The sequence below is a fragment of the Streptomyces sp. NBC_00503 genome (assembly GCF_036346895.1).
Taxonomy (GTDB): Bacteria; Actinomycetota; Actinomycetes; order Streptomycetales; family Streptomycetaceae; genus Streptomyces.
This window is the reverse complement of the sequence record NZ_CP107855.1, coordinates 1-57048: the sequence shown is the minus strand read 5'-3', so window position 1 is coordinate 57048 and position 57048 is coordinate 1. Positions and strand designations below refer to the sequence as shown.

Annotated in this window: 53 protein-coding genes and 3 pseudogenes (1 of these 56 only partly in view); 31 read left to right on the top strand and 25 right to left on the bottom strand. The window is 67.9% G+C overall.

Translation table 11 applies throughout. The features are described from left to right. The 4 genes and pseudogenes from OG490_RS00280 to OG490_RS00265 all read left to right on the top strand — a co-directional run. On the top strand, positions 1-359 hold the 3' portion of the coding sequence (locus OG490_RS00280; protein WP_330300722.1) for a TetR/AcrR family transcriptional regulator. 274 nt of this gene lie to the left of the window's left edge; the window shows 359 of its 633 coding nt (coding positions 275-633); the start codon falls outside the window, past its left edge; its stop codon occupies positions 357-359. 644 nt (positions 360-1003) lie between these two features. Further along, positions 1004-1426 (top strand): hypothetical protein, encoded by a 423-nt coding sequence (locus OG490_RS00275; protein ID WP_330294235.1) that lies wholly within the window; start codon positions 1004-1006, stop codon positions 1424-1426. Positions 1427-1480: 54 nt separating this feature from the next. After that, positions 1481-1678: pseudogene (locus OG490_RS00270) on the top strand (transposase); the annotation flags it as partial. 194 nt (positions 1679-1872) lie between these two features. Next, positions 1873-2652: a hypothetical protein gene (locus OG490_RS00265; protein WP_330294234.1), complete on the top strand. Its 780-nt coding sequence runs from the start codon at positions 1873-1875 to the stop codon at positions 2650-2652. A 258-nt stretch (positions 2653-2910) separates the two neighbouring features. Here the strand turns inward: OG490_RS00265 and OG490_RS00260 are convergent, their stop codons facing one another. The 8 genes from OG490_RS00260 to OG490_RS00225 form a co-directional block, all read right to left on the bottom strand. Then, positions 2911-3516, bottom strand: coding sequence for a DUF5825 family protein (locus tag OG490_RS00260; RefSeq protein WP_330294233.1), 606 nt, complete (start codon positions 3514-3516; stop codon positions 2911-2913). Then, positions 3513-5363, bottom strand: a complete 1851-nt coding sequence (locus OG490_RS00255) for a RiPP maturation radical SAM C-methyltransferase (protein WP_330294232.1) — start codon at positions 5361-5363, stop codon at positions 3513-3515. Before OG490_RS00255 ends, OG490_RS00260 begins: the two co-directional genes overlap by 4 nt. Positions 5364-5464: 101 nt before the next feature. Further along, positions 5465-5599: a hypothetical protein gene (locus tag OG490_RS00250; RefSeq protein WP_330294231.1), complete on the bottom strand. Its 135-nt coding sequence runs from the start codon at positions 5597-5599 to the stop codon at positions 5465-5467. A 463-nt stretch (positions 5600-6062) separates the two neighbouring features. Next, a complete protein-coding gene (locus OG490_RS00245; RefSeq protein ID WP_330294230.1) occupies positions 6063-6959 on the bottom strand; it encodes a hypothetical protein in 897 nt (298 codons plus the stop codon). 286 nt (positions 6960-7245) lie between these two features. Next, positions 7246-7620 carry a hypothetical protein gene (locus OG490_RS00240; RefSeq protein WP_330294229.1) on the bottom strand — a complete coding sequence of 125 codons (375 nt, stop codon included), beginning with the start codon at positions 7618-7620 and terminating at the stop codon, positions 7246-7248. A gap of 10 nt (positions 7621-7630) precedes the next feature. Beyond that, positions 7631-8911 carry an RHS repeat-associated core domain-containing protein gene (locus OG490_RS00235; RefSeq protein WP_330294228.1) on the bottom strand — a complete coding sequence of 427 codons (1281 nt, stop codon included), beginning with the start codon at positions 8909-8911 and terminating at the stop codon, positions 7631-7633. A gap of 117 nt (positions 8912-9028) precedes the next feature. After that, entirely contained in the window at positions 9029-9955 is a 927-nt protein-coding gene (locus OG490_RS00230; protein WP_330294227.1) for a helix-turn-helix domain-containing protein, read from the bottom strand. A 129-nt stretch (positions 9956-10084) separates the two neighbouring features. Beyond that, complete coding sequence (locus OG490_RS00225; protein WP_330294226.1) at positions 10085-12202, bottom strand: M4 family metallopeptidase; 2118 nt, start codon at positions 12200-12202, stop codon at positions 10085-10087. A gap of 1078 nt (positions 12203-13280) precedes the next feature. Here OG490_RS00225 and OG490_RS00220 point away from each other — a divergent pair. The 5 genes from OG490_RS00220 (at position 13281) to OG490_RS00200 (ending at position 22176) form a co-directional block, all read left to right on the top strand. Beyond that, positions 13281-14669 (top strand): acyltransferase domain-containing protein, encoded by a 1389-nt coding sequence (locus tag OG490_RS00220; RefSeq protein WP_330294225.1) that lies wholly within the window; start codon positions 13281-13283, stop codon positions 14667-14669. Then, positions 14666-17668: an SDR family oxidoreductase gene (locus OG490_RS00215; protein WP_330294224.1), complete on the top strand. Its 3003-nt coding sequence runs from the start codon at positions 14666-14668 to the stop codon at positions 17666-17668. Before OG490_RS00220 ends, OG490_RS00215 begins: the two co-directional genes overlap by 4 nt. Then, positions 17668-20181: an SDR family NAD(P)-dependent oxidoreductase gene (locus tag OG490_RS00210; RefSeq protein ID WP_330294223.1), complete on the top strand. Its 2514-nt coding sequence runs from the start codon at positions 17668-17670 to the stop codon at positions 20179-20181. Before OG490_RS00215 ends, OG490_RS00210 begins: the two co-directional genes overlap by 1 nt. Beyond that, entirely contained in the window at positions 20178-21290 is a 1113-nt protein-coding gene (locus OG490_RS00205; RefSeq protein WP_330294222.1) for a thioester reductase domain-containing protein, read from the top strand. Before OG490_RS00210 ends, OG490_RS00205 begins: the two co-directional genes overlap by 4 nt. Positions 21291-21621: 331 nt before the next feature. After that, positions 21622-22176, top strand: coding sequence for an EF-hand domain-containing protein (locus OG490_RS00200; protein WP_330294221.1), 555 nt, complete (start codon positions 21622-21624; stop codon positions 22174-22176). Positions 22177-23053: 877 nt separating this feature from the next. On the opposite strand, the gene OG490_RS00195 is transcribed toward OG490_RS00200, so the two are convergent. Further along, positions 23054-23260, bottom strand: a complete 207-nt coding sequence (locus tag OG490_RS00195; protein WP_330294220.1) for a cold shock domain-containing protein — start codon at positions 23258-23260, stop codon at positions 23054-23056. 615 nt (positions 23261-23875) lie between these two features. Here OG490_RS00195 and OG490_RS00190 point away from each other — a divergent pair. After that, positions 23876-23998, top strand: a complete 123-nt coding sequence (locus tag OG490_RS00190; RefSeq protein ID WP_330294219.1) for a hypothetical protein — start codon at positions 23876-23878, stop codon at positions 23996-23998. A 146-nt stretch (positions 23999-24144) separates the two neighbouring features. On the opposite strand, the gene OG490_RS00185 is transcribed toward OG490_RS00190, so the two are convergent. From OG490_RS00185 to OG490_RS00170, 4 genes are all read right to left on the bottom strand, one after another. Then, entirely contained in the window at positions 24145-24348 is a 204-nt protein-coding gene (locus OG490_RS00185; protein ID WP_330294218.1) for a hypothetical protein, read from the bottom strand. A 78-nt stretch (positions 24349-24426) separates the two neighbouring features. Further along, positions 24427-24561, bottom strand: coding sequence for a hypothetical protein (locus tag OG490_RS00180; RefSeq protein WP_330294217.1), 135 nt, complete (start codon positions 24559-24561; stop codon positions 24427-24429). Positions 24562-24594: 33 nt separating this feature from the next. After that, entirely contained in the window at positions 24595-24765 is a 171-nt protein-coding gene (locus tag OG490_RS00175) for a hypothetical protein (RefSeq protein WP_330294216.1), read from the bottom strand. 157 nt (positions 24766-24922) lie between these two features. Beyond that, positions 24923-25174: a hypothetical protein gene (locus OG490_RS00170; protein ID WP_330294215.1), complete on the bottom strand. Its 252-nt coding sequence runs from the start codon at positions 25172-25174 to the stop codon at positions 24923-24925. 642 nt (positions 25175-25816) lie between these two features. Between OG490_RS00170 and OG490_RS00165 the strand changes: the two genes are divergently transcribed. Then, positions 25817-26212, top strand: coding sequence for a restriction endonuclease (locus OG490_RS00165; RefSeq protein WP_330294214.1), 396 nt, complete (start codon positions 25817-25819; stop codon positions 26210-26212). A gap of 241 nt (positions 26213-26453) precedes the next feature. Further along, positions 26454-27389, top strand: coding sequence for a nitrilase-related carbon-nitrogen hydrolase (locus tag OG490_RS00160; RefSeq protein WP_330294213.1), 936 nt, complete (start codon positions 26454-26456; stop codon positions 27387-27389). A gap of 163 nt (positions 27390-27552) precedes the next feature. Here OG490_RS00160 and OG490_RS00155 read toward each other — a convergent pair whose 3' ends face one another. After that, positions 27553-28005, bottom strand: coding sequence for an IS3 family transposase (locus OG490_RS00155; protein ID WP_330300721.1), 453 nt, complete (start codon positions 28003-28005; stop codon positions 27553-27555). A 91-nt stretch (positions 28006-28096) separates the two neighbouring features. Here OG490_RS00155 and OG490_RS00150 point away from each other — a divergent pair, with 91 nt between their 5' ends. After that, positions 28097-28516 carry a hypothetical protein gene (locus OG490_RS00150; RefSeq protein WP_330294212.1) on the top strand — a complete coding sequence of 140 codons (420 nt, stop codon included), beginning with the start codon at positions 28097-28099 and terminating at the stop codon, positions 28514-28516. A 10-nt stretch (positions 28517-28526) separates the two neighbouring features. Here OG490_RS00150 and OG490_RS00145 read toward each other — a convergent pair whose 3' ends face one another. The 4 genes and pseudogenes from OG490_RS00145 to OG490_RS00130 all read right to left on the bottom strand — a co-directional run. Then, the gene (locus OG490_RS00145) at positions 28527-29768 is read right to left on the bottom strand and encodes an IS110 family transposase (RefSeq protein ID WP_330300720.1); all 1242 of its coding nucleotides are present in this window, start codon (positions 29766-29768) and stop codon (positions 28527-28529) included. A 539-nt stretch (positions 29769-30307) separates the two neighbouring features. Beyond that, complete coding sequence (locus OG490_RS00140; protein WP_330294211.1) at positions 30308-30829, bottom strand: IS3 family transposase; 522 nt, start codon at positions 30827-30829, stop codon at positions 30308-30310. Beyond that, the gene (locus tag OG490_RS00135; RefSeq protein WP_443059179.1) at positions 30826-31134 is read right to left on the bottom strand and encodes a transposase; all 309 of its coding nucleotides are present in this window, start codon (positions 31132-31134) and stop codon (positions 30826-30828) included. Before OG490_RS00135 ends, OG490_RS00140 begins: the two co-directional genes overlap by 4 nt. Before the next feature lie 70 nt (positions 31135-31204). After that, a pseudogene (locus OG490_RS00130) lies at positions 31205-31309 on the bottom strand (IS5/IS1182 family transposase); the annotation flags it as partial. 59 nt (positions 31310-31368) lie between these two features. Here OG490_RS00130 and OG490_RS00125 point away from each other — a divergent pair. Continuing rightward, positions 31369-31662 (top strand): annotated as a pseudogene (locus OG490_RS00125) (IS630 family transposase); the annotation flags it as partial. 201 nt (positions 31663-31863) lie between these two features. Next, on the top strand, positions 31864-32850 hold the full coding sequence (locus OG490_RS00120; RefSeq protein WP_330294210.1) for a hypothetical protein: 987 nt from the start codon (positions 31864-31866) through the stop codon (positions 32848-32850). Between the two features lie 269 nt (positions 32851-33119). On the opposite strand, the gene OG490_RS00115 is transcribed toward OG490_RS00120, so the two are convergent. Further along, positions 33120-34328: an FAD-dependent oxidoreductase gene (locus OG490_RS00115; RefSeq protein WP_330294209.1), complete on the bottom strand. Its 1209-nt coding sequence runs from the start codon at positions 34326-34328 to the stop codon at positions 33120-33122. Continuing rightward, positions 34325-34798: a hypothetical protein gene (locus tag OG490_RS00110; protein ID WP_330294208.1), complete on the bottom strand. Its 474-nt coding sequence runs from the start codon at positions 34796-34798 to the stop codon at positions 34325-34327. The genes OG490_RS00115 and OG490_RS00110 overlap by 4 nt, the downstream gene beginning before the upstream one ends. Positions 34799-34916: 118 nt before the next feature. Between OG490_RS00110 and OG490_RS00105 the strand changes: the two genes are divergently transcribed. The 10 genes from OG490_RS00105 (at position 34917) to OG490_RS00060 (ending at position 45669) form a co-directional block, all read left to right on the top strand. Continuing rightward, entirely contained in the window at positions 34917-35531 is a 615-nt protein-coding gene (locus OG490_RS00105; protein ID WP_330294207.1) for a PadR family transcriptional regulator, read from the top strand. A 185-nt stretch (positions 35532-35716) separates the two neighbouring features. After that, positions 35717-36274, top strand: a complete 558-nt coding sequence (locus OG490_RS00100; RefSeq protein ID WP_330294206.1) for a helix-turn-helix domain-containing protein — start codon at positions 35717-35719, stop codon at positions 36272-36274. Next, complete coding sequence (locus tag OG490_RS00095) at positions 36271-36798, top strand: transposase (protein ID WP_330294205.1); 528 nt, start codon at positions 36271-36273, stop codon at positions 36796-36798. Before OG490_RS00100 ends, OG490_RS00095 begins: the two co-directional genes overlap by 4 nt. 409 nt (positions 36799-37207) lie before the next feature. Next, positions 37208-37501, top strand: a complete 294-nt coding sequence (locus OG490_RS00090; protein WP_330294204.1) for a hypothetical protein — start codon at positions 37208-37210, stop codon at positions 37499-37501. Positions 37502-37990: 489 nt separating this feature from the next. Then, complete coding sequence (locus tag OG490_RS00085) at positions 37991-38680, top strand: hypothetical protein (protein WP_330294203.1); 690 nt, start codon at positions 37991-37993, stop codon at positions 38678-38680. 397 nt (positions 38681-39077) lie between these two features. After that, complete coding sequence (locus tag OG490_RS00080) at positions 39078-39506, top strand: hypothetical protein (protein ID WP_330294202.1); 429 nt, start codon at positions 39078-39080, stop codon at positions 39504-39506. Then, on the top strand, positions 39503-40018 hold the full coding sequence (locus OG490_RS00075) for a hypothetical protein (protein WP_330294201.1): 516 nt from the start codon (positions 39503-39505) through the stop codon (positions 40016-40018). Before OG490_RS00080 ends, OG490_RS00075 begins: the two co-directional genes overlap by 4 nt. A 79-nt stretch (positions 40019-40097) precedes the next feature. After that, positions 40098-40568, top strand: coding sequence for a hypothetical protein (locus OG490_RS00070; protein ID WP_330294200.1), 471 nt, complete (start codon positions 40098-40100; stop codon positions 40566-40568). 176 nt (positions 40569-40744) lie between these two features. Next, positions 40745-41152: an effector-associated constant component EACC1 gene (locus tag OG490_RS00065; RefSeq protein WP_330294199.1), complete on the top strand. Its 408-nt coding sequence runs from the start codon at positions 40745-40747 to the stop codon at positions 41150-41152. Next, positions 41149-45669 (top strand): caspase, EACC1-associated type, encoded by a 4521-nt coding sequence (locus OG490_RS00060; protein ID WP_330294198.1) that lies wholly within the window; start codon positions 41149-41151, stop codon positions 45667-45669. Before OG490_RS00065 ends, OG490_RS00060 begins: the two co-directional genes overlap by 4 nt. Before the next feature lie 335 nt (positions 45670-46004). Here OG490_RS00060 and OG490_RS00055 read toward each other — a convergent pair whose 3' ends face one another. Together OG490_RS00055 and OG490_RS00050 are read right to left on the bottom strand one after the other, a co-directional pair. Continuing rightward, positions 46005-46532 (bottom strand): hypothetical protein, encoded by a 528-nt coding sequence (locus OG490_RS00055; protein ID WP_330294197.1) that lies wholly within the window; start codon positions 46530-46532, stop codon positions 46005-46007. 185 nt (positions 46533-46717) lie between these two features. Continuing rightward, positions 46718-46897 carry a hypothetical protein gene (locus tag OG490_RS00050; protein ID WP_330294196.1) on the bottom strand — a complete coding sequence of 60 codons (180 nt, stop codon included), beginning with the start codon at positions 46895-46897 and terminating at the stop codon, positions 46718-46720. Between the two features lie 233 nt (positions 46898-47130). On the opposite strand from OG490_RS00050, the gene OG490_RS00045 reads away from it, so the two are divergent. Further along, on the top strand, positions 47131-47364 hold the full coding sequence (locus OG490_RS00045; RefSeq protein WP_330294195.1) for an HIT family protein: 234 nt from the start codon (positions 47131-47133) through the stop codon (positions 47362-47364). Between the two features lie 384 nt (positions 47365-47748). Here OG490_RS00045 and OG490_RS00040 read toward each other — a convergent pair whose 3' ends face one another. Then, a complete protein-coding gene (locus OG490_RS00040; protein ID WP_330294194.1) occupies positions 47749-49263 on the bottom strand; it encodes a restriction endonuclease in 1515 nt (504 codons plus the stop codon). A 214-nt stretch (positions 49264-49477) separates the two neighbouring features. Between OG490_RS00040 and OG490_RS00035 the strand changes: the two genes are divergently transcribed. From OG490_RS00035 to OG490_RS00025, 3 genes are read left to right on the top strand one after another with little or no spacing between them, the layout of a single operon-like run. Next, a complete protein-coding gene (locus tag OG490_RS00035; protein WP_443065923.1) occupies positions 49478-51100 on the top strand; it encodes a transposase in 1623 nt (540 codons plus the stop codon). Between the two features lie 3 nt (positions 51101-51103). Further along, a complete protein-coding gene (locus OG490_RS00030) occupies positions 51104-51886 on the top strand; it encodes an ATP-binding protein (protein ID WP_330294192.1) in 783 nt (260 codons plus the stop codon). A gap of 1 nt (position 51887) precedes the next feature. Then, positions 51888-53111 carry a hypothetical protein gene (locus OG490_RS00025; RefSeq protein WP_330294191.1) on the top strand — a complete coding sequence of 408 codons (1224 nt, stop codon included), beginning with the start codon at positions 51888-51890 and terminating at the stop codon, positions 53109-53111. A 451-nt stretch (positions 53112-53562) separates the two neighbouring features. On the opposite strand, the gene OG490_RS00020 is transcribed toward OG490_RS00025, so the two are convergent. Together OG490_RS00020 and OG490_RS00015 are read right to left on the bottom strand one after the other, a co-directional pair. Next, the gene (locus OG490_RS00020) at positions 53563-55419 is read right to left on the bottom strand and encodes an AAA family ATPase (protein ID WP_330294190.1); all 1857 of its coding nucleotides are present in this window, start codon (positions 55417-55419) and stop codon (positions 53563-53565) included. 51 nt (positions 55420-55470) lie between these two features. Further along, a complete protein-coding gene (locus OG490_RS00015) occupies positions 55471-55683 on the bottom strand; it encodes a KTSC domain-containing protein (protein WP_330294189.1) in 213 nt (70 codons plus the stop codon). A gap of 504 nt (positions 55684-56187) precedes the next feature. Between OG490_RS00015 and OG490_RS00010 the strand changes: the two genes are divergently transcribed. Then, a complete protein-coding gene (locus OG490_RS00010) occupies positions 56188-56496 on the top strand; it encodes a hypothetical protein (protein WP_330294188.1) in 309 nt (102 codons plus the stop codon). Between the two features lie 20 nt (positions 56497-56516). Next, a complete protein-coding gene (locus OG490_RS00005; protein ID WP_330294187.1) occupies positions 56517-56711 on the top strand; it encodes a serine protease inhibitor in 195 nt (64 codons plus the stop codon). Positions 56712-57048: the final 337 nt, after the last annotated feature.

Here is a 57048-nt window from a genome sequence, read left to right as displayed (position 1 = left end):
ACACGCCACTGCGCGTACTCCACAGCATCTTCAGCGCACTTGAGGGGCGACGAGAGGCGTGGTTCGTGCTGTACGACACCACCCTGCCGCCCGGCGGCCAGGCCGCGCACCGGGCATCGGAGTACTGGTCGGCCATCGACCGGCTCGCCGCCGACGGCACCGCCGAACTGCTGCACATGGCCGGATCCACCGACCCGCTGGACGCCGACGCGCTCAAGTACGTCTGGCGGGACCTGGTCGCCACCCTCGTCCGCTGGTGGGTCAAGCACCCGGAGCAGACCCCGGAGGCCATGACGCAGCGCTGCTCCCGCCTCTTCGCGGTCGCCGCCACGCTCGCCTCCGGCAGTCACCGCGGCTGAAGTCGGGTGGCCGTCCGGCCACCGGGCCTCCGTGTCGCGGCAGGTCCGCCCCGGGAGGTGACCGGTGCATATGGACGCATCACGCAGGGCCTGGTTCATGGTCAGCGTTGTCGTCGCCGTCATTGTCTTGGACCTCGCGGCCATCATCCTGATGAACGCCGTCGGATCTTGACTGTGTGACGCCCGCCGGCGCCGCATCGGAGCCGGCGTTCCAGCGGGCCGGCTGCGGCGCACCAGTCGTACGACCGGACCGGCTCAGGCGCGGTTGGTGTCGACTCGTTGTCTTGCGGGCCTATCGGTGTCGGTCTGAACCAGGGGTAGCGGCCTCCGGCCAATTGGCGTCCGCCGATGTGCTCCACGCCTGAGAGCGGAACGGGGCCGGTCCCGCTGTCCCCTGCGGTTGACGAGCCATGTTCACCGCATCTGCGGAGCAACCGAAACGAGCCGAGGTCGCCGCCGGGGTGGAACGGCGCCGACCTGTGCGCGGCTACAGTCGGGCCCTCCGGCAACCGCCGGCAGCACTCACCGTGGAAGCTGTCGAGCGGCATGCGTCGAGGCAAGGGTGTTGCCACGCACCCCGATCGCGCAGGCCGTCCCCGGCCCTTTGCGGACGACAGAACGAGGGACAAGGAGCGATCCCGAAGATGAAGACGAAAACCCAGTTGGTACTGGGCACCGCACTACTGCTCCTGGCCGCCATGACGGCCACCAGCGGCTCTGCCGCTGCCCAGGCGGCGGGGGCGGTTGCCCCGACCGGACACACGGTCCGGCTGACAGGTCACTGGACCGAGTCCGTCGACGCGAACCGCCCGGGAATCACCCACTACATCGAGAAGCTGACCTTCACCGCGGACGGCCGCTTCGAGCAGATCAACAACGTGATCTGCAACCTGGACAACTGCCCCATGTTCAAGATCGGCTTAAACACGGGCACTTACCGCACGGAGGGAAGGGCCATCCACCTCGACGGGAACCTCTCGGACCTCCATGGCGCCGCTCGGAGCAGCAACACCATCGTCCTCGACAAGCACGTCCTTCACCGCACGGCGGCCGGCGGTTCGAAGTAGCTCCTTGGCCTTGGGAGGAGTTGCGTCCGGTGGGCGCCCGCGCAGGGGGCACAGCGGGGCATCACGCACCGGATCGCCCGCAAGGGAGTGGAGTCCTCGCAACGACCGGGCCGCCACCGCTGGACCGTAGAGCGCACCATGGCCTGGCTCGCCGGCTGCCGCCGCCTCCACCGACGCTACGAACGCGAAGCCGACCACTTCCTCGCCTTCACCAGCATCGCCTGCACACTCGTCTGCTGCCGCAGGCTCTGCGGGGCACGTTCAAGTGCCCCCCACGGGGTACAGCCGGACGGGGGACGTAGGTGCCACGGTGCGAGGGCGTGCGGGAGGCGGCTGTCAGGCCCTTGACCAGGTGCCGCTTCGAAGGAGGATGGGGGGAAGGTAGCGGGTCTGCGTGGTGAAGTGTGGGCCACTGACAACTCCGACAGCAGGGAGCGTTTCTTCCGATGACCGCACAGCCCGCACGCCCTGAGCGCAGCGGTCCCAAGACCACCTCGGTCATGGATGTCTCGCCGTTCAAGCCTTCTCTCGTCAAAGCGGTCTTCAGGGACGAGACCCCGATGCACGTCTCTCGGTCGGCCGCGTGGGCCGCCGCGTCGGTGACGCGGACAGTGCTGACGGAGATAATCAACGGCGCGCGGAGAGCGGCGGCGGAGGAAGCCCGGAAGAAGCTGATTCCCGGGGACCTGATCGCGGCGATCAGCCGGAACGTCGAGCTAGAGGTCGCAGACGCGTGGTACCACCACAGCCCGACGTTTCATGGCCTGACCGGCGTCGTGTACGACGCCGAAGGCGTCATCGTGCCTTCTCCCAAGCGCAGCAGGTCGCGCAAACCGAGTGCTGTGGTCGGCGCCCACAGGTTCGAGGCAGGAGTCAGGAAGCTGCTGCGGAGCCAGGGAACGGCGGCCGTCCCGGCGTTGGTCCGCGACCTGGACGGAATCGCGAGCGTGTTCCTGACGGACCTCGCCCGGGACGCGGCCATGGTCGTCCGCGAGGGCGGGATCCAACGCTTCGGTACGGTCACCCTAGTGATGTCGAGCGAACCGGTCCCACCCTCGTTCCTCAAGGATTCCCTCCGGGTCCAACCCGCCCGCAGGGGGGACGGACGGACCATCGGCAGGGATGACATCCTGGCCGCCACCACGATCCAGTTGTTCGGCGGCAACCTCAGGCAGCGAGCGCTCACTGAGGCACGCGAGGCGACACAGAACGCTTCGGCCAGCTGAGCGGGTGCGACCAACATCGCCGTCTGCACGCTCATCTGCTACCGCAGACTCGCCAGATGAAACGACCTCTGAGGGCCTTCGAAATCTTGTCCCAGTCCTGCCGGGCCGCGTAACGGAACGAGGCCCGCAGCAGGTGAACGACAGCGCTGCTGTCGGGAACCCCAGAGGCGCCGGGGCAGGTTCAGGCCCAGTCCCAGGCCCAGCCCTGCACAAGGGCGTGCGGATCCTGATCCGGCATCGCACCGTCCAACACCCCGGTCAGAGAGCGGAGTAGGGGATCGGCCACCGCCGTAGCCGGGTGGTGAGGAGCACGGCGGAGCCGTCGCACACCGCGGCGAAGTCGTGTTCCAGGAAGGACGCCAGCTGATCCGCCAGGCCTTCGTCGGTGATCTCCTCGACCGTTCGCGGGGAGGACAGCAGGACGACGAGGGCGAGTTCGGGTGCTTCGTCGAGGACGGTCCGGGACGGGGGCCGGCCCTGGCGGGTGTCCTTGACCAGGCGGAATCCCGGTCCTTCTCGCAGGTGCAGGTAGGAGCCGGGGTGGAGGGCCTGCCAGGTTCTGGCCGCCTCGGAGTCCGCGGTCATCGGTGGCGACAGATGGGCGCAGGCAGCGGCGACCGCCGGTGGGAGGTCCACGACCCCGCCCCAGTCGACCGCGATCAGTGCGCTGGCTGCCCGGCGGAGGAAGTCCACGAACTCGCAGAACACGACTCCGGCATCGGGGGCGAGGCGGACCGGGGCGGGCACACGGATGCGGGTGACGCCGAGGTCGTCCCGGAGCCGGTGCAGTTCGGTGAGCGGGGGGAGGGCGGTGAGCCGGACGGTGACGTCGGCGTCCCCGGCCGTGCCGGTGCCGTGGTTCACGCGGGGGCCCCGTTCGTCGTCGTGGGGGTCAGGCTGCCGCCGATCTTCCACGGCACGCGCTCCGCCCGCGTCGGCAGGGCGACGAGCCAGCCGTCGTCCTCGAAGACCAGGCCCTGGGAGCGCCAGGAGGACAGGAAGGAAAGAGCCGACGGAGACAGCGCGGTGAGTCTGCGAGGGCGGAGAAGCTCTGTGAACGCCTCGGCCTCGGGGTTCCCCATCGGGATCGTCCGCGGCGGCCAGCCGGACCGGCGGTCTTCGATGTTCACCCCGTCCGCCGTTCGACGCCAGGTCAGGCTGCTGGAGGCGTAGGCACTGCGCCAGATCTCCAAAGCTTCATGGAGGGATCTCTCGAGCGCCGATCCGATCCCCTCCGGGTCGCTGTCGTACATGTAGACCAGATCGCGGAGTTCGGCATCCGGCAGCTCGTAGATGTGGTGGTAGTACCAGGCCGGACGGCGGTTGGAGAAGCCGATCTCGGGGCGGTCGAAGTTGGGGCTGAACCGTTCGAGGGCGAGGCGGGACCCGCCGCCCGGCGGCTGGAGGTGGACGAGGGCCGGGAACTGGTCGATCATCGCCTGGTAGTCGGCGTCCCGCTCACCGGGGAACCCGTAGAGGTAGTTCCAGGACATGGTCAGGTTGCGTTCCTCGCCCTCGCGTAGGAGCCGTATGTTCTGGGCGCCGCTCACGCCTTTGTCCATGAGGTTCAGAACCCGGGAGCTGAGGCTCTCGATGCCCGGCTGGACGTGGTTGACCCGGGCCGCAGCGAGCGCGTCGAGGTGTTCCACCCGCAGGTTCGACTTGATCTCGTAGTGGATCCGCAGGTCCCAGCCGGTGTCCGCCAACCGCGGAAGGAAGCTGGTGAAGTACCCCATGTCGATGATGTTGTCCGCCATCACGATGTCGAGCACCTGGTGGCGCTCGACCATGCGGCGCACCGTCTCGGCCATCCGGTCCGCGTCCTTGGAGCGGAAGGCCATGCCCGAGCCGTTCAGTCCGCAGAACGTGCAGTGGTGCTTCTCGCCCCACCAGCATCCGCGAGAGGACTCCAGGACGAGCTTCGGCTCGATGAAGGCCGCGAGCGGCGAGGTGGCCAGGAAGTCGAAGTAGTGGTCGAAGTCGGGCTCGGGGACCTTCGAGACGGGAGTCAGACTTCTGCGCATCGCGGTGATGCGCGGGCCTTCGGGAGTACGCCGGCACAACCCCGGGACGAGGTCCAGGGCCTGGGAACCGGGCGCCTCGATCCCGTCCAGCAGGGCGCCGAATGCGTCCTCGCCCTCGCCCCGGACGACGAAGTCGAGGAAGGGGTGGTTGCGGAAGATCGCGGCGCCCTGGACGTCGTCACAGTTCGCGCCGCCCATCACGGTCAGGATCCGGGGGGCGAGGCCTTTGAGTCGTTTGGCCAGGGCCAAGCTCGCCACGTTCTGGGCAAAGGTAGAGGTGAATCCGACGAGGTCGTAGCCGGTCTCGGTGATCTGGGCCGCGAGCATGTCGATGAAGCCGTCCGCGTGTTCGGCGTACGCGGCCGCGATGGCGACGTCCGCTCCGAGCTCGGCGGCCCTGTCCAGGTACGCACGTCCGCCGTCGGGTCGGACCGTCCCGTAGAGCGCCTCGGCGAACACCCATTCCCCCAGGCCGACCATGAAGCCCTCGTCACCCACCTCGGTGTACGAGCTCGGAGTCAGTTTCGGGTCGCGCTCCATGCAGTACTCGGCCCACAGCATGTTCGCGCACAAGACGTCCACGTCATGGCCGAACCGCCAGCGGTCGCTCGTCTGCTTGAGGACCCCCAGCGCGAGCGAAGGATGGTCCAGCGCCGCCCACGGCATGTTGACGAGCAGGACCCGCATCGTGCGTCACCCTCTCCCCGGAGTGGTAAGTGTCCGACCGGGTTCATGATCGCCCGGCCGGACACCGTGCCGGAAACCGGCTTTCAGATCGCCTCGCGCCGCTACTCGGTGGCGGTAACGGCCTTGACATCACCGTCCGCATCGGGCTCGGCAGCCGCCTTCGCCAGCCGGGTACGAATGATGATGAGGTTCGCGGCCTGCACCGGTGCGGCATCCTGCATTTCTGTCCGCTTCATGTGATCACCTCCTTCGCGATGCTCGACTTGCCCTGGACGCGCCGACCGGGCCGGCCCGCCGTCGATGCGGTCAGTTGCCGCGTGTGGTGAAGGCGATCCTTTCCGGAGGGCCGAAATCCGGACACCAGGAAGGAGCCGTGAGGAGTGGTTGCAGCACCATGAGAGCCCCCGTGGCTACGCGATCAACAGCACACAGAACAAACGTCATCGAACTCAATTGCCGTGAGGCTAGCCAGGGTGGTGACAAGCGTCAATGGTGATGTGCCGAGCCCTTTTACCAGGTCGCACGGGGTGAGCGGGGAGGCGGCGGGTCCGCTTTCGGGCGGCACCGTGAACGCTTCCAGGCGGAGCTCCGGGTCCGTCCGAGGCTGTACGGAGCCGTGCCGCAACAGCCGGGCGACAGGGCGCGAGACCTGGACGGCGGTCGAGGCCGGCCTGACTGATTCGCGACAACTGTCGTTGGTCAGTGAAACTGAGCAGCCGTCAAGGATCTGACCTCGGGTTGTGTAGTTGGGTCTGATGCAGGTTCGGCGCCCAGGCGGCCCTGCGCGTCGGCCTTGAGGTCCAGGCCCTTGCCGTCGAGGCCGAAGGCGAGGGAGGCCAGGCGCGGGTGGGCGGCGGCTTCGCGGGTCTTGACCACGAGGTGCTGGGCGAAGCCGTCCACCTCGGCGGCGATCTTCAGGTCGACTCCGGGGAGCACCTCGGGGTAGAGGGCGGTGGAGCCGGTCAGCCGGGGCGCGGGCAGCGGGTCGGGCCAGCTCAGGGAGAGCGATTTGCCGTCCTTCTCCATGGTGGCGAGCGGGCCGCCCTCGGCGGGGGTGCCGCCGCCGGAGAAGGAGAGGCCGAAGGTGGGGGCGGCCGGTGATATCCGCCCGTCGGAACGGGACTTGAGGGTGGCGTCGGCGGTCCGCCAGGCGCCTTCGGCCTTGGCGAAGGCGGGGCGGACGTACTGGCGCCAGGTGTAGGAGCCGTCGGGGTTGGCGAGCACCTGGGTGAACTCGTCCCGCTTGTCCGCGACCTCGACGGGCTTCCCCGTGTCCTTGGCCTTCCGGGAAGCGGCCGACTCGGCCTCGGAGGCGGGGGTTTGGGTGCCGCCGGCCTCGCCGGGCGCCGGGGTGGCGGCCGCGCCGGGGGGCTGGTCGGGGGCCTGTCCGGGTGTCCGGCCCGCTGCGGCCGCCTCGGCGGCCTCCCGCGCCGCCTCGTCCCCGCCGTGGGCGCTGCCGGCGGCCTTGGCGGCCTGTGCGGGCGGTGCGAGCGCCAGCGGGCTGAGTGCTCCGGCGCCGAGTGCGGCCGCCGTCACCAACGCCGGAAGGCGGCGTCGGCGCCGCCCTCTCCGTACCGCCGCAAGAGGATCCTTCACCGGTCCACCCCATCAATACCTAGGAATTGCATGTGCTTTGCAGACAATAACTTATGGATAAGCGTCAGTTGTGCGACAGTCCGGGGTGTGGCGGATTCTTGTGGAAATGGAACCGTTCGGGTATTGCGGCCTGTCCGGATCGGGACTTCGGGACCGGGTCCGGAGTCCCTCTCATTCATCTTGGCCGGCGCTGATTTCTTCTTCTCGTATCGGAAATGAAATGAGGCCGGCCGGGCCAGGACTGAATGTCCTGGCCCGGCCTGACCCGCGCCTCACCGCGTCGAGATCAGCGGTGCGTGTCGTCCTCCACCGGCATGACCGCCAGCGCGAACAGCACCTGGGTGGCCATCAAGGCCAAGAGCGCCCATCCGCCGGCCGCCGTGAGCACGAACGGCGCCGGCGGCAGCAGCAGAAGCCCCACTGCCCACGCCTTGAACCCGCCCGGGCTCAAGGAGCGCCCGCAGATGTACAGCAGGAGGAGCAGGAAGAGCGACACTCCGCCCACCAGCGGCAGCACCAAGGAGATGAAGCCCCAGTTGTCGCTGTACGCCTCCCAGAACGACTGCCCCGCCTCCGGCGGGATCAACGCGGTGGCGACCGACCATCCGGCCACGAAGACCAGCAGGTATCCGACCACGCAGAGGGGGAAGCCCTTCCTCATGCTCGTCTCCTCAGTTGGGCAGGCACATTCCCGCTCCGTTCGTCCACTGGCGGTTGATCTTCGGACGGTACTTGGGAATGGAGTCCAGGCCGTCCACGTTCCCCATCGAGTCCTGGGCGATGAGCGAGGGCCCTTGGTTACGACGGTACTGGACCACTTCCATGTCCGGATAAGAGTCGCCCCTCCGGTTCACGGTCACCGACGATTCGTTCGCCGCGATGGTCAGGTCCGCGTCGACGGCGAAGAGCGGGAAGAGGCTCTGCACGCCGTGCACACCCAGATCCAGTTTGTCCGAGGTCGAGTGGCGCTGCTCACCCACGGAATTCCAGTTGTAGTTCACGATGTTGTTCCCGCTCATCGTGTTGGCCGAGTAGTCGTTCAGCGTGAGGTCGTTGGCCGGCTTCATCATCGACCCCACCTCAGCCTCCATCGGAGCGCCACCCGTCAGGTAGGAGGGGATGGTGCGCTTTCCGCCCGGGACGGTGTGGGACGGTGAGACCTTGAAGGTCACGTCGCCCGTGGCGGTGTCCCAGAACAGGACCATCCGGTAGCTCTCGAGGCTGGGGTCATCGGAGAAGGTGCGGTTGTCGCCGAGCAGCTGGTAGCCGAGCGCCGGAACCTTCATCGCCTTCTCCGTGTGGATGAAGAACCTCGCCATGATGATTCCGCGGTCCTTGCCCTTTCCGACGTTGAACTTGCCGAACGCGGTCCCGTTCTCGCCCTTCGCCCACATGGCCCGGCTCGCCTTGTAGTAGGAGGTGGCCGCCTGGGCCGCCCGGACCTTCTGGATGACCCGGGTGACGGTCCTGACCATCTCCTTGACCACGTTGAAGAACGCGACCGGGTTGAACCAGAAGTCGCCGCTGGGGTCGCTGGCGGTGACCGGCGTGTTGTTGGCGTAGGCGTAGGCGTTCATCTGCTGCGGGTCGGTGGGGTCCATGACTCCGTCGACCGAGGTGAACCGGCCCTTGTCGGCGTCGTACTCCCGCGCCCCGAGGTGGGTCAGGCCGGTGGCGGCGTCGTTGGTGCCGCCGACGAATCCCTTCTCTCCCGGCCAGGCGCCGGCCTCGGGCCGAGGACCGCGCGCCGTGCCGAACGGGCCGTGGGCCCTGCGCGTGTAGTTCATCGAGAACGCGTCGACCGCGATCTCGTCCGTGCCCTGGTGGTCGCCGAACAGGTAGGACAGGGAGCCGTCGGAGCCCGCCGCGATCGTGGCCTTCTGGGCCGCGTAGTAGCGGATGCCGGTGACGTTCCCGTCCTTCGTGGTCAGCATGAGCTCCTGGCTGTCCATGTAGAGGGTCACCTTGTCCGCGGGCCTTGTCGCCTCACCCCGCGGATGATGCTCCTTGTACCGCTTGGGGCTGGGTCTCGGTCGCGGAGGCCGGACCGTCGGCGCGCTGGTCGGGCTCTAGGTCCATTCCCAGCGGATGCCGTGCGCGCCGGGGCGGGCGTTCAGCTCGGCGAAGTGGGTGGTTCCGCTGGGGCCGATGGGTAGTTCCGACTCGCGAGGGGGTTGACCGGGGTCGGCGTTGAGGTAGCGGTAGCAGCGGACCGGGACGGCGCTGGCGTCGAAGGAGACCTGGAGCATGAGCTGGCGTGCCGGGGTGCGCAGGCCGTACTGGAGGCGCGCGGTGTGCGGCCGGTCGCCGGTGTAGCCGATCTCGAAGGCGAAGACGTAGGTCTGGCCCGCGCTCAGGGGGTAGTCGAAGCGTAGTTCGACGGCCAGGAGCTGGCTGTCGGGGTCGGTGCGGACGCGGGCCGGGCGGCAGTTCTCGGTGCGGACCACCGAGGGGTGGTGCACGCCGTCGCCAGCGGGGTAGAAGAAGCAGACCCAGCGGTCGACGCCGTCGGTCTTGCTGACCACGACCAGCTCCGTGAGGACCGACAGTTCTGTCCGGTCTGCGCCGATCCGGGAGCGCTCGTGGAGGGAGGCGATGCTCAGGCGGTTGTTGCCGTCGAGGTCGATGTCTGTGCAGGGCACCAGCACGGCCGGCTCCAGGCCGAGGACGGTGGGCAGGTCCATCGATGCATGGCTGAGCCAGCGACCCCTTGGGCGGGCCGGGCCGATCAGCGCCGACAGGCCATCCGGGTCGACGCCGAGGCACCCTTCCAGCACCTGCACCGCACGCAGGGACCGGTCGCCCTCGGGGCGGCGGCGGCCGTGGCGCCAGTAGCTCAGCGTCGCCTGGCTGACCTCTGCGCCGCGCTGGGCCAGGCGGCGCTGGAGGGCCTCCAACGGCAGGCCGCTGCGGCGGATGGCGAGGTCGAGGGCCACGTCGAACGGGCCGTCGCGCAGGGCGGCGGCGAGCTGGGCGGGCAGGGCGGCTGCGTCCACAGAGGTCTCCAGGTCGGGAACGACCACAGCATGCGCGGCCGGGACCGGATTCTCAACCATCCGGCCGGAAGCAGGCGGAAGGGCGGGCACCCGCAGTGGATGCCCGCCCCTGATCCCCCTCCTCGCAGGTCAGCTCAGGGTCACCGCCGTGTCGTCGATGACGAAGGAGGTCTGCAGGGATCCGTCCTCGGTTCCCGAGAACTTCAGCGTCACCGTCTGCCCGGCGTACGAGGACAGGTCGATCGTCCGCTGCTGGTACCCGGCGGCCTTGTCCAGGTTCGAGTAGCTGCCGACAGCCGTCGTTCCGGCCGAGACGGTGAGCTTGTCGTACGCGGTGTTGGCGGTCTCGGCGGTGTCGGTGTGCAGCCAGAACGTCAGCGTCGCGTGGCAGCCCGACGGGATCTTGACCTGCTGCGATACGGCCTCGGTGGTGGAGCGGCCGTAGCCGAGCAGCCAGGCGGACCAGGTTCCGGAGCGGGCGGGCTGGCCCTGCGAGGAGTGCTGCCCGATGGCAGAGGTGTTACCCGACCAGCCGGAGGACCCGGACTCGAAGCCGGGGTTGACCAGCTTCTGACCGGAGCAGACGCTCGGCGTCGACGTAGGAGTCGGTGTCGAAGTGGACGTCGGGGTCGGGGTGGGGCTCGGCGTGCTGCCGGAGCAGGTCGGGTCGCCGGTCTGGGCGGGGACGCTCACCGCGTCCCAGGCGGCCTTGACCGTGTTGAACTCCGCGCAGCTGTCGGGGAAGAGGTTCTTGGCGGCCTGCAGGGTCCAGGTCCGGTACTTCAGGTAGTTCGACGTGGACGTCTTGAGCTGGAGGGCACCGTGCATGATCTTGATGGCCTTCTGGAGGCCGATGCCGGTGATCGTGGTGTTGTTGCAGGTGGTGCTGGCCGGCTGTCCGTTGGTCGGCTTGCTGCCCTCGGCGAGCAGGTAGAACCAGTGGTCTCCGGGCCCGGCCGCGGTGTGGACCTCCATGTCGGGGACGCCGCTGGAGTAGCAGTTCGGGTCGTTCTTGTGCTTGGACGGGTCGTACATGTAGCGCAGCGGGCCGTTGCCGAGGATGTCGACCTCCTCGCCTATCTCGTAGTCGCCGGGGTCGCTGCTGTTGCCGGCGAAGAACTCGGTGGCGGTGCCGAAGGTGTCGCCTATGAACTCCATGGTGCCGCCGCCGGAGAAGCCCCCGGAGCCGGAGTGGTCGTCGATGCCGTGACCCATCTCGTGTCCGATGACGTCGAGCGCGCCCGCCCACGCGCCGCTCGGGTTGTGGCCGACGTACACGTATGCCGGGCGGGAGCTGTAGTAGTAAGCGTTCTGTTCGTCCAGCCCGACGTTGATTTTCCAGGCGCCGCCCTGGCCGTCGAAGCTGTCGCGGCCGATCCACTGCGACAGCATCTTGTCGCCGGCCTGTGCGGCGTAGAGCGCGTCGACGCAGCCGGTCTCCTTGTTGGTGGCGGCGCCGTTGCCCCACGTGTCGTCGGGTCCGCTCATCACGGTGTCGTTCGCGTAGTCGCGGCAGGTGAGGTCGGTGATGTTCGGGTCGCGCAACGAGTACGTGCTACCGGATTTGGTGGTGTTCAGCGGAAGGTCCGAGCCGCTCCAGTTGCCGTTGCCGGTGCCCGCGGCGACGTGCTCGACCGAGCGCAGCACGGTGCCGGTGACCGCGTCGACGTAGATGGACCGGCTGCTGCGCTGGCCGTGCTCGTCGACGCCGTCGACGGTGGACTCGTAGGCCAGCCTGCCCGCGCCTTCCGCGACGACGACGAGGCCGCCCGCACGGGCTGCACCCGGCTGGCCGACCTGCTTGCGCGCGATCGCATCGGCCTGCTGCTGGGTGAGCCCGGTGGTTTTGACGTCCACCTGGCCGAGGGCCCGCTCCTGGGCGACGGAGGTGGCCTTGACTGTACCGGTGGCGTCAGTAGCGACCACGAAGTCCCCACCGATCACGCGCAGTCCCTTGTATGTGCGGTCGTAGACGACGTACTGCATGCCTCCGACCGACCGCACGAGGCGCTGGGCGAACTCGTCCTCGGAGCCGGCCCGCACCGCGGCCTTCTGTGTGGCCACCAGGTTCGCTGCGGCGTCGGCCGCGTTGGTACGCGCCTGCGCGGCGGGGATCCCCGATGACGCCGAAGGCCGTCCGGAGGGATCGGGCGAGGGGGCGGCCGGCGCGGCGACAGCGGTCCCGATGACCACTGCGCTCGCGACCACCGCGCCGCCGAACGCGGCCAGCCGTTGAATTGACTTCATGAGGCTCCTTTCCCGGATACAGGCGGGGACCCGGCGCCATCGCGCCGCGCCTGTATCCGGAAATGTGGGGGCGGAGAACGGGAGCCTGTCCTGGAACACGCGGAAGTCTGTTGCCAGTTGGGCGCCCTGTTCGGATGGCTGACCCTAACTCTGCTCCGTACCCCGGGAGTAGATTCATCACGGCTTGAGTTCTTGACACGGTGAATTCTGTCAAAACTGTTGAGAGGATCGGTGGGGCAAGATGGTTTGAGGCTGCTTCAATGAATGCGACGGAGAAAATCTGACCTCCGTATGGGTCGGAAAGGGATTGTTTCTCGGCGCGTTGGAGGCCGGCCTCGGGACGGGTCGCCGGACGTGAGTCTTCACGCTGGAATAGGCGAGTTGCTCGGCCGGGCAGAGCGGAGTGGGTGTCGCAGGATCGGTGCCGGGTCGCACGCCCGCCGGTGTCGGCCGCGCAGGGCCGTGGACCCGGTGTGTCGGTGCGGTCGCTGAACGAGTCTGGCCCGGCGCATTGATGGCTGAGTGTCAGGTTGTGATGCGGAGGGGCAAGCCTGTCCGGGGGCAGCGCCGCACACGCGAGGCCGGAGCAGGCCGCGACCAAGGCGGCGAGCGCTCTGGCCTTGTGCTTGGCTAGGAGCGGGTCTCCGCTGGTGGGGCAGGTTGCCGGTGCGGGCTGTCGCGGGGCCTACGCGGTGCGTTCCAGGAGTAGGGCCATGACCTGGCCGCCGGCGACGACGCTGATCAAGAAGGTGCGGAAGTCGTCGTGGCCGAAGGGCGGCGAGGGCGGGGATGGTTGGCCGGGTGCCCTCGCCGCACCGTAGGGCTCACCCAGGGCGATGGGGCCCCCCGTGGGGGTTCACGCGCTCGGGGTCAAGGCCGAGTTCGATGCAGTAGGCGAGGATCCAGTCGGCACGGGGATCGACGGCCTCCTCCCCGCCAGCAGGGCAGCCACCTGCACCCCGTTCCAAACGGTCGAATCCTGCACCTTGGTTACATCGCACACGCAACTTGTCACCGTGGGCAGTCGTTGTGTGATGGCTAGTGATGTGCGGCCGTCGCGTGAGGAGAGATCGGTACTGTGGGCATCCCCGAGGGCATTGAGACAGTGGTGGGACTTGTACCGGGGCAGGGCAGCTATCGACGCGGATGCCTGGACGCCTTTCGGCAGCGCGAAGACGCGAACGTCGCAGAGGTCTTCGAAACGATCGACACGATCTCCACAGAGTCGTTGGGGCGGAAGGTCACTCCGCTCGTGTTCGGGGCGAATGCGCCCGAAGCCGATGAGCTGCTGACGCGCGATCCGGATGTCCTGCAGTTGGCGACGTTCGGGGTGTCGGTGAGCATCTTTCGGGTGCTCGCCTCGCGTGGCGTGAGGCCGGAGATCCTGCTGGGGCACAGCTTCGGGGAGTTCGCGGCGCTGGTGTGCGGGGGCGCCTACTCCCTTGCTGACGGCGTGCGGATGCTGTGTCACCGGGGTGCGTTGTTGCATGGTTTGGCAGAGGACGGTGTGCTGGGGCCGCCTGGTGGCCGGATGCTGTCGCTGTCCTGCAACAGGGAGCGGGCGGGCCTGGTATTGGATCTGCTCGGTGAGGCAACGCTCACCGTGGCGGTGGAGAACGGCCATGGCCAGACCGTGGTGTCGGGCTCCTCGGACGCTGTCGGCCGGCTGGCCGGTGTCGCCGCAGCACTGGGGATCGATACACGTGTTCTGACCTCTCCCTATCCGTTCCACAACCGTCTGCTGGCTGGGATGGGGTCGCTGTTCGCCGAGAAGGCGGCCGGGCTTCGGCAGCAGCCTTTGGAGATTCCGGTGTTCTCTCCGATCACCGGGCGTTTCTACCGGGACAGCGACAGGCTGGCCGAACTCCTTTCGGCTCATCTGGTGCAGCCTGTGCGGTTCGGATCGGCGATCGGGCAGTTGTCCCGCGGGCGGGCCGCGATTTACCTGGAACTCGGAGGCGGGTCGGCGCTCACCTCTCTGGTCAGTCAGATCAGCTCGAACGCCACCTGCCTGGCCCCGCTGCGCGGCGGTGATGCCGACGTGCGCATCCGCCATGTCGTCGATTTCCTCCGCGGTGGGCGCCAGGACTCCGAACCGGTCGGATTCGATGCCGATGCGGCTGATTCGGTACCGACGGCGCGACGGCCAGCAGAAGTGGCCAAGGGCACGGGAACGAAGCTCCCGGAAGCGGTCGTGCGGGTCGAGTCGGCGGAGCGGGAGGACGTACTGGCCACGCTGCGCGGGATCTTCGCCGAGGCTCTGGAGTACCCCGAGGAGGTCTTCACCGGTGAATCGGAACTCGAGGCGGACCTGGGTATCGACTCGCTCAGGCAGACGGAACTGGTGACCCGGCTGGTGACCCGCTTCGACCTGCCATCGCCCGCGGGCGGAAGCCTCGGTGCCAGGGCGACCGTGGACTCCGTGGTGGACCTCATTGTCACCGAGCTGAGCCGGAGCAGCCGGTGACGGGGCCCGGTCTGGCGGGGCGGGTCGCGCTGGTCACCGGGGGAGCGGGGCATATCGGATCGGCCATCGTCGAGACGCTGGCGGAGCGTGGTGCGACGGTCCTGGTCAACTGCTTCCATTCGTACGCCCAGGCGAAGTCCCAGGTGGCGTCGCTGTGTGATCGGGGCCTGGTCGCGGAGACGCTCCACGCGTCCGTGGCGAAGGCCGAGCACGTGGAGCGCATGTTCGCGGAGATCAGGAGTCGCCACGGCCGCCTGGACATCCTGGTCAACAATGCCGCGGTCGGCGTCTTCGGTCCGGCCGACGAACTGACCGAAGAGGACTTGGACCGGGTCCTTGCGACGAACATCAAGGGGGCCTTGTGGTGTTCACGGCTGGCCCGGCCGCTGATGGCCGCTGCCGGCGGCGGCGCCATCGTCAACGTGTCCTCGATCGGTGCCGAGCTCGCGCTGGAGGGCTACCTTGCCACGGGGGTCTCCAAGGCGGCTCTGGAGGCGCTGACCCGGTACTTGGCAGCGGAGTACGCGGTGGACCGCATCACCGTGAACACCGTGTCGGCGGGTGCGGTGGAGAGTCCGGCACTGGGAATGTTCCCCAACCCGGAAGCCTTCCGGGACCAGACCCTGTCCGGGACGCCATTGGGCAGGCTCGCCAACGCACAGGACATGGCGGAGGTCGTCGCCTACCTGGTCGGTGACGGTGCCCGGTTCGTCACCGGTCAGCGCATCCTGACCGACGGAGGCTTCACCACCAGCCACCGCTCGGGCGGCCGGGTGCCCGAGCCGTCCGCGCGGCGGCCGGAGACCCCGCTCGTGCCGCACGTCGAGCCCCGATCCGCGGCGCAGCCCGAGAGCCGGGCGGCGGCGCTGTCGAGTTTCAGCGCGGAGGGCGAGGCGGACCCGATCGCGGTAGTGGGCATGGGGCTCGTGGTCCCGGGCGCTTCCTCGCCGGAGGCGTTCTGGGAGGTGCTTCTCAAAGGCGGTGACCTGCTGACGAAACCGCCTGGGCAGTTGTGGCCCGGCCTTCCGGAAGGCGGTAGCTTCACCGATCCGGACCGTGCCGCGGAGGACAAGACCTACCAGGCCGTCTGCGGGTTCATCACCGACTTCGAGCCGCACCACAGGCTCCGGGCCGAGCGCGAGCAGGGTCGGCCCGACGACGGCCGTGTCGGTGACTGGTTGCGTCACAGCCTGCATCAGGCGATGGACGGTGTCGCTCGCAAGCCGTCCGACCGATTCGGTCTCGTCCTGGGAACGACCCCCGAGAGCGGTCAGCGACAGGAAGAGGCGGTGGTGATCGAGGAGATCCGTCGCCTGCTCGTCGCTTCGGAAACCGCCACGGACCGCAAACTGGCACAGAAGCTCGCCGGCCTCGACTGGTCGGTCGACGGCCAGATGACACCGCGGCAACTCGTCGGCGCCGCAGCTGCCGGCATCCTGCCCGCGGAGGCCAGGCTCAGGCTGGTCGACACGGCCTGTTCGTCCTCGCTGTACGCGATCGACCTCGGTATGCGCGAGCTGATGGCCGGGGCCTGCGAGATCGCGGTCTGTGGCGGTGCGTTCGAGGCCACGGCGGGCAACGCGGTGCTGTTCTCCAAGCTCAGCGGGTTGTCTCCCAGCGGTGTGGTGCACGCCCTGGACGAGCGCGCCGACGGTGCTCTGTTCTCGGACGGCGCGGCCGTGGTCGTACTCAAGCGGCTGAGCAGGGCAACGGCCGACGGAGACACGGTCCACGGGATCGTTCGCGCCACGGGTCTTTCGGCCGACGGGCGGGGCAAGGCCATCTATGCCGCGTCCAGTCAGGCGCAGTCCCGAGCGGTGCGCCGCGCACTGACCAAGGGAGCCCTGGAGCCGCAGGACATCGGCTACGTCGTCGCACATGCCACGGGTACGCCCGCCGGTGACCTGTCCGAGCTCACCAGCCTCCAGGAGTGCTACGGGCCGGTCCTGGCCACGTCCAACAAGTCACTGATCGGTCATACCGGCTGGGCGGCGGGTGCGGTATCGGTGATCAACCTGCTGCTGGCGATGCGCCACGCCACCGTGCCTCCCCAGCACCGACATCGCGCGGTGCCGGCCTCGGTGGCCGGTTCGCTGCGCGTGCCGACAGAGGCCACCGCCTGGCCGGAGCGTTCCGGCGGTCCACGGATCGGGGCGGTGTCCGGCTTCGGCTTCGGTGGCACGAACGCCCACCTGGTCATTCAGGAGCACCGCTCGGGCCACCCGGCGCCTGCCCCGCTCGCGTCGCCGAGCATGGAGGACCTGGTCGTGGTCGGCTGGGCCGCCACCGTACCGGGCGCGGCCGATCTCGAGGACGTCGTGCGATGGGCCCGCGAAGGAGGCCCGGCCCGATCCTGGGGGGAGGGCTACCCGCGCCCGCCCGTCACAGAGCTGCGCATGCCGGGCCCCGTGGTGCGGACCATGGACCGCACCCAGTTGGCACTCCTCGAGTGCTTCAGGAGGCTGCCGCAGCCGGTAAGGGAGGCTTGCGAGCGGCACCGGGACACCACCGGTGTGATCATCGGGCACACCGGGCACAGCCGAGGATCGGTGCACTACCGGATGCGTACCTATCTCGACGCGATCGAGCACTCCCTCAAGGCCACGGACCGTCACAGCACCGCCGCCCTCAAGAGGCTCCGGAAGACGGTCACGACGCTGATCCCCGCACCGGTGGCCGAGTCCCACCCCTCGACCATGCCCAACATCGTGGCCTCCCGCCTGTCGAACCATCTCGACCTGCGCGGTCTCAACATCGTTGTCGACGCCGGCGAGGGCTCCCTGATCGAAGCGATCGACACCGGGGCCCTCTACCTGCGCGGCGGCGATCTCAGCCTTGCACTCGTCGGCGCCGCACACGGCAACACCCTGCCCGGATGGGCCGGAGTGACGGGCGGTGACGCGGTCGGCGAAGGCGCGGTGCTCCTCGCCGTCACCACAGAGTCCGTCGCCCGCGCCGAACAACTGCCCATCCTGGCCGTAGCGGAAGTGGACCAGTAATGCCCAGCACCACCCACGCGGGCGCCGAAGGGCTCAGCGAACTCATCGCGTTTCTCAGCGGCGACGCCCCCGAACTGCGTCTTCACAGGCAGCCCGACCCCCAGCGGCCGCCCCACCGGCTGACCCTGCGCCGCGGGGGCAGCCAGGCCCAGCCCGACAAGGTCCGGCGCCACCTCCCGGTCATCATGCCGCAGCCCGGCACCCCCGTACGTGCCGTGCTGCCCATGGCCCCCGGCCGTTGCCGCACCCTGACCGACGACGAAAGCACCTGGACGGGCACGCAAGACGACGCGCGGCACCTGCGGGTCGTCGTCGACCTCGGCCCGGTCCCCTTCCCCGCCGCCGGCGACCATCCGCGCGTCGCGCACCTGCTGCGGTTGCACGAAACCATCGCCCTGGCTGCGCAGCAGATGGCCGCACGCCTGGAATCCTTCGTGATGGTCGTCCTGGGCGGCATCGGCGAAGACCAGGTGCCCCACCCCTTCAGCGGCCTGTTCACCGGTTTCACCCGAGCGCTCGCGGAAGAGTTCCCGACGGCCCTCGTGTTCGTGCTCGTCCACTCCGGCGGCGACGCGGAGGCGGCCTGGCGGGACGCGGAGCGCGAATCGGCGTACGCCCGCTTCCTACCGGACGTTTACCAGGTCGCCGGCAGTCGCATGATCCTCCAGGTCACCGAGGCCGACGCGAAGCCGCACCCGGTACCGCTCAGCCGTGACAGCGTGGTGGTCGCCGCCGGCGGGGCGCGCGGCATCGGTGCCGAGGCACTGATGGCGATCGCACGCCAGCACGCTCCGACGATCCACGTACTCGGGACCACCACACTGGGCGAGGAAGCGCCCGAGGCCTGGTTCGACCGCCGCGAGTTCATCCGCCGGCGCACGACCGGCCCTCAGCGGGTCTCGCCCGGTGCGGCCAACGCCGAGTTCGACCGGATCCTGCGCCGACGCACCGTACGGGAGACGCTTGCCGAGCTGCGCCGCCACTGCGGCCCGGACCGGGTGAGCTACCACCAGTGCGATGTTCGGGACGCCGTCGCAGTACGTGAAGTCGTGACGGCGATCACCGCCGCCGGCCCGGTGGACCTGCTTCTCAACGTCGCCGGGGTACTCCAGCCGGGCAACGTGGAGAAGCTCTCCCTAGACGATTTCCGCACGGTGCGGGACACCAAAGTCCTCGGGTACCTCAACCTGAAGGCAGCCTTCACGGCACGGCCGCCCCGCATGTGGTGCACCTTCGGATCCGTCTCCAGCATCATCGGCCAGCCCGGAGAGACCGCCTACTGTTCGGCGAACGACTTCCTCAGCACCGCCGCCCGCCACCTGGCCGCAACAGGAGAAGCGGAGACGACGATCGGCTTCGGCCTGTGGTCCGAGGCGGGCCGGGCCTCGACCCCCGTCGAGCACGAGTACGTCACCCGCCGGACCGGCCTGACCGGCATGACCACCAGCGAGGGCATCCGCCACCTCACCGCCGAACTCTCCCAGGACGAGCCCGCCCCGCTGCTGCTCGGCCCGGTCGAGCAGGATCACCTCGTCCACGGCGACCGGTCCCGATTCGCCTACAGTCCGAACTTCTACGTCGACGAGGTCGGCGAGCGGCGCAACGACTCGCTGACCGTCTACCGCACCTTCGACCTCGACCGCGACGCCTACCTCAAAGACCACCTGATCCACCGCATCCCGACCCTGCCGGCCCTGGTGATGCTGGAGATGGCCGCCGAAGCCGCCATCCGCCTCTCCCCCCACAAGGTGCCGGTGGGCTTCCAGGACCTGAGCCTGCACGGCTTCCTGCGCGTCTACCGGCCACAACGCCCCGAACACAAACGCGTCGTGGCCACGGTCCGCTCCACCGACGAACACGAGACGACCGTCGACGTGCACATCGCCGGCGACGTGGTCGCCCCCAACGGCCGCCTCCTCATCGCCGGCAAACGGTACTCCTCCATGACCGTCCGACTGCGCGACCGGCCACAGACCGGCCCGCCGGCCGGTCAGCCTGACGGCCCGGACCGCACACGAACAATGATCAACCCCTACCAGGCCGACAACCCGCTCACCCTGCTGTCCGGGGTCTTCGCCAGCTCGGGCCCGCCCCGGCTGCACGCCCAAGGCGCCAGCGCACGCTTCTTCCTCGACCCCGCCCTCGACACCCGGTGGCTCAGGGACTTCGTCGTACCCTCGATCCTGCTCGACGCACTGTGCGGGCTGGTCGCCATCGGCAACACCGTCGAAGAATGGACCCCCGTCATGGTGCCCAGCCGGCTCGCACGCATCGACCTGTACGGCGGACACACCGACGCGTCCCTGACCGGCACACCCGTCGACATGCTCTACACACCCACCACCGACGGCGAAGGCATCGCAATCGCCCCCGACGGCTCGACCATCGCCCGCGTCACCGGACTGTCCGGAGCCGTGCTGGGCCAGTTCCACCAGCAGACCGGGCAGTACCTCACCCCCGACGAATTCGCCGCCACCAGCCGACCCTCCGCAACCACCGGCGCCCTGCGATGACCGATCCACGCAAGAACGACGCCGTGCTCGTCACCGGCGCCACCGGCACCCTCGGCCCCTACCTGTGCGCCGAACTCCTGCGGCAGACCCGGGCAACCGTGTACTGCCTCGTCCGCGGAACGGACCAAGTCCGCGCCCAGGCACGCCTGCGCGCCCGCATGCGCAAGGCCGCCGCCCCGGACCTGGAATCACCTCGCTTGCGCGTCGTGCGAGGCGACCTGACCGAGCACCGTCTCGGCATCACCCCAGCCGAATACGACGCGCTGGCGGAGACGACCAGTGCCGTGTACCACTGCGGCGCCTCCACCAACCTGGCCGCCGGGTACGACGACATCGCCCCCCTCAACATCGGCGGCACACGCGAGGTACTCGGCTTCGCCCGACACCGCAGGACCAAGACCGTCCACCACGTCTCCTCCCTCGGTGTGTTCGCCGAGGCCCACTCCGCCGGCCATCCCGAAGTCGACGAGCAGGACATCCCCTCGGCACCGATGGCCGGCTCCATCGACTACTCCGGCACCAAAATCACCAGCGAACTCGAAGTCCGGCAGGCCGCCACCGACTTGCCGGTCACGATCTACCGCCCCGGACTGATCCTGGGGGACAGCAGGACCGGAGCCACCGACCCCGGGGAACTCTTCACCCGGATCCTCCGCGCGGCGATCACCGTGGGCCTGGCCCCCACCACAGCCGCACAAGCGCCGGTCGCTCCCGTCGACTACGTCGCCCGCGCCCTGGTAGCCCTCTCCCAGCTCCCGGCGACCGGCCGCACCTACCACCTCATCGAGCCGATCCCGCTGATCATCAGTGACCTCTTCACCCACGCCAGGAACTACGGCCACCGTCTCGACCTGTGCGACACCACCTCATGGCGTCGCGCTCTCGACGACAACCAGGCCCACAGTGCGGCCGCCACGATCATCTCCTTCTGGAAATCCGTGCACTACCTCCTCGATACCCCAGCCGACTACCAGGCACCCCACGTTCACAGCCGGGCCACCCGCCGCGCCCTCGCTTCACTCAACATCCCTTGCCCCACCTCCGACCAGGCCTTCTTCACCCGCGTCTTCGACCACCTCACAGCCACCCGAGTCCTCCCCGCCCTATAGCCAACGCGGGCCTGTGCACAGGTAGCCGCTGCCCAAGCGCGAGCCGTAGGAGGCCTCGGCACTTCGGTCAGCGGCCTGCCGTCCGCGCCGGCCGGTTCATCGAGGCATCACGTGTACCGGTTCGGGTGAAAATTTCCTTGGTCCCCTCGCTCCACTCGGCTTTGGGAATTTCGGAGAAACGCAGGTCGGGCGGGCCTCAGATCGCATGTGGGAACGGGCATACGCCCCTGCCGACAGCGTTCGCCCTCCTGCGTTGGCCCCTAACCTGTGCACCGTCCTGACGGACCCGGAATGTGCCGACAGTCCAACCAGCCCACAAGGAGAACCAGTTGTGACCACCACCGCCACTCCCATCCTCACCCGCAAGCTGCAGCACATGTTCAACCTCCTGGATGTCGACCAGGACGGCTACCTCACCATGGCCGACCTGCCCGCCCTCGCAGATGCCCTGGCCGTTCCCTTCGCCGCGCAGCCGGAGAAGATCCAAACCCTGCGCGAGGCACTGCTCCGCATCTGGGAGGCGCACCTGGGGCAGATGGACGAGAACGGCGACGGCCGCCTGGACACAGCCGAATACGAACGCGGCATCCGCGCAGCCACCGCCGAAGACCCCAAGGCCTTCCTCCGCACGATGCACGCCGCCGTTGCCGCCTGGTTCTCCCTCTTCGACACCAACGGCGACGGGCACCTCGACCTCGACGAGTACACCCAGCTCGGACAGGCCATCGGTGGCATCAGCCCACAGGACATGGCGAAGGCCTTCCAGCGCCTCGACCGCGACGGCGACGGCCGCCTGCAGCCCGAGGAGATCCGCGTCGCCGTCATCGAGTTCTTCACCAGCGAAGACCCCGACGCCGACGGCAACTGGCTCTACGGCCCTCTGTAGACCACACAACGCCCCGGCGCATTCGGGGCGTACCCGCCGGGCCGTGCACCCACTGGCCCAGGCCGCCCAGAGGGGGAGAGGAGCGAGCCCTCCTCAACGTCGTATCGGCCGTGCTGGAGTGGCACCCCGGCGGCGAAGTGCGCCCGACCTCGTTGCTGTGGTCGGGTTCAGGGTGGACGGTACGGGCCGGTCTTGTGCCCAGTGCTTACGTCGACGGCCCGGGCGCCGACATGGCAGCCCGGGCCCGTCGGCGTACGCTGCCGGAGCTCCGCCACTTCAGCCGCCTGCTGGGTACCCACGTGACCGAGGGCAGCGCAAGCCATTCTTGTACGTCATCGTCTGTGTGGCCGGGACCGCGGGCGACGTCGGCAAACTGATCGACATCGCGCACGAGTGGAGCCGGGATGCCGGAAGCGCCATTAACCCGGAGGCCTGTCCCTTCTCGATGCCTGCGCGATCGAGAGCCGCATCGGCTCCCCCGTCCGTTCAGACTGACTCGCACCCGGCGAGGCACGGTCCTTCAGCCCGCCGACGCGATCACCGTCGCACCAGCCACCTTCAACAGGGTCCGGGGTGGCGCCTGCTCGGGAGCTCTCGGGTCCTTGGTCTACGGAGCGTGACGCGGGGTGCGTCGTTGATGTCCTTGCCGGGGGTGCCGGTGTGCTGTCGGGTGGAGGTGGAGCGGGAGACTCCGGATCCCGTGCTGGTTCGGTGCTGGTTCAGGCGTCCTGTGTGCGGGAAACCCGCAGGTGGTAGCTCTGATCGGATGAGTTGTCGTACCACTCGATGGTGGTCCCGATGAGGCTGGCGGCGACGATCCGTCTGATTCCGGATGGGGCCTGCAGAGTGCCCGGCAGGCCCGGAAGCTGGCCGGCTGTCAGGTGCGGATTTCCTTGGCGACGAAGCGTCCTTCTCCGAGCGCGAAGACGAAGGTGACCTGCTGGCCGATGGAAAGGCCTCTGTACCCGCCTTCGAGGTCGGCTTCCTCGAAGTAGAGCGGTTCCTTATGGCCCAGGGGGATGAGGAAGCCGTAACCGGCCTGGCGGTTGTAGTGCTGGATAAACCCGGTGCAGCGCTGGGTCACAGGTCACCGTCTTTCACAGGGTCCAGGACGTCACTGGGTGTGGGGCGCGGGGGTGTACCGCGTTCCTTGCCGGACCTGTGCGGACGTGCTGTGGCCCGCTGGCCCGGTGTGCGGCCGGCAGCGGGGGACCGGCGAGGGAGGGCGCGTGACGGGGCAGGATCCTGGGGCGGGAATCCGTCCTGCTTCGATGCTGTCCAGCGGGAAGTGAATCGTTTCCCCATGATGGGGTATCGCCGCACCGCCCGCCCAATACACCCCAAACCACCCAGGGGAGTGGTCCGGGATCGCGGGGTGCGCTGAGGCCCATGACGGCGCACGGTCCAGAGGGCGGGAGCGCAACGCACGCGGCGGTGTCTTGTGTGCTTCAGCAGGAGAGGACCCCGCCGGGGCGCCGGGCGAGCCGCCGGGGCCGAGCGGACCGTCCTGTACGGGTTGGCAGAACTGTCCGGCCGTCAGTACCGCCGGTCATGCAGTTCTTACTGCAGCGGACCCCTCGTACCATGCGCCAGATCTTGAGGGCGGCCATGGCCTGGTCGCAGACGCAGCGGTCGGGCAAGACGCTCCTCGTCGGACCATGCCTCGTCGTCCCCGACTTCGTCCGCACCGTGCCATACGGTGCGCCGAGCCGTCCACAGGCGCCGGCAGGGCAAGGAGGCGGAGCTCGGCGAGCACTCCGTGGGGCTGGCGTGGGCCCTGGGCGCGGGTGCGGCTGCGCCCGGTCCGCACACCGGGGTGTAGGGCCCGCAGCTTTCCCTCCGACAGACCGTACCGCGGTTGTGGGTGGGCCCCTTCCCCAGGGCGGGCCGTGGGCAGTGGGGAAGGGGTGCTGCCTGCGTGCGCATAGCTGCAGTACCCAGGGCGCCGGCGGTGGGTATCAGCCTTGGCTAGTTGGTCTTGGGTGTCTGGTAGGCGGCGATGACGGGGGCGGTCTGGTTGAGTGCCGTGGCGGCGTCGGCGGTGTTGCGTTCGTCGACGGGAGTCGTCCCGTCGCTGAGGCGGGGGGTGGAGTAGGTGTTGGTGTACTGGCAGCTGGGGGAGGGAGCGCCGATCTGCTCGGCGTAGGGCTGGCAGGTGATCTTGTAGGCCATGGTGGTGAACCACTTGGCGTTGGGGGTGATGTACCCCTGGCCCGCGGGGACCGGCGGGATGTTGAGGGCGCGCTTGACCTAGTCGACGGACACGTCGTTGGCGTCCGCGATCGACTGGAGCTGGCCCTTCATGGTGCGCTCGTCGTGCATCAGGCCGAGGTTGCGCCCGAGCTCGTGGGCGAAGCCGGGCTCGCCGTCGATGGCGGAGAACACGTCGATGCTGCTGAAGGCCGCGTTACTGGTCTGTCATGAGGGAGCAGTGTAGACGCCGTTCTCGTTCTGGGGGAGGTCGCCCTGTCCCGCGGTGTACTCGCCGTCGCCTTTGGAGACATTGGTCAGTACCGAGACCAGGTCCGCGGCGGACTGATCTCGTACCTGCCGGGCGAGCCGGCCGATGGGGCCGGTGCCTGCGTCCATCTGCTTGAGGACCTCCCCGGGGTCCTCGCTGCCGTAGAAGGCGGGGGACCTCGAAGATGCGCACGAGGCGCACCTCGGCATTGACTTCACTGATCGCGAACGCACGGTTCATCTGCGCGACGGTGGTACGGATCTCGTCCTCGACCTGCCGGGGCCGTCATTTCCACGAGGGGAGGCCGGAGCCTTCGCCGGTCCGGAGGCCGTCCTTGGCTGCCTGGGTGTATCCGACGGCCACGTCGATGACGGCTTTGGCGGCGGCCTTGGGAGCCCGGGTAGCCGGGGCGGACCGCTCCGGGACAGCTGGCAGGGTGTCAGGGAGGTTGAGGGAGTCCGGCTGGGGGGCCGGCAGGGCGTCGGGGTCGACGTCGGTGACCCTGAGACGGGTGCGGTCCTCGGCGGCCGAGAACATCACCCCAGCCTGACCCCGCTCGTCCACCCGCCGGGGTCTGCCGGGCTCTTCCTCCAGCAGACCCCAGCTGGGGCCCGGGCCGCGTGAATGCGGGCCCGCACCCGGCTGCCCGGTACCGGGTACGGGTGTGCATATCCCGTACCCCGTCAACGAGCGCAAGCCGGACGAGTGACGGTGGTTTATCCACCTGCGCAGAACCGATTCTCTTCCTCGTCGTTGAACGGGGTGAGCTCCCCAGGCGCGCACGGACTTCCCCCGGCGCCGGCTGTGTTCCCTGGAGCTTGTGGCATCCGGTGTGCGGTGACAGGACCGCCCCGGTACCGCGCGCCCGGCAGACCACCCCCTCCCCGGACTGCCGGGCGCGACCGTGTACCCCGCACACAGGAGGGTAGGGATGGCGCTGTTCTCGGCAGGGCCGGGAGCGTGAGCCGCGCCGGGTGCTGCTTGGCGCCTGGAGACGTTGACGCGGCTCGCGCATCCAGTGGCGCCAGCGTGTGAAGAGCAGGGTGCAGGCACATCTGACAGGCCATCATGGTCGCAAGAGCGGCAGGTGGTCGCCGTGGCGGCTGGTTGGCGGTGCTGATCCTGTTGGGCTGTCAGGCGTACTGACCCGGACGTGGTGGGGGTGTTGTGGTGGCCGGTGTGGGTTTCGTGCACGACCCGGACGGGATGCTGGGCCATGGCCTGCCGCCGGACCGGAAGGTCCACTTGCTGCTGACGGCGGAGGTGCTCACCTGGACCGCGGTCACGGCCCCACCGGCCGATGGCATGGACCTGGCCGCACTGGAGCTGACCGGTCATGCCCGGGTGGTCCGGGAGGAGCTGGCGCAACGCGTCCGACAGCTACCGCTCGGGTCCGAGCTGGGGGAGCTGCTCGGGTACACGCTCGAGGAGACGGCCCGGCGCATCTCGGTGGCCTCCTCGGCACTCGGAATCCTGGCGCACGTACAGAGCCGGGCCCGCATGGTCGAGGGCCTCTACCGCTCCCTGAACCGGCTCGAACAGCCTCCGGGAGTACGGCTGCCCGCGCAGACCTGAGCAGCCGACGGCGGGCCCGCCGGCCGCCGGCTGACAGCGGCCACCGCACCTCCGGGGTGTCGAAGCCGCACGTGTCAGCTTCGGATCGGGGCAGGTGATCATCGAGGGGCGGGGGACCATAGCGGACCGGGCGCGGGTTCCATCCCTTATGGCCCAGTCCTGGTGTCCGGCAGTGAGGGGAATCGTTCATGCTGCGGCGGCGGTCGCCCGGACCGCCGGTCACGGAAGGATCCCTTTCTTGATGTCACAGCCTGTTCGTGTCGTGTTCCGCTCTGCCCGGCGTGCTGCGCCGGCCTTCGGTGAAGGGCTGCGGGTGGCCCTGTACCAGGGGCAGGGTCCGGTCGGGAGCCGGGAGGCGGTGGGGGAGAACCTGGAGCGTCTGGCCGAGGTGGCCGCGCTGGCGGCGGACTACGGCTGCCAGACGGTGGTGTTCCCGGAGAAGTACACCACCGGCTACGCGATCGGCCCCGAGGAGTGCCGGGAGCTGGCCGAGCACCGCGAGGGCCCCTCCATCGAGCGGGCACGGCTGGTAGCCAAGGAGCATGGTCTGGCCGTGGTCCTGCCCTACCCCGAGCGTGACGGGAACACCTTCTACGACTCGATCAGCGTGATCGGCTCCGATGGGCTGGTGGTGGCGAACTACCGCAAGACCCACCTGTACGGGGCCGCCGAGCGGCGCAACTACTCCTTCGGCCAGGAACTGCCGCCCGTCGTGACCATCAACGGCATCGGGGTGGGCGTGCTGAACTGCTACGAGTGCGAATTCCCGCCGCTCTACCAGTACCTCGCCGAACAGGGCGCCAAGATCGTTCTGGGACCAACGGCGGCTGACTTCCACTTCCGCCTGGCCGACGGCACCATGAGCCAGGTCCCCTACCAGGACGCCACCCGCCACATCATCCCGGCCATGGCCAGCATCTGGCGCCTGTTCATCGCCTACGCCAACCGCCGCGGCTGGGAACAGGTCCCCGCTGGCGCCTGGCAGTACCAGGGCAACTCCGGCATCTGGGCACCCGACGGCGAACCCCTCATCGCCGCCACCGCCGAAGACCGCCACCACGACTGCCTGCTCATCGCCGACTGCCTCCCCGCGACAGTGCCCCCCTTCAGCCCAGAAGGCCACCACCCCACCGACAACCGCCTCACCCTCCATCCGGCCCTACGACCGGCCCACTGAGCACTACTCATTATCGACGCCCCAGCGCAGATGATCCGCGGCTCACGCGGCCCTGAAGGAGCACACCGCGTTACCAGCGGCGGTCAGCTGCCTCACCCACCTGATGGGCGTCATGGATTCTTCTGAGCTTGTTCCGCTTTGACGGACACCTTTGGTGTGGTGGTCAGGCGGCGAGGGCGGCCTCGTACTCGGCAGGACTGCGGTAGCCGAGGCTGCTGTGGAGCCGGTGCAAGTTGTACCAGCTCTCTATCCACTCGAAAATCACGGTGCGTGCGGCAGCCCGGCTCGGCCAGGGGCCGGTGTCGTCCAGCTCGTTCTTGAGGGTCGAGAAGAACGATTCCGCGAGCGCGTTGTCCCAACATTGCCCAGTGCGTCCGACCGACAGACGAATGCCGAACTCTGCGGCCAACAAGGCGAGTTCACGGCTGGTGTATTGACAGCCGCGGTCGGAGTGGAAGATCACCGGCCCGGCCGGCCGCCGGGTCCGGCAGGCGGTCCGCAGTGCGTCGGCGACGAGCTCGGTTCGCAGGTGGTCGGCCGTTGCCCAGCCGACGACGCGGCGTGAGGCGATGTCGATCACGGTGGCCAGATAGAGCCAGCCCTCGTTCGTGGCGATATAGACACCTCAGGCGGGTAACTCGTCAAGCCGTGGGCCTCGGATCGCTGTGTAGCCTGTCGATCTGTTCGAACGGGTTGAGGGGTAGAGCGTGGATGTCGGGGGAGCGCGTGCTGCGATCCAACTTCCTGAAGGGTCCTGGTGGGACTGGGAAGTCACTGCTTGGGACGGCGGACAGCTCGTGCTTGCCGCTGACTACGACCTGACCTACCACCACGGCCTGGAGCTGCGGTTCGGAGAGCCGCTCTTCGTCAGTTGTCCGTCGTCCTTTCAGGATCCGATTTTCCGCACGCCGTCGCCTGACGAGGTCCTGAAGGTGACCCGTCAGCTCGGTTGCGAACCGGCCGTCGTGGTCGCCTTCGAGGCCGATGCAGGCGGGCAGGGGGCCGTGTCATACCTCGTCGCCGCTGAGCGGCTCGACATCGTCCAGGAAACCGTCCTGCGCTACTGGCGCGATGATGTGGGCCCTGATCAGCGCTTTGCCTCCTGGGTGACGTCCCCAGGCCACTAGGCGGCCCTGGTCATGCGGCCACTGTGTCCACTTCGTCGTGCGAGGTGGGGAAAGCCAGTGCTTTGTCATAGAGCCGGCCGTGCTGGAGGCAGTGGTAGAGCTGGCCGATCATGCGGTTGAAAAGGTTGCGTTGGGCGGATGCGTGCCAGTCTCCGTGGTCATCGCGGCGCCTGCGGTAGTGGGTTTTGGCGCCCGGTGAGGAGGTGATCGTGGAGAAGGCCCACAGGTAGCCGGCATGGTTGAGCCGGTCGTTCTTGACCCACCGGCGTGTGACGCTCGACTTCTTCCCAGAGGCCCTGGTGATGGGCGAGGCGTCGGCGTAAGCCTTCAGGCCGCGGGCGTCGGCGAAGCGCTTGCGGTCGTCTCCGATTTCGGCGAGTACCCGGGCGCCGAGCTGGATGCCCAGACCGGGGAAGCTGAGGATGATCTCAGCGTCCGGGTGCTGGGGGAACATCTCCTCGACCGCCTTCGCAAGGTCGTCGGCGGCCATGCATGCGGCTTCCAGCTGGATGAGGAGAGCGAGCATCTGCGTGCCGAGGGCCTCTTCGACCAGATGCGGCTGGTGGGCCCAGTCCGCCCGGAAGACTTCCTGGAGGCGCTCGGCTTCGGCCTCGATTCCGCGCTGACGGCCGGCCCGCCTGAGTGCCGCCTGTAGCTGCATGAGCGTGAGCCGTGCGGCCCTGGCCGGTGTCCGGGCTGCTTTGAGGAGCTCGTGGGCTTCTCGCCGGCACAGTCCGTTGCGCCAGGGATCGAAGGCGGCCAGAGCGGAGGGGTAGTACTCGCGCAGGAGGGATCGCAGCTGGTTGGAGAGCTGCTGGCGGTTCCAGGTCGCATCCTGCTGGGCTCGGGCGAGGACAGCGACGGCACGGCTCAGATCACTGTCCTGGGGCACGGACCGGTGGGCGTGCATGTCCGTGCGGAGAATGTTCGCCAGTACGAGTGCGTCACCCAGGTCGGACTTCTTGCGGGAGACGGAAGTCCGGTCGCGGTAGCGGGCGGCGGCCATCGGGTTGATCGCGAATACTTGGCGCTTACCGGTCCTCAGCACAGCCACCAGCAGGCCGCGGGCGGTTTCGATCGCGACGGGAATCGGGGATTCCGCTGTGTCGCCGTACTCGGCGAGCAGATCGAGCAGGATCCGGTAGCCGGCGCTGTCGTCAGTGATGTGCCGCTTGGCCAGGAGCTGGCCGCTGTCGTCGACCAGGGCGACGTCGTGTGTCTTCTCCGCCCAGTCGATGCCGCAGTAGATCAAAATATCCTCCCCATGGTGCGGTTTGTGCTGGTCACGAGCTCGTGCGGAACCACGCAGCGACCTAATCCCAGGACTCAGCCGTATCGACTGGTCCGCCACCTCAGTAGCTGTTCGTGGCATCAGCTCACGCCAAGGGCCTCGGTCTATGCGGGAGCTCGAACCGGCTCGGGCTTTTCGAGAGGTCACCGTGGCGCGGGCTCGCACCGCCAACGCCAACGAGTGATCAAGGGGCTGGTGTTGACGCTCGCAGGTGCCGGACGCCGCCGCTCTATATCCAGGCACAGGACCGGGTGATGTCCAGGCATCCGTCCGGCACCCGCGGGCACCAACACCAGCACCTCGTACGTGGTGTGCTGCGAGGACACCGGACGCCGCACGATCTGCCATTAGGCCTCCGGGCCAGGTCAGACACAGGCATCCGCCCGATGCCCACGCAACACACCACTACGAGCACCCATGACACCCAGCTGGCGCTCTACGGCAGCCAGCTGGGTGGTGACCATGCAGGCACCGATACTCACGCGGTCTCACGAGAGCCCTCATGGAGCAGGACGACAACAGGCATCGTCTCGGCGCCGGCTGGCCATCACTCGAACAACCCCGACGAGATCCCTCCCCGCCGAACCGCTCTTAACTCCGGAATAGGTGATGTCGCCGCACCAGCGGGTGTCGAGAGCTGCGAAATCGGGCTGGAAGTTGCGAAGCACCAGGTCAGGTCGGGTGGAGGCGTGTGGGTCGGGGATGGCGGTGCGGTGTCGGCGTCGTCGGTGCCTGCCGGTCAAGCCGGCCTGGCGCATCAGCCGTGCGACCCGGTGGCGTCCGCAGTCGGCGCCCTCGCGCTTGAGGACGGCGTGAACGCGCGGGGCACCGTAGGTGCCGCGGGACTGCTGGTGAACAGCGGTGATCTGACTGGTCAGCTCGGCGTCCCGCACCGCCCGGGGGCCAGGGGTGCCAGTGCGGCGGGCGTAGTAGGCGGTCCGGGAGACCTTGAGGAGTTCACACGTCCGTTTGACGTTGTGACCTGCGGTTTTCTCCGCCTCGATGAACGGGTGCACCGTCACCGGGTCTCCGTCGCGAAGAAGGCCGTCGCACGCTTGAGGATGTCGACGTCCTCGCGCAGCCTGCGGTTCTCCCGCCGTAGTGCGGCCAGTTCCTCGCGTTCGCTGCTGGTCAGGCCGTCCCGCTCGCCGGCGTCGACCTCGGCCTGCCTCACCCAGCTCCGCACTGCCGTCTCGGTCAGCTCGAAATCCCTGGCGACCTGACCGACCGACCGGTCGCCCCGCCGGCACAGCTCGACGATCTCGGCCTTGAACTCCGCCGTGAACGAGCGGCGAGGGCGCGGCTTCTTCTTCCCCATGCTCTCCATGATGAACATCATCCTTCCGGGGCCAAAGCCCCTGATCTCCGATGTCCGTCAAAGCGGATCAAGCCCACTTGATGACCCGGCGGTGATCACTCCACCGGCCTCCACGAGCACCACCAGGAGGCAGGAACGACTCCAGCCGGTCCCACTCCGCGTTCGTCAGATCCCCACGGCCCATACGGCAAGCCTGACCCCAACACCCCACTCACGTCAGGAGATCCGAGAAACAGTGCCTAGAAAATCCGCAGGTGGGCGGTCCGGAACAAGGTCGAGCTGCGCTTCACCCCGACCTACGCGTCCTGGGCCAACTCCATCGAAGCCCACTTCGGACCACTACGACAGTTCACCCTCGCCAACTCCAACCACCCCAACCACACCGTCCAGACCCAGGCCCTGCATGCCCACCTGCGCTGGCGCAACAAGCACACCCGGCACCCGGACGTTTTGGCCGCACGGCGACGTGAACGTCCCCTCATCCAAAGCGAGAAGGGTGTCCGCTGGGGCGGCAGACCCCTACCAGCCGCGGCCTGACCACCCAACCCGGCGAACCTTCCCGGTCACAGCAGTAGGTATCGCATCTTGTCGGGTGACGGCCCATAACGCCCAGCCGCCCGTCCGATGGCTGTCGATGAGCAGGAGCCGAATTGGCGTCTCAGAAACGATCGTTCGAATCGCGGGAGCGGTAGGTTTGCCGACTGACCATGGCTCAGCAGGATCATCTCGGGAGAACTCGTGGACCGCAGAACACTTCTGAAGGGCACCGCAGCCGCAGCTGTCGGCGCGCCGCTCGCATCACTGGCGATGCCGACCAGCGCAAAGGCGGCCAGCGTCTACCATGTGGCCGTCTGTGAACAGGGGCGCAACCAGATCCTCATTCATCCCGTCGCCCCGGATGTGGACTGGACTCCGGCCACTCAGTTATGGCAATGGAAGGCACCCGCCGGGGATGCCTGGAACATGCTGTCCGACGTCAAGTTCCGCAACACCACGGCGTTCGGCTGGGTCGCCCTGGTCACCGCCTCCGGTGGCAAGGTCGGCATCGTGAACATGGGTGACGGCGACGGGCTGCTCTGGCAGGCGACGCCCAACGGCAACCCGCACTCGATCGAACGCATACCCGACATCGGCGTCATCGTGACCGCCTCCTCGGAAACGCGCAGCCCCGGCGGCTACCCGGGGTGCCTGACGATCTACGCGCCCACCAACTCGGACGACCCCAGCACACTCGCCCAGGTTCAGACGATCGACTACGAGGGTGCACACGGCCTCTGGTACGACGGCAGCCACCTGTGGGCACTGGGCACTTGGACCCTCACCCAGTACGAGGTAACCGGCAGCCACCGCGACGCACGGCTTGTCAAGGTCTGGGGGCACACGTGGCCCGACCCTAAGCATCCCTTCAACGGCCACGGCCTCGACACTGACCACAGTGACCCCAACTACTTGCTGATCACCGGAGGCGGCAGCGTCCTGCGAGTCAACAAGTCGACGGGAGCTCTCACGCCGATGAAGCCGTCGTCCGACGGTGTAAAGTCCTTCGCCCGGATCGCCTCCGGCGAATCGTTCTGGCAGCAAGCTGTGGACGCAAAAATCCACTGGAACATCTTCATAGAATTCTTCGACAGCTCCGGCAATTTCGATCGCACTCGCAAGCTCCAGGGTTACGGGTACGAAGGGCAGTTCTACAAGGCTCGCCTGTCCAGCGTCGACTTCACATAACACCAGCTGATCCAGTCCTAGGACGGCGGTGGGCCAATTATCTGTAGACTCTCGTTTCCGCTGTCCCATTGCGTGACGCTGACCAGCGCAGATGCGCCCGCCTCACAGCCGGTCCCCCACGAGTTCATCTCACTTCCGTGTCCTTTTCCGAGCTGTCCGGCGTGAGTCGAGGCGAAGGACAGGGGGCCGGCCGCGGCCGTCACATGGGGGTTGGACCTGTCACAGGCGCCGGCCCGTCCCCGGCGGCATGGCCGAGGGCGGGCCGGGGTTCAGGCGAGCGGGGATGCCTTCGCGTCCCAGTCGATGTGGTGGTCGAACTGCCAGGCCGTCTTCTCCGGGTTGATCAGTTTCATGCCCACCGGCATCAGCAGGTCGCGCAGCACCCGGCCGACCGGGCCCGGTGACTTGTTGCTGTTCGTGCGGGCGCCGAGCTTGATGATGCGTTCGACGCGGGGGCGGCGCAGTTGTTCGTACGTGGCGAAGGCCCGGTCGTAGGGCAGGTCCCGCAGACAGCGCGCCAGTTCAACGGCGCTTTCGCTGGCGATGGAGGCGCCCTGCCCCGAGCTGGACGAGGCGGCGTGGGCCGCGTCGCCGATCAGGGTCATGCGGCCGCGGGTCCAGGTCGGGACGCTCGGCATGTTCTCCATCGGGCCGGTGATCAGGAGCCGGCCGGGGTCGGTAGCGTTGATCATCTCCAGGGCCGGGGTGCTGTCGTCGGCGAAGGCGGTGTGCAGGGTGCGCATCCACTGCTCTGCGCCGATCGCCTGGGCCTCGACGACCGTCATCGGGGTGGGGTGCGGCAGGTTCGCGAACCACACCGCCGAGGAGTCGTCAAAGACCTGGTAGCCGAAGAAGGCGCGCTTGCCGAAGCACAGGTACATGACGCCGTTGGTGGAGGGCAGCCCGCACTCGTCCATCCGCGCGCCGAAGGAGACCAGGCCGGCATAGTGCGGCTGTGGTGCGGCCGGGTCGATCAGGGGGCGGACCGTGGACCGGATCCCGTCGGCGCCGATAAGGACGTCGGCGCTCGCCTGCGTACCGTCCGCGAAGTGCGCGGTGACACCGCCTCCGGTGTCCGTGGCGCCGGTCAGCCGTTTGCCGTGGTGGATGGGTACGGAGCGGCGCTCGGCCTCGTCGTAGATCCCCCGGTAAAGGTCGGCGCGCCAGACGAACTGCTGGACGGGGAGGCGCGAAGGCGGGGCGAACTGTGCGAGCTGCTTGCCCGTCCCACTTCGCAAGACCATGGAGGTGACCGGGGTACCAATGGCGCGGACGATGCCGCCCGCGCCGATGGCGTCGAGGGCGTCCTGGCCGTTGGGGGCGATGGTCATGCCGCCGCCGGTCCCGTCCGCCGTGGAGTCGTACGCCTCGTAGACGGCGGCCTCGATGCCGGCCTGACGCAGTGCCATCGCGGCGACCGGGCCTGCGATCCCGCCCCCGATGATGAGTGCGGTGCGGGCTTTGCCGATGCTCGTCATGACTGGTGCCCCCTTGTCGGGTCGTCGATCGTCGGTACGCCGCCGGCCTTGTGGGCGCGACGCAGGTCCTGGACGTACGCACGGGAGAACATCGCCGACAGGATCGCGATGCCACCGCGGTGGATGCGGATCTCGCTGTTCGTCGCGGAGCCGGACAGGTGGACAAGGCGGCCAGCCGCCTTGTCGCCGTTGGATGAGGACGCGGAGTCCTTGATCTTGCCGCGGGCGGTCCAGCTCAGGTTCCAGTGGTCGATGGCAGTGTCGTCGTCGACGAGCAGCTTGACCATGGCCCGGTCCATATCGAGGTGAATCTCGATGTCGTCGGGGAGGCCGGGCGAGCGGAGGTCGAGGACGGCTGCGCCATGGCGGGCCTTGACCTCGAAGCGGCCGGCCCCGGTCCAGTTGCCAAGGTGCTTGACGAGGCCGTGGTCGCAGTGGATGCGCTCGGTGAGGGACATCTCGGTGGGCATCTCGTGGTTCCTCTCTGGGTGGCGGTGCGCCGGGTGGTCGTCTTGCGGTGACGATTTCGATAGTTGCAGTGAAACTAGTAGCTCGTCAACTAGTTCTTTTGAGGCTACAATCAGGTCCATGACCGCACCTGCCCCCCGCAGCTCCCCGCTCGCCCTGACCGTCCTGGCTCTGCTGCACTACAAACCGCTGCACCCGTACGGCGTCCAGCGCCTGATCAAGGACTGGGGCAAGGAGCAAGTCGTCAACGTCAGCCAGCGCGCAAGCCTCTACCGCACGATCGAGCGGCTCAATGGCGCCGGACTGATCGCCGTCCGCGAGACCGGGCGCGATCAGCAGTACCCGGAGCGGACCGTGTACGAAATCACCGACGCGGGGCGCGAGACCGCCCGCGCCTGGCTGGAGGAGATGCTCTCCGCGCCCAAGCAGGAGTTCCCGGAGTTCCCGGCCGCCCTGTCGAACCTGCTGCTGCTCGCGCCGGAAGAGATGGCAGACGTACTGGAGCGGCGGGCCGACGCCCTCACGGAGAAGCTCGACGGAATGGAAGCGGCCATGGCCGCAGAGGCGGAGCAGGGACTCCCACGCATCACCCGCCTGGAGACCGAATACCTGCGGGCCGTGACGGCCGCGGAGCTGGAGTGGGTGCGCGCGGTGGTCGAAGGCCTGCGAGCCGGCGCGCTCTCGTGGTCCAAGGAGCAGCTGGACGCCCTCGCGGAAGGGTCGGCGCAGCAGTGAGCCCTCCCCCAGAGTCTCCGGGGACGGCGTGAAGCGCCGCATTCTCGCGGTGTCAAACCTCAGCTGTCACTAGTGCTTGCTTCCTCAAGTTGCGGGTATAAAGCCTCTGTTGGGTGTTTGGTAGGGGGTGGGTTGTGCCTGCGTTGCTGCGTGCCCGGGCTGCTTCGGGGCCGGATGAGGAGAGGGTGGTCGCCAGGCTGGCGGGTGCCCGGAAGGCACCGGCCGATCTGGTTTTGAGAGCACGGATCATTGCTCTGAGCTGGGACGGTCTGCGGGTCGCGGCGATCGCGGCGGAGCTCGGCTGTCATGCCAAGACGGTGCGGTGGTGGCTCCACCGCTTCAACGAGCTGGGGCTCGAGGGGCTGGAGGACCGGCCGGTCAGCGGACGTCCCCGGCGGATCACCGAGGCCGAACGGTCAAGGATTGTTGCGCTGGTCAGACAAACCCCTCCGGGTCGTCTGACCAGGGTCGAGGATGGTGAACTGGCCGCGGACGATGCGGCGGGGACATCTCAGTGGACGCTTGAGGCTTTGGCGGAGGCCGCCCGGCAGGCCGGGATCGTGGTGGGAAGATCCCAGGTCCGCCGGATCCTGCTGGCCGAGGGTGTCCGATGGCGCCATACCCGTTCCTGGGTGAGGTCGAAGGACCGTGACTTCGAGGGAAAAGGACGCGGATCATCGGTCTCTACACCAACCCTCCCGACGGCGCGACGGTCGTCTGCGTCGACGAGCTCGGGCCGGTGATCCCGCGTACTTTCCCGCCGGCACCGGGCTGGTCACCCGACGGCCGTCGCATCAAATCGGAGCTCGACTATGGCCGCGGGCCGGAGAAGACCTGGGTCTACGGCGGCCTGCGCGTGAGGGACGGACAGCAGGTCACGATGACCGCCACCTCCCGCAACAGCGTCTTCTACCAGCAGTTCTTACAGAAACTCGAGATGTCCAACCCGGTCGGGGACGTCTACGTGATCACCGATAACCTGTCCTCGCACAACAGCATCTCCACCCGGGCCTGGCTCGAGGACCATCCCAGGATCAAGCACGTCTTCATACCCGTCGATGCGTGCTGGCTCAACCTCCAGGAAGCCTGGTGGCGGATCTTCCGCAAAGCAGCCCTCGCCGGGCAGACCTTCGCCGGACCCGACGAGATCACCCAGGCCACCACCCTCGCCACCACACAGCTCAACCAGCGGGCACGGCCTTGGATCTGGGGCAGACCCGCACCACCAACCCGACACCTACGACACCGCTACATCTACTGCCTTTAAGGAACGCAGCACTAGTCTAGGTCGTCTCTTTCGGATCTTGCCGGGTCCGCGCCGCCCGGCACCGCACCTCGCCGCGCTGCCGGGTCACCCGAGTACGTCCAGTACGCGGGAGACCCGGCAGCACGGCGAGGCACCGCGCCGGACGACGCGGACCCGGCAAGATCCGAAAGAGACGACCTAGCCCCGCCGCCCGGTGTGCCAGGGCCTCCACCTGGACAGATGTCGTAGCCGGCCCGGCTCCCGCCTCGGATACCGTGTTCCTCTACGGGGTGCCATAACGGATGTGACGCCCCCCACCGGAGGTAGTCAGCGTATGAGTTCAAAGCGCAGCAAGAATCCAGCCCTGCCTGTACTTGACGACGCATTCCGACTCGCGTCGGTCAAGGACGCAGAAGAATCCACCCGTGACTTGGCCGCGCGGCTGGCCACCACCGAGCTGCGCCGCGTTTCCCACCCGGGCCGGGTCACCTGGGATCCCACCGATCAGGCCGAGCCCGTACCGGTCCCGCCGACTGTGGTCGACGGTGACGGGGACCTGTGGCTGCGGGACCGGGGCACTGGCACCTGGACCATGCCCGAGTTCAACCCGAAGGAGTTCCCGGCCCGCTGTGGCGAGGTTCTGACGTGGAACCAGCTTGCCCGCGAGTTCGGCCCCCTGACTGCACTGGCCGACGACCGCCGCATCGGCGGCGGCCGGCGCTGACCGCGCAACCTTCTGGAATGACCGCGCCCCTGAAGCGCCCGTTACGGGTAGCTGGGAGCTCCAGCTCACCGCCGAGCTCGACGATGGCGGCAAGCGAGTAAGCGTGGTGGTGGCGTGTGACGGCCTCGAGCAGCGTGGCGCGGGCCTGGCGCCCCCCGATGCTTCCGGCTCGGGGCCGCTTCCCGTCTGGCGGGCGCCGGTGAACAAAGTTCGGCCGCCGCTCCCGCCTGGCGGGACATTGGCCTGATCGGTCTTTTCTTGCAGATCAGGGCCGTGTGGCGTGGTCGCCATGATGGATATCGCGATCATTCGAGCCGGTCAGATGTACCGCTACTACCTGCGCCAGGTCGCCGTCGGTGACGGCCGCCGCCCGCCCCGCACACCTCTTCGTAAGGCTCAGTACCTGATCCATATCCTTGCTGTGCGTCCCGCATTGCTTCAGGCACCCCAGCTGTCACTCGTGAGGCAGCCGGGGACATGATGGCCCTCGTGACGAGCAGCCCACAGACACCTCCGGCCCGGATCCCGGGCTATGACGGAGGCCCCTTCCGCCACCAGCCCGAACTCCTGGACGACCACCTGTTTTGGCTGGTCCACCTGCATCTGGGCGATACGCGCGATCTGGAAGCGGGAGCCTTGCTGTCCCAGCTGCTGGGCGGCGACACCTGGCCCGTGTTCACGGTGCCGCTGACCGGTGATCACCGCCTGCATGTGGTGTATCGCGCCTTGGAGGGGGAGGCCGGCATCGACTACCTCGTGCACCACCCTGACTGGAACGCGGCCGAGACCTTGGCGCAGGACGATGGGCACTTCATGGGCCCCGGCCTGTCCTGGGCCGAGCTGACCGCCGCAGCGGACAACGGCCTGCCCGGCGGCAGCACCACCGACCCCCACGCCCGACTACTGCTCCTGCTCCCGGCATTCGGCGACGACGCCGTGCCGGATGAGGCCTTCGAGCGCCTGAGCGCGGCGCTGCGCGCCCGCACCCGCGTTGAGGCGCCGGAGAGGCTCGCCGCGGCGCGCCTCGCGCATCAGGGGGAGTGGGGCCCCACGCACTGGACCACGGCCGAGGGCGGCTACCTGATCAACGATGGTGGCTACTCCTTCCGTAACCCCGCCAACCGCTTCGCCTGGCCGACCGCCCGCCTCGCCCAGGTCGCTACCGCACTGACCCCCTGACGGCGCGTCCGGGGAACGAGGAGTCGAGCAGTACGCAGCGATCTCCGGTCACGCGAGATGACCTGCAAATGATCAGTACCTGATCCATAGCCCCGTCATGCTCCTCTGCCGACGTGGACCGGGTCCATGTAGCGTCAGCGCCAGGGGGATGAGATGAACTTCGACGAGAACGAACTGTCGGTGTCGGCGTGGCGAAGCGTCAGGGAGCGTGATGGCGGCCGTATGGTCTCCGTGGGCTAAGGGAGCCCTCGTCGTGCGTCGTTCCGGATCAATGGCGCAGCGTGTCGAAAGCCCAGGCGCACCCTCCCACGACTTGGTCCATGGTGTACCTGAGTTGATTTCACAGGCAGCTACTTCTCGCTGAGATCCGGCAGCATCCACGAGGAGTTGTTGCGCAATGCGCGCGAACGATCACGTCAATGTCTGCCGCCGCTACACCGGTGAGACCTGGGCCGGCGCGAAGGCCCGGATGGAGCTGCTTCCCGTCGGCAGCCCGCCGATCCCGCGTCCCTCAGGCCAGCAGGAACTGCTGGAGGCATTCGTACTCCGTGCCCTGCTGGAGTACCCGACCACGTACGCCACCAGGCCGCTGTGGATCACTCGCGTCATTCCCGGCGAGGACTACTGCGTCATCCGGTTTGCACCTGACGCCGACCCGCATGCCCTCACCGACATGATCTCCTGGGGCCTCTTCTCGTCTGGGGCCGAAGACTTCGATACGTGCTTCCAGGACCTGCTGCTCCAGATGGAGAGCTTCGTCGTAGTGGCCGAGGTGGCAGCAAGTAGCAGCGAGGCAGGCACGGCGGCCGCACCACGATGGACATGACCGACGTCCTCGACCCGGAGGAAACCCTCGCAGTGGCGGATGCGCTCGCCGAGGCCGGTGAACGCCTGGACGCGGGCGAGGCAGTCAGCGGCCCCGCTGCCAAGCGCTACATGGCCTCCGCCCACGAGTTCAACGCCCGCTTCCACGGCTCCTTCGCCACCAAGAGCCAGATCAAAGCCCTGCGCACCAACGCCCGACTGCGGATCTTCGACGACCCCAGCGCACTGCTGACCTGCAACTACGACCCGTTCAAAGCCCTCTGCGGTACCGACGCCCCTGGCCCGAGGCCGGGCCCCGACCGTGACCGGTGCACCCCCGCCTGCGCGAACATCTCCCGCACCGACACCCACATGCGCAGAGCCCAGGCCCAGATCGACGCCATCGACGAGGAACTCGCTGACCCCCTCCTGCCCCAGCCACTCCGCCACCGCCAGCAGCAATGCCGCCAAACCCGCCTGGAACTCATCCGCAAGCACGAACAGAGCGCCACTACCCCTGGAAGCCCCGAGTGAACACGCCCGCAAGCACCCCGCCGGCCGCCGACGCGACCCGCTCCCGTCGCCAGCCACCATCGCCGAGACCGTCGGAGCCGTGCTCGCTCAGTCCCGCGCGGCGTACGCGGCGGCCTCCGCACTGGACGACGCCTCCGAGGTCCAGGCCATCACCGACGCGATGATCCGTCTCCTCATCGGCACACCAATGCGCTCGGAGGGCCAACTCACCGTCAAGGCCCTCGCCCAGGAAGCCGGCCTCAAACGCAATAAGCTCACCCACAAGCACACCGGTATCAAGGACCTCTACTACGCGCTGGTCCGCTCCCAAGATGCCCGCCCGAGGATCGCCGACAGCCTCAAGCAGCAAAACGACGAGCTGAAGCGCAAGAACACCAGGCTCCGCGAACAACGAGACCAGCTCACCCGTGACATCGAGCAGCTGGCCCGGGTAGTCCACGTTCTGGAAGTCGAGAACCACCACCTCCGAGAGGCGGCGGCGGACGCCAACGGCATTGTCCGGGTGTTCACACCGAAAATGCACCAGGCCGAACCGCGACGGGCGCCCTGATCACGTGCGGCTGGCCTTGAGAAGTCCCAACCATCTCCCGCGGCAGGTCGTTGGCCGGGGCAGCGTGTCACGAAAGTCCTGAATGAGTCTTTGACTGGGCGGGGCTCTGCGGGAAGCATCTCTCACCTCAGGGATGGCGCATCGACAACCGTGTATGCGGTGCAGGCGGGGGAACTATGCATGTCGCACTAATCTCGGAAGGTCCGGACGGTGGGGAACAGCTCCGCTCGCTCCGGGACTGGTTGGCCGATTCCCAGGAGTTGCGTGGGCGGGTCGACGCGGTGGAGCGGCCGCCGGAGACCGGCACGCTGGGGCCGGTACTCGACGCGTTGTCGGTTGCGCTCGGCCCGGCCGGTGCCGTGAGCGCGTTCGCCACCGGACTCATCGCCTGGCTCCGTACCCGCCGTGGAGACGTGCACATCAAAGTGACGCTTCCGGACGGCAGCTCGCTCGATCTGGCCGCGAAGCGGGTATCCGGCCTCGACACTCCCGCCCTGCAGCAGCAAGTGGACCAGATCGCCGATCTGTTGGGCAGCCGGCAAGCGACGGGCGCGGACGAGCCCGAACGTCGTGAGTTGCCGTGACGGACCTGTCCGGCGCGGGCGTACGGGTTCTGCTGATCGCGACCGCGACGCATGAGGGCCCGCTGCTGACGCCGGTGCCGGCAGCCGCAACCTCCTGCCGGGATCTGCAGGCGGTCTTGACCGAACGCTGCGGGGTCCGGCCCGACCACCTGCGCACGCTGCTCGACCCGGCCGACGCGCAAATCATGGCGCGGGCAGTCACCGAGGAAGCGCAGCGAGCGGACACCGTGCTGCTCGTCTACTTCATCGGGCACGGTCTGCTCGGCCCGGACGGCGAGCTCTACTTGGCCGCCACCAGCACTGACCGCCTCACCCCGGGGATGGCCGGGCATCAGGCGCTGTCGTTCACCTCACTGCGGCAAGCCCTGGAGGCGAGCCGGTCGTCGTCCGTCGTCGTCGTGCTCGACTGCTGCTTCTCCGGGCGGGTTTCGCTGAGCGGCGGCCCGTCGTTGCCCGCGTTCACGATGACGCCCGCGCACGGCATGTACCTCATGGGGTCCGCGGAACAGCTGGCCCTCGCACCTCCTGGCGCACCACACACCGCGTTCACCGGCGCCCTCATAGAGGTGCTGACGCACGGCGACCCGCGCGGACTCCAGCAATTGACCTTGGACGCCGTGTTCGACGGAGTCTTCCGGGTGATGAGCGACCGGCAGGGGCCGCTGCCCCGCCGCCAGGCAGGGGACCGCTCGGGGCGTCTCGTCCTCGCACCGAACCCGGCAGTGCCGGCGCAGCCCGAGCCCTCGCCGGACGTGGAGCCCGCGCCCGGCCGCTGCCCTTATCCGGGCCTCGACGCCTTCGGGGTGGACGACGCCGACGTGTACTTCGGACGCGACGACATGACGGAGCGGGTGTTCGCCGCACTGACGGACATGGCAGGAGCGGATGAGCCGGGCCCGCTGGTTCTGGTGGGCCCCTCCGGCTCAGGGAAGACCTCCCTGCTCAACGCCGGTCTCGCAGCCGGACTGCGCGAGCGAGGACTGCTCGGCACCACCTCTTGGCTACCGCTGCGCCTGACCCCCGGCAGGAGCCCGCTCCGGCACCTCGCAGCGCTGCTCGACCATCGCGCCGAGTCCACTGATCCGCTGTGGGAGACCTCCGACCGTACGACCGAGCTGGCCGGCCGGCTGCTGGCCGGCCGACCAGAGCAGCGGCTCATCCTCGTCGTCGACCAGTTGGAGGAACTGTTCACGCTGTGCCCCGACCCATCGGAGCGCACCGCGTTCCTGCGGGAGGTGACAGCCCTGGCACGGCCCTCTGGAGGGGGTGCGCCGGGAGCCCTGGTGGTGCTTGCGCTCCGGGCGGACTTCTACGGCCAGGCCGCCGCGCACCCCGAATTGCTGGCTGCTCTGCGCGACAACCAGCTGCTGGTCGAGCCGATGAACCCCGACGAACTCCGCGCCGCCGTCGACGGACCGGCCGCGGCCGCCGGCCTGGTCCTGGACGAGGGCCTCGCCGACGTGATCCTGCACGAGTTCGGCGCGACGACCGACCGGCAACCGGCAGCCGGGGCGCTGCCGCTGCTCTCCCACGTCCTGTGGGCGACCTGGCTGCGCCGCTCCGGATCGCGACTCACCGTCGCCCAGTACCGTGCCGCCGGAGGGATCGCGGAGGCGATCAAAACCACCGCCGACAACACGTACGACGGACTGGATCCGCAGGGCAGGGAAGCTGTCCGGCTCATGCTGCCCCGACTGGTCCGCGTGGGAGAGGACACCGCGGACACGGCCCAGCCCGTGGACCGCTCCGCGCTCCTGCACGGCCTGCCCGACACTTCGTCCGCACAGCTAGCCCTCGACCGCTTCACCCGGGCCCGCCTGATCACCCTCGACCATGACTCCGCCCGCATCAGCCACGAAGCGCTGCTGCGCGCCTGGCCCCTGTTGACGGAGTGGATCGACGCGGACCGGGACTGGCTGCGTGCCCGTCAACACCTCACCGCAGACGCCAGGGCATGGGAACGGGCCGGGCGGGAGTCCTCGCTGCTCTACCGCGGAAGCAGGCTGGCTGCCGTGCGGGAACGCGCCGCGTCGTCACCGGCCGGCGCGGACGCGCCCGACTCGGTGCTAGCCGAGTTCGTCGACGCCTCCTGGCGGCAGGAGCGCCGAGGTGCGCGCCGAACCCGGATCGCCGTCGCGTTCCTCATAGTGCTGGTTGTGCTCGCCACATCCGGACTGATCAGTTCCGTGATCTTCCAGCATCGTGCCGAGCGGTCAGGCGAACGCGACCTGGCCCGCTACCTTGCCGCCGAGGCCGAGGACCTCCGCGATCAGCAGCCCGGCCTGGCCAAGCAGCTCAGCCTGGTCTCCTACCGGATGGACAAAGAGGCGGGGCGCGGAGCGCTGCTCAACAGCCGGCGCTCGCCCGGAGTGATAAACGCGGACGAGCAGGCTCAGGATCTCGCCTACAGCGGCGACGGCCGCGTCCTCGCCATCTCGGTCGGAGCCGCGATCGAGCTGCGCTTCCCGGGCGGCTCCGCCCGGGTCGAAGCGGGCCTGACCGGCCCCTTGACGATCAGCCGGGACGGCCGGACGCTCGCCGCGGTCACCTACGACGAGCGGCAACCGACAACAGCGTGGGTGCGACTGTGGGACATATCGGATCCCGGTCATCCGACGCAGACCGCCGCGCCGCCACAGCTGGAGCACAGCGTCCACGCGCTCGCCCTCAGCGCTGACGGCAAGAGCCTGTACGGCGGCCTGTCGACCGGTGAGATCCGCGTCTGGGACATCGGCGACCGGACCACGCCGAAGCCCCTCCCCGCACTCACCGGCCATTCCGCGCGGCTCGACTCCCTGGCCGTGTCTCCTGAGCGTGACCTCCTCGCCAGCATGAGCGTGGACGGCCGGATCCAGCTCTGGAAGGCGGCCGACTCCGGACACCCCGAGCGCATCGCCGTGCTCGAGGGAGCGAAGTACGACCGCAGCGTGCTCGTGAACCCGAGGCCGCTCCACCGGGTGGCCTTCAACCCCGACGGACGGATACTCGCGGCTCCGGTCGTCCTGAGGAGCGGAGACGCGCTCGGGCTGTGGCAGTTGGACGTGCCCGACACGCCACGAAGGATGGAAGAAAAGAAGGACGACTCGACGATCGGATCATCCTGCATCGAGGGCCTGAACTCCCTGGTGTTCAGCCCGATCCGCGAGTACGTCGTCGGGGCCTGCGGCGGTACCTGGCAGGTGTGGATCTACCAGAAGACCGGCCTCTCCGTCACGCTTCTCTCCGGGGCGAAGGGCGGGGAGAGCACGCTCCAGGAGTCGGGGACGCTCCTGTTCGACCCCACCAGTCCGCGCAAACTGTTACAGGCCACCGACCACGGGGTGCGCGTCTCCTACCTCAACAACTCGGCCCAGCCGGGCGCCGAAAGCCTCATTCCGCTCACCCCCGGCACCGGAGCCCAGTTCGACTACCGGGTGGTCGGTGGGAAGAAGCTGATCGCCCTCCAAGGAGTGCGCGTGAACTATCTGCTGGACGCGACGTCGCAGGACGACATCACGATCCTCAGCAGGACGCGCTCCCCCGACATGTTCACCGGAGCCGACATCGCCCTCAGCCCGGACGGAAGCCTCCTCGCCGACATCGAGGCGTACGAGAACGGCAAGACCGACCCGGACGGCAAGAAACAGGAAATCGTCGGCGTGCGGCTACGCAGCACCTCGGCAGCCGAGGGCACCGCACCAATGGCCACCATCGAGGACCTGGACAACGGTGTGGCGGTGATCGCCTTCAGCCCCACCGAGCCCGTCCTGGCCGTCTCCGACATGAACGGCTTCAGAGACGGCAACGTCGCGAAACCGAGCGTTCGGATCTACGACATCGCCAACCCCGGTGCCCCACGCCAGATCGCCCGGATCGACGCGTCGTGCGTGATGCTCGAGTTCTCCCCGGACGGCAAATCGCTCCTCCTCGCCGACACCCCCTTCGCCGACAAGGACGGCACCCGGCCCAAGCCCGCGGGCGAGCTGGAGAGCTGGGACCTCACCGATCCCGCACATCCGAAGCAGCAGTGGGCACGGCCGAGCGAGGCCGGTGTCAACGCGGCGCACATCGCTTTCCGGCCGGACGGGAAGCTGCTCGCCATCTACGACATCGACGGCACACTGAGGCTGTGGCGCGTGGAGGGCCACCAGCTCACAGAGGAGCTCTCCCGCGTCTCCTCAGGCATCGACGGCAGCACGATGGCCTTCAGCCCCGACGGCACCCGCCTCGCCCTGATGGCAAGGAAGGCCGTGGGTGACGAGGAGCGCCCCGAGATCTGGGATCTCACCGATCCAAAAAATCCCAGACGGAGTTCCTACCTGCCGAGCTCACCGCAGTACGTATACGCGCTCCGCTTCACCCCAGACGGCGAGTACCTCGCCCTCGTAAGGGCATCCTCAGGCGTAGAACTGTGGGACACCAACCCGGACCGGGCCATCGGCGACATCTGCGCATCGGCCGGCGACCTCATCACCCGACAGGAATGGAAGCACTACCTGCCCGACAAACCGTACGAGCCGCCGTGCCCTCCCTCCTGAGAAGACGTCGCGATCATCGACTTTCTGGGTCACGATGCTCCCGCTGACTACGCTCACCAGGGCGCACCCCGACGATCTGCCTGCCCGCATCGTCTTCCCGTCGTCGGGATCGCCTCCGCTCTCACCACGCTGCTGCCATTTCCTGTGGGGATGCTGGCCCGTTCTGCTCTCTTGTTCGCCGCATCGCTGATCGGCATCGTCGGGCCGTACTGATCGATCTTCAGGAGGGACAGCTGATGAGTGTCGGATATGACGGTGAACTGGCTCGGGAGTTGGCGAACCAAGGGGAGCCCGATGCCCACCGACTGCGTCTTCTGTGACGTCGCAGCCGGCCGTTATCCACAGCCGCCTTGGCAGCAGTAACAAGTTCCGATACAACAAATGAAGCATTCAAGCAGGCACAGAGAGCATCCGTAGAGGCAGCAGCTGTCGCAATTGTCGCTGAGCAAGGTTTCCTCAAGCTGCTCATCGCTCATCGCACGCAAATCCTCGCGGCTCGGACCGGGCTGCCGCGCCTTCTTGAGGAGACGCTCGATCCGTTGCCTCCTTGACTCGTCGGGGGCTTCGTCCCGGGCTCGTTCTAGGACAGGGACGATTTCATCCACGTCTCGCAGTCCTTCGAGTCGGGCCAGAACCTCGACACCGTACTCGTCGATCCCCTTGGCGTTCCTTGTCGCGCGTCGCAGAAGGAGCATCAAATCCTCAACAACGCCCTCCGGGGCGTCGCGCTTGACTGCCTCGATTGCCAATGCCTTCATGTAGTTAGGAAGGAACCAGCGATCCGTAACGAGTGCGTCCGGAACTGCCTTATTAAGTCCGAGACTTGAGATCGCTGCCGTTCGGGCCTCTTCTTCGTCGAGCATCCAAGCGACGGTGGTGCGAGTCATTGATCCACTCCCAAGCGTTTGCCGACAAAGCCGACCATGACTCTCCTATCTGAGGATCATGGCGAGTGGCACACACGGCCGAGATCACCTGGATTTCACCCACCTGACCCTCTGCGCCGAAGCGTGCCTACGTGGGCCAGCGGAGATCGATGTGACCGCAGTCAGTCCGCTTCGACGTAATGCGACTCAAGGGTGCCCAGGGCGGTGGGCACGTACAGGATCCGGACGCCGCCGTCGCGGTGCTCGCGGATCGCGCCGTGCTTCGAGGGGACGCCGATCTCGGGATTTCTGGAGATGGCCACCAGCGCGGGGTCCAGCCGGAGGCGCTCGGCCTCTGTCATCCTCTCGATCTGCTCCTAACAGCCCCGGACACGCAGGACAGCACACCCCACAGCTCCAAGCCCTGCCCACCGGCAGGGCCTGGCCTCGTTCAAGGGAGCCCGATGCCCACCGACTGCGTCTTCTGCGACATCGCCAGCGGCCGCGCCCCGGCCACCATCGTCCGGCGCTGGCCCCAGGTCTTCGCCATCGTCCCGCTGAACCCGGTCACCCCCGGACACCTCCTCGTCCTGCCATGCGAGCACGTACCCGACGCCGGAGCCGACCCGCTCATAAGCGCCCTCACATGGCCGCCGCATCCGAGCTCGTCGCCGAACTGCCCAGCGCCAACGTCCTCACCTCGAAGGGAAGACCGGCCACCCAGTCGGTGGACCACGTCCATTTCCACGTCCTTCCCCGTCGATCCGGTGACGATCTGGCACTGCCCTGGGCTCCTCCTGCCGCCGTGGAAGGCCCTGGAGGGAAGTAGTCGGCGCCCGGCGCCCCTCTCAATCGCCCGGCTGACCTGGGCTTCCGTTCTGGCTGTGGGTGCCGCCCAATGCGACCAGAGGCGCGACCTGACGTGCGACCAGGAGCACGACCAGAGACGCGACCAGAGGTGCGACCGGACCGCAGCGGGCGTCCGAACGTGATATTCGGCGTCGGTTCTTCAGTGGTTCGGCGTTTCGTTTTCAGTGGGTTTTGAGCGCTGTGACGTGCAGGTTTGTGGTGATGTCGCTCCTGCTCTGAAGGTTTGGCGCTGATTTGTTGCTGAAGAGTGCTGCCGAATCTGGGGTGGAGCTCGCGCCGAGTCTGTAGGCGTTGGATCGGTATGCGCGGAGTGAGTTGGGGCGGTCTTCTTGCTGGTCCTGTGTTAGGTGAGGTCTCGGGTTGCCCAGCCGGGTGGGAGCTTGGGAAGTCCGATGAGAGCGTCGATGTCGAGGTACTCGAGGAGGAGTGCCTTCAGGTGTCGGCCGTCGATGAGTTCCAGTCGGTGGCGCGGGGCGAAGTCGTGACTGGCTTTGCCGAACCAGGCGGTGGTGACGACGATGCCCTTGGAAGCGACTTTGTCGTTGACCATGGCGGCGTGTGCGCGGACGGTCTCCGCTGGTACGACGTTCTTGGTGCGTTTGGCTTGGATGATGCAGAGGCCGCCGACCAGGGGTTCCTCGCTGATGGCGACTGCGTCGATTCCGTCGTCGCGTGAGGCCTGGGTGACCCAGGACTTGAGTCCCCTCGCCTCGAACAGACGCCGGATGAGATGTTCGAATTCGATGGGGTCGAGTGCGAGTAGGTCGGGTCGGCTGTCAAGGCCGGCGACCACGTCGTGTTCGGGTGCGAGTTTGAATTTGGCTAGGTCGAACGTAACTACTGGCCGGACGGGTTCCAGGTCGTAGGGGTGTTGGGAGACGATGGCGTTGAGGTAACGCAGGGTCTGCACAGGGTCGAGTTCTGGTTCGTCCAGGACGAGTTCCTCGAAGGTGTTCCGCTCCGCACGCAGGCTGACCAGGCAGGGCCGGACGGCCTTTCCTGTGGCCCGGTCCTTGGCATTGACATGCCCGTTGAAGGCCACGACGTCGACCAGCGCGGGTGGTGTCACGGCGAGCGCTTCGTCGATGGCGCGGAGTGCGAGTCTGGCGACGAGGTCCCTGTACATGGCCTTGGTCTCGGCGTCTTTCCGCGGCTGGGGGACGACTGTGGGCGGAGTCGAACCCTTGTATCGGTACTGCATGGCCACTGGTACTGCCACCTGGCTGGGGAGCTCAACGTCCAGCACGAGCTCTCGTGATTCGGGTGTGAACGCCGTACGCCACGTGCCGCGAAGTCCGTTGGGGTAGCTGACCTGGCCGAGTGCAGCTTCGACGTGGCCAGTCATCGCGTCGATGCCATTGCTGACAAAGGCCTGCTCTACCGGCAGGCGGTGAGTGTGCAGTCCTGTCGCTCTGCCGGTGAGCACGGCGTTCAGGCGCTTGACCTGCTCCTCGACTTCGGCTGTCTTGGCTGCGGCTTCTCGGCGCAGGTCCTCGCTCAGTTGTTGGCTTGCTCGCCGGTCGGCCTCGGTTTTCTCACGCGCCGCGGCCTTCTTCTTCTGCTCGGCCGCCTTCGCTCGGGCTGCTTCACGCTTCTCCAGGTCCCGGACGATCTGATCGGCCTTGCGCGCCTCCTCGGCACGGGTCCGCTCGTTCTGCTTCTTGGCCCGTACCCAAGCCTGGGCCTGCTCCCGCTCTCTCCGCGCGTCCTCCCTGCCCTGCCGGGCCGCTTCCCGTTCTTCAGCGCGCGCCTGCCGCAGCCGCTCTGCTTCCGCCTGCTTGGCAGCTGCTGCCTTGGCCTTCTGGGCGTCGCGGTACGCCTGCATGAGCTGAGACGCCAGCGACTTCCTTCGCGCCATGGTTCCCCCCTTGTAGCCCTGTCTGAGGCAAGAGCTGCCCCGCGGGCTCCTGCGTCAATCTGGGCGGTCTGCTTGAGCCCGCCGTCTCCGTTCGGGTGATGCTGCGCGGCGTGTCTGTGTGGGGTGGGAAGCGGCGGACAGCGTCTTCGCTGGGCGTTCTGTCTGAGGGGTGATGTGCATGGCTGGGGAGGGTCCCGACGCCGGGGACGTGGTGATGCCAGTTGCTGTAGTGCGTGAGGCGGCTGTTGCCCGTCTGATGTCGTTGGATTCCCGGGGCGAGCTGACGTCGGCGCATGTGCGGTTGGTGGCGTCGGTGTCCGGAGTGTCGGAGCGCACGGTGTGGAGCTGGTTGTCCGTGGGGCGGAGCGAGGGGCGGATGGGTCCGAAGCCGCGTTCGAGGCTCACCGTGACGCAGGAGATTCGGCAGCAGCTGGCTGTGTGGGGCGGGAATGTCTCTGCGGTGCACCGTGAGCTCGTGGCTCGTGCGGTGGAGGACCCGTCGCTGGGGCCGGTGCCGTCACTGTCGGTGTTCCACCGCGCCGTACGGCAGGACTTGTCGGTGGGGGAGCGCGAGGGCCTGAAGGGCGGCGAGGAGGCCCGCCGACGCTTCGATGTGTATGGGAAGCGCCCCGCGACGCATCGGAATGCGTGCTGGGAGGGGGACCACAAGCGGGTCCCGGTGCGGGTGGATCTTGAAGGGTCTGCGGTGTGTCCGTGGGTGACGTGGTTCATCGATGTAGCGACGAAGGCGATCGTCGGGGTGGCGGTTACTCCGCACCAGCCGGCGAGGGATGCGGTCCTGGCCGCGCTGCGCACGGGGATCAGCAGGCAGGATCCGTACGGCCCGTTCGGTGGTCTGCCCGGCGTGGTGCGGGTGGACCGGGGCAAGGAGTTCTTGTGCCGGACGGTGGAGCGTGCTCTGGGTGCTTTCGCTGTTCCGGTGGATGATCTGCCGGCGTATAAGCCGTACCGCAAGGGCACCGTCGAGGCGTTGAACGGTGCGGTGGAGGAGATGCTGCTGGTCTCGCTGCCGGGCTATACGCACCGTGCTCGCCCGGCGGAGGCGTACCGTCCGGATCCGGTGGAGGACCTGCTCTCGTACCCGGACTTCGTGAAGGTCCTGCTGGACTGGGTGGCCTGGTGGAACACCGAGCACCGCCCTGCCGGTCTGGCCGCGAACCTGACGCCGTTGGCGGCGTGGGAGGCGGATCCGGCGCCGGTCGAGGACGTTGCGGAGGAGCGCCTGGCGTTCTTCGCGCTGGAGGACGACGGCCGGGTCCGGAAGATCACCACGAACGGAATCAGCTGGCGACGTCGTGCCTATATCGCGCCGTGGATGGCCGGCCACGTCGGCATGCGGGTCCGGCTGCGGTATCTGCCGCACTACGACGGGCAGATCGAGGTGTTCTCTACCGAGGAGTGGGGCCGGCACCTCGGGACCGCCTACCTGGCCCAGGCGGCGACGGTGGAGCAGCGTCGTGCGCTGAGTTCGGTCAGGGAGAAGCAGGCCCGCGCGTTGAAGGCGGATCTGAAGGCGGCGGAGAAGCTGCGCAAGGCCCGCTACACGGCCACGACGACGGCTGCGGTGCCCCGTCCGCGCCGCACGGTCACTTCCTCGCAGGCCGAGGCGGAGATCGCCCGGTCCAGGGGCGTGGATCTGGCGGCCCGTGCTCTGCCGGACTTGATCCCGCCGCGTGAGCCTCCGGCTTCCTGGGCCCGGCCGGTTGTCCGCCCCCGCCGCGCGGCCGACTCGCAGACCGATTCCGGGCAGGCGGAGGCAGCCGAGGGCGGGCCGTCTGGAGCGGGTGGTGTACGTGACGACAGCGGGGAGCGTTGATCAATGGCGACTGCTGAACGGCAGGGCCGGCTGCCCCGGGAGCGGGAGGACCACTTCATGCGGCTGCCGGGCGCCCAGGTGGTCTCCACGCGCGCGCTGCTGATGGTGCGGGAGAACATCCGTGCCGCAATCGAGGCCAGAGCCATGATCTGCATCTACGGGCAGGCGGGCCGGGGCAAGTCGTTGGCTGTGAACACCTCGCTGCGTGAGCTCGCACCGAGGCTGACACGCCGGATCCAGTTCCGGGCCCGCCCTTCGACCCGCGACCTGCGCCATGAGCTGTTCCACGCCCTGGGTATGCAGGGCCGTCCGCCGACGCAGCCGATCGAGTTCGACCGTATGCTGCGCGGCGCCCTGGAGGCGACGCACGTCCTGGTCTGTGACGAGGCGCAGTGGCTGTCGAAGATGTGCTTCGAGTACCTGCGTTATCTGTGGGATGACATCGGCTCGGATCTGACGATCGTGTTCACGGGCGGGGACGGCTGTTTCGAGATGTTGCAGAGTGAGCCGATGCTGGAGTCCCGGGTGTACGCGTGGCAGGAGATCGAGCCGATGCCGCTGGAGGAGGTCCTCACCGTCATCCCGGCGTTCCACCCCGTGTGGGCGGATGCGGACCCGGATCTGATCGCGATGTGCGATGACGAGGCCGCGCACGGCAATTTCCGGGCCTGGGCGAAGATCACCCATCACCTGACTGCCGGGATGAAGGAGTCCGGGCGGAGCCTGGACGAGGACTTGCTGCGCTGGTCCTACAGCAAGCTGCGCCAGCGCCCGGTGGTGGCCTGAGGTGCTGGACTGCCCGAACCCGCCGCCGGTCACGGTGGTCCTGGACCCGTACGACGACGTGGTCCACACCCGGGCGGCGCTGGCCTCCCACGCCCCGCAGCACGGACGCCTCACCGTTCATCCGACCCCGGGCACCGACGCCGCGATCGCGCTCGCCTACGACGTCCTCGCTGCCCTTGGCAAGCCGGTCCCCGTGGCCGGCTACCGCCACCTCGACCCGGCCCCGGCCTGGTCGATCGCCGCGGCCTGGATCCTGGCCACCCCCATCACCCACCTGACCCTGCTGCGCGCCCACCTGCTTACTCCGCACCGCTTCAGAGCTCTCCTCACCCTGCGCCGGCGTACCGGTGTCCGCCTGGTTCTGGTCTGCCACCACCGGGCCGTACGGGCATTCCTGGAACGCGAACTGCGCCAGGTGGACCACAGCATCGCCGAGGCCTCCGCCCTGCTGCCCGAGGCCGAACCGACCATCCCACAACGCCGGGCCCCGCAAGCAGCACGGCCCCTGGCGAACCGCTGGATCGACTTGCCCGCACTGACCACCCTCAGGACCTTCGACGAGTCGATCGGACCGTGCCGGTGCGCCGCGCCATTAGCGGCAGACCGGGACTTCTTCCCGCCGGTGATGCCGCCGGTCACCGAGGCGGAGGTGTCGTGGCGGCTCCACCGCGCGACGGCGCACCCCTACCTGGCGGCTCAGCTGGCCACGGCCGCGTTCACCGCGGCCTCCACCACTCAGCTCGATGCCGCGCACGCGCGCGATCTGAGCGCGAACGGCACGACGCTCACGCTGCATGACCACGGGCTGCGCCGGGGCTGCATGACCCACCCTGTTCCCGCCTGGGCACGTCCTCTGCTGAGGGCGACCGCTCTCCTCTGGAGGATCGGTGGCGGCAGCGGACCGCTGTTTAGCGATCCGCTGAGAAGTGCGGGACTGCCGTCCCTGATGGCCTTCGCCGAGGGCTGCAGGATCCGCCCGCCCCAGCCTCCGTGCCCCAAGCGGCCCCACGGGCGGCGTGGAACGCCCCTGAGAGTGAAGGAGCCTGCGGCGACCATCTGGCCTGTGTGCAGCGCCCATTACGGGCTTGCGTGGGTCAGGGATGAACCCGATCTGATGCAGGGCTGCCCGTACCCGCCTCCACACACGCGGAAGACTATCGAGAGGCGGAAGAAGGGGTGGCTGCCACCGGACTACGGGCTGCGCGAGTTACGTCACCTGCGTTAAGAGTGGGTGGGAACGATTCGGCCCATCTGCGACCTGCCGCTGGGTCTCCGCAGAATCGGGGCTGCGCTGTCCTCGCAGGTGGTGTTTGGGCCAGGTCCAGTCTTCGACGAATGGCCTGCCCGGCTTGGCGTTGGAGCGGCCTGGCTTGGGCCGTAGGACTGTCAGTGGCGTGTGGGAATCTTCGGCTATGACCTTTCGGGGAAGTGTTCATATCGAAGGCATTCCGACGCATACGGGCGGTGTTCCATGGGTGGTGGACAAGCGCGACGCATACATCGCAAGGAGCCGCCCACTCCAGACGGCTGCCGTTGGTGCGGTGACGAGCAGGACCATCACGGCGCCCAGTGGGTCGCGTCAGTCGGCCTCCACACGTGGGAGCCTCCGACGCGTGAACAGCGGCTCAAGCGTATGCAGGCGCGACGCGCGGCGCGTCAGGCCGAGCGCGTACGGCCTACCAAAGATGAGGCCCCGCGTTCTGCGCGCGAGTGACCAAGGCGTCGAAGATTGCAGCCAGTGCGGCGGGGATGCGGTCCTTGGGAAGGTGTGCAGCGATGCCGACCATCAGGTCTTCCTTGTTCTGAGGCCCTTCGGCCGAGCCGGCCTTGAACATGGTCAGTAGCTGCGAGCTGAACTTTCCGGCTCGCAGTGCTTCGACTTCTTCAGGCTGCCAGGGACCGCGTTCGGTGTTCGGCTTCCACAGTGCATTGGCCGTGTTCGCCCAGTCGTCACTGGTGAACAGGTCCTCAAGCTCGTTGGGGGAGCCGAGGTAGAGGCACTCTTTGGTCAGGTCGAAGCCATGCTCCCTGAGCTTGTCGTCTCGAAAGACATGCTTCTGGTTGGCACGACTGTCCTTGTCGACGACAAAGGCGACGTCACGGCCATGCTCCTTGAGGAACTTGGCGAATCGCAGCGCACCCTCGTTGCTGCCACCCGCCCAGAGGCAGATACCGGCGGATTGGATGGGAAACCCGGCGTGCTTTCGGAACATGATCGGGAATGCGGACGTCTCGGACACACCCTCCACCGCGACGAAGAACCGCTCGTGCAGCAGCACACTGTTACGGAACCCCAGAGTGGTCGCGATCGTCGACAGATGGCGACGCACATCCACGTCTGCGCTGTCCTCGCTCAGAACCTCTGCCCGTACCCGCCCCTCGTGGGTGCGCAGGTGCACTACGGAGGAGATGTCCACGCCGTCGATCAGGTTGAGCGAGTGCGTCGCCACAATGACGCGCGCATTGGGTCGCGATGACTGCAACTGGATCAATGCCATGATGCGCCGCTGGTGGGAATAGTCGAGGTGGGTGTCGGGCTCGTCGTAAACGAACACGACATCTGCGTCGGGCCCTTGCGTCGAGTCGTGCTGCCCCAGGTCGTTGCTGCTCTCCCAGAGGGCCAGCGAGATGCGACGTGAGCGACCGGTTCCTGCCGACGAGAGTGGGAACCGCCGACCCTGCGAGTCCACGATGTTCAGCTCGACCCCGACCAGCGCTGGACGCACCTGCACCTGCGGGTCCAGCTCGACAGACGGCAGGGCGCACCGCTCGGCGATGTGCCCGCGGATGCTGTTGATGTCGGGCGTCAGCGATTCGGCCAAGTAGCCCTCAAGGTCTGCCACGCGCTTGGCTACTTCATCAGCCCGCGTGTACTCGCGTAGCCGGGAGTTGAGCAGGCTCTGGACTACGGCCTCGGGCGCCTGTACTGCGTCACCCTTGAAGTACACCATCGACGGCATCGCGGCGGCTACCTCAGAATCCGCAGCCACCCACTCGTCGAACTGCTCCATCTGCTGGGCCAGCTCCCGAAGAGGCTGCTCCCAGCTGTTCCTCACATTCGCCTGTCCGATGGGATCGACCCCGTGTGCGGCTGCCAGCTTCTTGAGGTTCGGCAACTTCACAGATTCCAAGTCCCGCAGCCCGGGATCCTTGCAGACGCTGCGTCGAATCTCCAGGAATGTTCCTGCTTCCGGGCGGAAGCGGCGCCGGATGGGCACGCGCTCGGGCAGGGCGAAGCGCTGCTGCTCATCCGTGTTGAGGGCGAACTCGCCAGTCACGGTTGTCTGAGGCACTCGCGCGTGGGGTGCGACCGGTTCACCGTCGGGTGCCGGCTCCCGATGCCCCCCGTCGCCGACGTAGGTGAGATCGCGCTCGCTCAGCGCTGTCCCGTGAAGGAGAAAGTTCAGCGCGTCTAGCAAAGCGCTCTTCCCACCCTCGTTCTGGCCGGTCAGAACTGTCTGCGGCAGGACCGGAACATCGCCGATGTCCGCAAGGCAGCGGAAGCCCTCAACGGAAACGGAGCAGATCTGCACGCACGCCTCAACTCAACAACGATCGAACGGGTCTAAGAAACTGTCTGGGAATCAGACGGAGATCGGACGGTACTGGTAGCGGCCCTTGATGAACTGGGCCAGGAACCCGCCCTTGCTGGAGGACGCCATCAGGGCCGCGTGCACGTCCGCAGGGACGTCTTCGTAGCGGTACAGCCCTCCGTTGTGAAAGGCGACCTCGAGCACACGCTCTGCCTGGCTGTAGCCCACAGACCGGACGTTGGAGGAGCGAACAGGTTCATGCAACAAAATGCCTCCTGCGGCCTGCGTGCCGGGCGTTGCACGATTGACCGAAATGATAGCGCCGCGCTGCTGTCGAGGGGCAGCCGGTGCCGAAGCTGGCCTGTACCCGGCCAGGTCGACGGCGGCCTCGGTTGCAGGGCCATCTACAGTCGTCGTGACCGAGGCTGCACAGACCAACACAGCCGTCACACGCTCAGCAGCACGAGAGCGCCACGGTAGAGCTCGACAGAGCACCTGGGGCTCGAGGTCAGTGAAGCTGCGCACTGCTCAGTTCTTCTGGTTCTCGACCGTTGTCTGGCGAGGTTTCCTCGCTATGAGCCGTTAGTTCAAGTCTGTATCCGCCTGCCATTTTGAGTCAGACTGGGGCGGCTCTTGGCTGGTCGTTTTGGTGTCGGCCACGTGGGGCGGCCTGGTACTAGCGTCCGGGATGGCCTGGTACGAGTTCCTTATGAAGGATTGGGGGCAGCAGGATGACACTGGAGGTCTCGTTCTATGTGAGGAGTTGCCGTGACCAGCTTTGTCATTACGGTCCCGGGTACGTTCGTGTCGGATGTTCCCGCTTCCGTGCCTCTTGCCGTCGAGCGGAAGTTGGCCCCGCGGCACACGGAGGTCAGTGAAAATGAGGGACTGAGCCTCCTCACGCTGAACGAGGACGGCACCTTCTCCATCCGGCTTGAGGTTGAGGCCCCGGACAAGTATGAGGCGGAGCTCGATGCCATGCGGATCGTTACGGCAGCCTTGAAAGAGGCGGGCCTCTCAGAGTCCGATGCCCCGCTCGGCCCGCCGGCCGTGACCGGTATCGACAGCGGCCTGTGATCCCCGTGGAGGAGCTTGTGGTGGCGAAAAGTGAGTGGCCGGAGCTGACGGGGAAGCCGGCGGAGGAGGCCCGCGAGCAGATCCGGGCTGAGTTCCCGGAGATCGCGGTCCATGCGGTGCCCGACGGCAGCATGGTCACGATGGACTTCAACGAGCAACGCGTGAGGCTCTTCGTGAAGAACGGCAAGGTGGTCCGGGCCCCTAGGCGGGGATAGCAACTGCTGCTAGCCAGGACTGCGAAGCAGGCCTGGTCCTGGAAGGCGGAGCCGGAAGGACTAAGAGGTGGGGGAGCGGAGCGGACCCACCCAACGGGCCGAAGGCCCGGACCCCGTGAAACGGGGTCATCTCCCGCGCGTAGCGCGGGAGCCCCGGGGCCTGCTCCGCAGGCCCCGGCTCTGGTGGAGCGCAGCGGAACCAGAGCCAGTCCGGAGCGAAGCGCAGGACATCCGGCCGGAAGTAGACGCCATGGCTCGGAGCGAAGCGGAGAGCCAGGCGCCGAAGGCGCTGGCCGAGCGCAGCGAGGCCGTTCAGTCCTGAGCGCGCAGCGCTCAG

Excerpts from the sequence above, each read along its gene's own strand:
- OG490_RS00275 (WP_330294235.1), top strand. The coding sequence starts at position 1,004 with ATGAAGACGAAAACCCAGTTGGTACTGGGCACCGCACTACTGCTCCTG.
- OG490_RS00265 (WP_330294234.1), top strand. The coding sequence starts at position 1,873 with ATGACCGCACAGCCCGCACGCCCTGAGCGCAGCGGTCCCAAGACCACC.
- OG490_RS00255 (WP_330294232.1), bottom strand. The coding sequence starts at position 5,363 with ATGCGGGTCCTGCTCGTCAACATGCCGTGGGCGGCGCTGGACCATCCT.
- OG490_RS00250 (WP_330294231.1), bottom strand. The coding sequence starts at position 5,599 with ATGAAGCGGACAGAAATGCAGGATGCCGCACCGGTGCAGGCCGCGAAC.
- OG490_RS00240 (WP_330294229.1), bottom strand. The coding sequence starts at position 7,620 with ATGAGGAAGGGCTTCCCCCTCTGCGTGGTCGGATACCTGCTGGTCTTC.
- OG490_RS00235 (WP_330294228.1), bottom strand. The coding sequence starts at position 8,911 with ATGGACAGCCAGGAGCTCATGCTGACCACGAAGGACGGGAACGTCACC.
- OG490_RS00225 (WP_330294226.1), bottom strand. The coding sequence starts at position 12,202 with ATGAAGTCAATTCAACGGCTGGCCGCGTTCGGCGGCGCGGTGGTCGCG.
- OG490_RS00210 (WP_330294223.1), top strand. The coding sequence starts at position 17,668 with ATGCCCAGCACCACCCACGCGGGCGCCGAAGGGCTCAGCGAACTCATC.
- OG490_RS00205 (WP_330294222.1), top strand. The coding sequence starts at position 20,178 with ATGACCGATCCACGCAAGAACGACGCCGTGCTCGTCACCGGCGCCACC.
- OG490_RS00185 (WP_330294218.1), bottom strand. The coding sequence starts at position 24,348 with ATGGCCTACAAGATCACCTGCCAGCCCTACGCCGAGCAGATCGGCGCT.
- OG490_RS00175 (WP_330294216.1), bottom strand. The coding sequence starts at position 24,765 with ATGGACGCAGGCACCGGCCCCATCGGCCGGCTCGCCCGGCAGGTACGA.
- OG490_RS00170 (WP_330294215.1), bottom strand. The coding sequence starts at position 25,174 with ATGTTCTCGGCCGCCGAGGACCGCACCCGTCTCAGGGTCACCGACGTC.
- OG490_RS00160 (WP_330294213.1), top strand. The coding sequence starts at position 26,454 with ATGTCACAGCCTGTTCGTGTCGTGTTCCGCTCTGCCCGGCGTGCTGCG.
- OG490_RS00135 (WP_443059179.1), bottom strand. The coding sequence starts at position 31,134 with ATGGAGAGCATGGGGAAGAAGAAGCCGCGCCCTCGCCGCTCGTTCACG.
- OG490_RS00115 (WP_330294209.1), bottom strand. The coding sequence starts at position 34,328 with ATGACGAGCATCGGCAAAGCCCGCACCGCACTCATCATCGGGGGCGGG.
- OG490_RS00110 (WP_330294208.1), bottom strand. The coding sequence starts at position 34,798 with ATGCCCACCGAGATGTCCCTCACCGAGCGCATCCACTGCGACCACGGC.
- OG490_RS00105 (WP_330294207.1), top strand. The coding sequence starts at position 34,917 with ATGACCGCACCTGCCCCCCGCAGCTCCCCGCTCGCCCTGACCGTCCTG.
- OG490_RS00080 (WP_330294202.1), top strand. The coding sequence starts at position 39,078 with ATGCGCGCGAACGATCACGTCAATGTCTGCCGCCGCTACACCGGTGAG.
- OG490_RS00075 (WP_330294201.1), top strand. The coding sequence starts at position 39,503 with ATGACCGACGTCCTCGACCCGGAGGAAACCCTCGCAGTGGCGGATGCG.
- OG490_RS00065 (WP_330294199.1), top strand. The coding sequence starts at position 40,745 with ATGCATGTCGCACTAATCTCGGAAGGTCCGGACGGTGGGGAACAGCTC.
- OG490_RS00055 (WP_330294197.1), bottom strand. The coding sequence starts at position 46,532 with ATGCTCGACGAAGAAGAGGCCCGAACGGCAGCGATCTCAAGTCTCGGA.
- OG490_RS00050 (WP_330294196.1), bottom strand. The coding sequence starts at position 46,897 with ATGACAGAGGCCGAGCGCCTCCGGCTGGACCCCGCGCTGGTGGCCATC.
- OG490_RS00045 (WP_330294195.1), top strand. The coding sequence starts at position 47,131 with ATGCGAGCACGTACCCGACGCCGGAGCCGACCCGCTCATAAGCGCCCT.
- OG490_RS00040 (WP_330294194.1), bottom strand. The coding sequence starts at position 49,263 with ATGGCGCGAAGGAAGTCGCTGGCGTCTCAGCTCATGCAGGCGTACCGC.
- OG490_RS00035 (WP_443065923.1), top strand. The coding sequence starts at position 49,478 with ATGCCAGTTGCTGTAGTGCGTGAGGCGGCTGTTGCCCGTCTGATGTCG.
- OG490_RS00030 (WP_330294192.1), top strand. The coding sequence starts at position 51,104 with ATGGCGACTGCTGAACGGCAGGGCCGGCTGCCCCGGGAGCGGGAGGAC.